The following is a 57,671-nucleotide window of genomic DNA, read 5'->3' on the forward strand; positions in this document are numbered from 1 at the left end:
CGGCTCGACGTGCTGATGCGGCGGCTCGTGGTGATGGGCTCGATCGTCGCGCTGCTGGGCCTGTACGACTTCTTCACCGGCACCAACATCGCCGACTCGCTCCGCATCCCGGGTCTGAACTCCAGCGTGGCCAACGTGGCCGTGCTCGACCGGGGTTCGTTCACCCGGCCGCGCTCTCTGACCGCCCATCCGCTGGAGTTCAGCGGGCTGCTCGCCATCCTGGTGCCGTTCGCCATCGCCCAGGCCTTCGACCCGGTGCGGGCCCATCTGCCCGCGTGGAAGCGCTGGGCGCCGGTGGTGCTGCTCGGCGGCGGGCTGCCGCTGACCGTGTCGCGGACCTCGATCATCGGTCTGCTGGTGGTCGTCCTGATCATGGTGCCGCGCTGGAAGCCGCAGCGGCGGTGGGCGGCGATCGGCATCCTGTTCGGCGCGGTGGCGGTGTTCAAGGTCCTGGTGCCGGGGCTCATCGGCACCATCACCACGCTGTTCTCGGGCAGCCTGAACAACGCCGACAGCAGCACCCAGGCCCGTACCATCAAGTACCCCAAGATCGCAGAGTACTTCGCCCAGGACCCGGTCTTCGGCCGGGGCTTCGGCACCTTCACACCCGAGCGCTACTTCTTCACCGACAACCAGTACCTGCTGACCCTGGCGGAGCTGGGCGCGCTCGGTGTCCTGGTGCTGCTGGTCCTGGGTCTCACCGGGGTGCACAACGGCGGCGCGATCCGCCGGCTCGCCCGGCACGAGGCGGACCGCGAGCTCGGCCAGGCCTTCTTCGCCTCCGCGCTGGTCGCCCTGGTGATCAGCGCCACCTTCGACACCCTGAGCTTCCCCGCGTTCGCCGGCGTCTTCTTCCTGCTCCTGGGCCTGGGGGGCAGCTGCCTGGGCTTCGTCCGGCGCGAGGCGGCGGCGGCCGAGCGGGCCGAGCGGCCGCCGCACCCCCGTAAGCCCGACTCGACGCACCTCGTGGAGATCTGATGCACCATCAGCCGAAGGACGCGGGCCCGGTCGCCGTCGTCGTCGTGACCTGGAACAGCGCGGACGTGCTGCCCGGCTTCCTGGACTCGCTCCCGGCCGGGCTCGCGGGCCTGGACTGGCGGCTCGTCGTCGCGGACAACGACTCCTCGGACGACACCGTCGCCGTGGTCCGCAAGCACGCCCCCGAGGCCACCGTCGTCGAGACCGGCCGCAACGGCGGCTACTCCTTCGGGATCAACGCGGCCCTGCGCGCCGCGGCCGCCTGGGAGGGCGGCTTCGGCCCGGTGCTGATCTGCAACCCGGACGTCCGCATGGCCGAGGGCTGCGCGGCGACCCTCGTCGGGGCGCTCGGCGAGCGTCTCGCGGACGGCTCCCGGGTCGGCGTCGCCGTGCCGCTGCTGCACGAGGAGGACGGGCGCCTCATCCACTCGCTGCGCCGGGAGTCCAGCGTGACCCGGGCGCTCGGCGAGGCCGTCCTCGGCAACCGCAGGGCCGGGCGCTTCCCCCGCTGGAGCGAGCTGGTCACGGCGCCGTCCGCGTACGCGGCGCGGACCGAGGCGGACTGGGCGACCGGGGCACTGCTCGCGCTGTCCCCGGAGTGCGTGGCGGTCTGCGGCCCCTGGGACGAGTCCTTCTTCCTCTACTCCGAGGAGACGGAGTACTGCCTGCGCGCCCGGGACCTCGGGCTGCGCACCCGCCTGGAGCCGGGGGCCCGCGCCACCCACCTGGGCGGCGACTCCCGGGTCTCGCCCCGGCTGTGGTCGCTGCTCGTGGTCAACCGGGTGCGGCTCTTCCGGCGCCGCCACGGCCTGCCGGCGACGGTGGCGTTCCGCTCGGCGGTGCTGCTGCGGGAGGCGTCCCGGGCGGCGCTGGGGCGGGCGCCGGCCCGGGCGGCGGTGCGCGCCCTGCTCGGCGCGCCCCGCTCCCCTCACCAGGACGTGTAGAAGCTGCCCGGGTTGACCAGGTACCGCACCGTGGGCCGGGCCAGGTGCGCCACGCGGTGGCCGCGGCTGTAGCGGCGGATCAGCTCCCAGTCCTCCCGGGGCAGCACCTCGGGGGTGCGCCGCAGGCGGCTGAAGCGCAGGGCCGGGGCGCGCCGGGCGACGAAGGCGTTGGTGTCGAGGAAGGCCTCGTGGGCGGCCCTGCGCCGGTCGAACGGCACCGACAGGACGTCCATGTCGGTGCCGTCCGGCCGTACCCTGCGCAGCGCCGTGTAGACGCCGTCGGGCCCGCCGGGGGCGGCCAGGGCGCCGAGCGCCTCCTGGAGGTGCTCGGGTTCCCAGAGGTTGTCGTCGTCGAGGAAGGCGACGTACCGCGAGGCGGTGAGCCGGATCCCGACGTTGCGCACGACCCCGGCCACGCCGGTGTTACGGCTGAGCGAGACGGCGAAGAGCCGTGGGTCCGCCGGGAGTTCGGGAAGGCCCGCGCCGTCGTCCACCACGATGACGACCTGGTCCCGTACGGACTGGTCCAGGGCCGAGCGGACGGCCCGCAGCAGCGCCTCGGGCCGCCGGTGGGTGGCGATGACCGTGGCGACCTCGGCCGTGGGCCGCCGGCCGAGGACCCGGGCGAGCCGGGCGGTCTCGGCGTCCTCGAAGCGGCGCAGCCGCACGGCGCCGGGCGCCAGCAGGACCTTGTTGCGGAGCTCGTACAGGACCAGCCAGCCGAAGAGCCGCTTGAGCAGCTCCCACGGCCCCCTGAGCACCCGGCGCGCCAGACCCATCAGACCCGGGTACGGACGGCCGTCAGCGACTTCGTGAGCCCCGCGACCCGTTCGCTGAGGATCACCGAGCGGGGGAAGAGGTAGCTCATCTCGGCACGGGTGAGCAGCTCGATGTTGATGACCGCGTCCATGCCCTCCTCGGGCGTGGCGGGGCGGCTGTGGGTGAGCGGCCAGTGCCGGACCAGCTTGGCCTGGGCGGCCAGCGGCAGGAACTGGAAGCCGGGGGCGAGGAAGTGCGGCTCCACCGGGAAGTAGCGGTAGGGCGTCTGGACCCAGTGCAGCGGGGCGAGTTGCTCGATCGCGGCGACGAAGCGGCGACGCTGGCTGGGGCCGCCGACGTGCTCGATGGTCGAGTTGGAGACCACCAGATCGAACTCCCCGAGCCTGCCGGGGACTTCCGGGTCGGTGACGTCGGCGTTCTCGGCGGTGATCCAGTCGGGCAGCTCGGCCGGGTGCGCCTCCAGGTTCACCAGGTGGACCTGCTTGGGGCGGAGCGGGGAGCGCGTCCAGTTCGAGGCGGTGCCGCCCAGGTCGACGACGCGCATGTCGGCGATGCCGGGGAAGCAGTTGCGGAACCGCTCCCAGCGGGCCGCACGGAACCGTTCGCCGAGCGAGTCGGGCGCGTCGACGAAACGATTGCGGAGGGCGCGGAGGCCGGACATCGCATCAACCACCTGATGGTCGTGGAAAGGGTGGGGTCAGGCCCAACCCTAAGCGGAGAGTGGGTATTTATCAGCAGATCCGCCGACCTCGTCGGGGTGCGGTCCGGCTCACTCCGGGGCCGGTACGACGGGGGTGCCGTCGGCCATCCGGTTGCCGCGCCAGACGTTGCCCGGGCCGGCGGCGTTCCAGTAGGCGACAGCGCCGTAGCGCCCGCCCGACGGGTAGATCTCGGGCGAGAAGACGTTGTCGGTGACCTCGATGGAGCTGGAGTCCTTGCCGCCCGCGTAGAGCGAATAGGCGCCGCCCGCCAGCCAGTTGGAGTCGACGACGGTGTGGGTGACCGGGGCCGCGTCGGCGAACAGGCCGATGGCGGCCGAGGCGCCCTGGTCGACGGGGGTCGCGTTGATCAGGGTGTTGTGCCGGATGATCAGCTTGCCCTTGCCGCCGCCGTTGCTGATCACGGCGTTGGTGTGCTGCCACTGGCCGTCGAGGTTCTTGTACGGGACGATCCCGTGCACGTAGTTGTCGTGCAGGTTGCCCTGGCCCATGGAGAGGGCGTCGCCGAAGCCGGAGATGTCGCAGTGGCCGACCTCGACCGAGCTGGTACTCATGTTGGAGACCGCGTAGTCCGAGCCGCCGTTGTTGGGGCCCTGGCCGGGGACGGCGGTGATCGTGGTGTGCAGGATCCGCAGCCCCGAGAAGCCCGGACGCAGGTTGATCCCCCACCAGTTGGTGGAGGTGACCCGGCTGTCGATCACCGTCACGTTGTTGGCGTAGATGTCGAGCGAGCCGGTGATGTCCCAGCCGCTGATGACCGTGCCGTCGGTGCGGATGCTCGCGTTCCCGGTGCTCTGCGGTGTGAGCGTCGCCACCCGCGGCCCGGTGGTGCTCGCGTCGGGGAAGCCGCACGCCCGGGGGTTCGCGCAGCCCTTCGGGGCGCGCGGCTTGCCGTCCGAGGGCACGGCGGACCGTGAAGGACCGCCGGAGCTCCCGCCGGAGGCGGTGATGGCCCGGGAGTCGCAGAGCGCGGCGCCGCCCAGGCAGACCGCCGTACCGCCGATCCCGGTGAAGGTGAGCAGGGAGAAGAGCAGGACGGCGGTCAGCAGCGCCGCTCCGAGGAGCTTGCGGCGGCCGGTTCGGGCCAGGGGACTCACCTCATCGTTCGTGTGCCGGGGCGGCCGGCTGCTTCTGCTCCGGTACGGCGGGGGCGGCGGGGGCGGTGCCCTCCGCCGGCTCCGCCGGGGCGCGGCGGGAGCGCGCGAGCGCGCCGCGCACCAGTCTGCGGCCGGGCAGCACGCACAGCGCGTAGGCCACGAGCCCGATGACACACGTGGCGGACAGGGCCCAGGGCCCCTCCCCCAGCTCCCGGCGCAGCAGCACCAGGACGGCGGCCATGAGGGCGCCGCCGAGGACCGGCCGGACGCAGACCCGGACGACGGCCCGGGTGGCGATGCCGCCGCGCCGCAGGGCGAGCAGGAAGGCCGGGAGCACGACGGCGCCCGCGACCAGGACGTGCCCGGCGGCGACCGACTCGATGCCCCCGGCGCGGGCGGCGAGGACGAGCACGGGGACCAGGGCGACCAGCCAGAGCCCCTGGATGAGCAGGAGCGAGCGGCGCCGGCCGATCGCGACGAGACAGTCGTACGTGAGCTCCGCGGCGATCCTGGCGAGGCCGAGGGCCATCAGCCAGGGCAGCGCCTCGGCGGCGGGGAGCCACTTGGCGCCGTAGACGAGCTCCACGGCGGGTCCGGCGAGCGCGCCGAGCAGGACGCAGGCGGGGACGGTGGCGGTCATCAGGAGGCCCAGGGCGCTGCCGAAGCCCTGGGAGAGCGCCTTGGGGTCGTCGGCCAGCCGGGAGAAGCCCGCGAAGGAGACCCGGCGGGCGGTCTCGGAGATGACCCGCACGGGCCAGCCGGCCATGTTGAAGGCGAGCATGTAGAAGCCGAGCGAGACATTGCCGAGGACCGCGCCGACGATCATGGCGTCCGCGTTGACCACGGCGAGCGCGAGCATGCTGGCGCCCGCGAGCGGCAGGCCGAACCGGAGCAGCGCCCGGGCCTGTGCGGGGTCCCAGCCGAAGCGGAGCATGCCGGGGGCGGCGACGGCGCAGCCGGCCAGGGCGACCACGTTGCCCGCGACGGCGCCGCAGGCGAAGCTCATGGCGCCCCAGCCGTGCAGGGCGAGGCCCAGGGTCACCGAGGTGCTGACGACGAAGTTGAGCGCGTCGATGACCATTCGGCGGCCCTGGGCGAACTCACGGGTGAGGACGCCCGCCGGGACCTGGGAGAGGCCGTCGAGCACGAGGCAGACGCACATCACCCGCAGGACCGCGGTGGCCTCGGTGGAGCCGAGGAGCGCGGCGACGGCGGGCGCGGCGGCGAACAGGCTGAGGTAGAGCAGGCCGCTGGAGACCGCGCTGAGGGTGAGGACGGTCGGCGCGAACCGACGTACGTCCCCCTCCCAGCGCACGATGGCCAGCGTGACGCCGAGTTCGTTGGCGGAGAGCAGGACCATGAGGACGGTCTGCGCGACGCCGTACACGCCCCAGGCGGCCGGATCGAGGACGTAGCGCACGAGGACGATGCCGGTGGCGAAGTTGCCGAGCCGCATCACCATGGTGTTGATGAGGCTCCACCGGGTCGCCGAGCGGACCTTGGTCCCCAGGGACGTCTGGTCGCCGGGGCCGGGGGGCGCGGCGGGCGCGGTTTCCATCGGGTAGGGCTCCTCGTCACTTCACCCAGGACGGCGGGCGTTTGGCGGGGCGGTGCTCGGAGGTGGGCTGGATGGGCAGCTGCATGGTGGGCTGGTCGAGCGGCTGGGCGACGGAGCGCTCGGGCGCGACCTCGGGGTCGACGAGCGGTCCGGGCCGCTCGGGCGCGGCCTCGGCGGGCTCCACCGGCTCGGCGCTCTCGGTCTGGCGGTGCTTCGCCGGGGCGTCGTGCCGGCGCCGGGCCTCCACGAAGAAGGTGGCGACGAGGCTGAGGACGAAGCCGAGTCCGGCGGCCATGATCAGGTACTGGACCTTGGACTTCATCTTGGCCTGCGGGTCCTGCGGCGGCACGATCGTGGTCAGCCGGATCATGGAGTCCGGCTCGACCTTCTGGTCGGCCTGGAGGTCCTTCAGCCGCTGGGCGGTGTACTCCATGAGCGTCTTGTTGGCCTTGAGCACGGCGTCCGGGTCGTCACCGGTCACGGTCAGCCAGAGCAGCGGCCCCTGGGCGTTGTCCGCGATCTTCGCCTCGTACTTCTCGGTGAGTCCCTTCTCCTTCAGGTCGGCGACCGAGACGTCGGAGTTGACGTTGCGGGCGAGGCTGTCGGCCATGCCCGTCAGCGAGGGCTCCATGCTCAGGAAGGGGTTGCCGTCGGCCGCCGCCCCCTTGCGGGAGTTGAGCAGCGCGACGGTGCTCTGCGACTCGTACGAGGTGGGCACGAGGAGCCACGCCCCGACGGTCAGGCCCGCCGTGAGCAGCAGGCCGGGCACGAGGACGTACCACCGCCTGCACATGACCCGGAAGATCTCTGCGAGGTCCATGGCGTTCCCCCTTGCGCCCCCGATGTGGCGACTGCTCAACTGCCGTACCGCTCAAGAGGATAGGTGGGATCGCGACAGGTTGTGACCCCTTCGCGATCACCACGTCAGGGGTCAACGGAGGTCGGTGGGCCGGAGGCGGTCGCCCGCGGCCCCTCCTTCCAGCAGGACGCGTGCGATCCGCTTCCCGGCGTGCCCGTCCCACAGCGCGGGGCGGCGGGGCGGCGGGGGGTCCTCCAGGAGGCGTACGGCGGTGGCCAGAATCCGCTGTGGATCGCGGCCCGCGAGGACGTTGGTGCCCTCGTCGACCGTGATCGGGCGCTCGGTGTTCTCCCGCAGGGTCACACAGGGCACCCCGAGCGCGGTGGTCTCCTCCTGGACGCCGCCGGAGTCGGTGAGGACGATCCGCGCCCCGGCCTGGAGGGCGATGAAGTCCAGGTATCCGGCGGGCGGGACGAGCCGGATGCCGCCGGGCACGCCGAGGGCGTTCAGCTTCTCGGCCGCCCTGGGGTGCACGGGCAGCACGAGCGGGCAGTGCGCGGCGACCTCGCCGAGGCCCTTGAGGAGCCCGGCGAGGACCTCGGGGTCGTCGACGTTGGCCGGCCGGTGCAGGGTGACCAGGCCGTACGCGCCGGGGGCGACGCCGTGCCGGGCGAGGGCGTCGGTGGCGAGGGCCCGCTCGCGGTTGGCGAACAGCGTGTCGATCATGACGTTGCCGACGACATGGATCTGGTCGTCGTGGTAGCCCTCGGCCCGCAGGTTCTCGGCGGCGTCCTCCGAGGGGGCGAGGAGGTAGTCGCTGATCCGGTCGGTGGCGACCCGGTTGACCTCCTCGGGCATCGACCAGTCGCGGCTGCGCAGCCCGGCCTCCACGTGGGCGAGCAGCGGGCCCGCCTTGGCGGTGACCAGGGCGCAGGCCAGGGTGGAGTTGACGTCGCCGACCACCACGACGAGGTCGGGGGCCAGCTCCGTCAGGAGCGGTTCGAACTCGGCCATGACCTTGCCGGTCTGCACGGCGTGGCTGCCGGAGCCGACGCCGAGGAAGCGGTCGGGCGGGCGCAGGCCGAGGTCGCGGAAGAAGACGTCGTTCATGGCCGGGTCGTAGTGCTGTCCGGTGTGGACGAGGAACACCTCGGCGCCCTCGGCCTCCAGGGCGTCCATCACCGGCTTGATCTTCATGTAGTTGGGGCGCGCGCCGGCGACGCAGACGACCCTCTTGCGCTTGCTGTCGTTCATGACGGTCATGCGGTTCAGAGCACCTCGATCCTGGATCCGCTCAGCCGGCGCCGGCAGTCGAGCACGTAGTCGGCGTGGGCCTCGACCAGGCCGTAGTCGAAGGCGTCGTGGTCGGTGAGGAGCACGACCGCGTCGGCGGCCTCCAGCTCCTCCTTGGTGAGGTCGACCCGGACGAGCCGGTTGTCGACCCGGTGGCCCTCGACGACGTGCGGGTCGGCCGCGCGGACCTCCGCGCCCATGTCGAGCAGGAGCTGGGAGATGCGCAGCGCGGGCGACTCGCGGGCGTCGCCGGTGTTCTTCTTGTAGGCGAGCCCGAGCAGCAGGATCCGCGAGCCGTTCACCGCCCGCTTGCGGGTGTTGAAGGCGTTGACCAGGCGCCGGGTCACGTAGTCCGGCATGTGGTTGTTGATGTCGTTGGCGAGTTCGACGAAGCGGAAGCTCTGGCCGAGTTCGCGCTGCACGTGCCACGAGAGGTACGAGGGGTCGATGGGCAGGCAGTGGCCGCCGACGCCGGGCCCGGGGGTGAAGCGCATGAAGCCGAAGGGCTTGCTGGAGGCGGCGTCGATGGCCTGCCACACATCGATGTCGAGGTGCCGGGCGAACATCGCTATCTCGTTGACCAGCGCGATGTTGACGTGCCGGAAGGTGTTCTCCAGGAGTTTGGCGAGTTCGGCCTCCTTGGGCGAGCTCACCGCCACCGTCGTCTCGACGAGTCCGTCGTAGAACTTCCGGACGGCCTTGAGGGAGGCCTTGTCCACTCCGGAGACCACCTTGGGCGTCTGCTCGAAGCCCCAGACCGGGTTGCCCGGGTCGATGCGCTCCGGGCTGTAGCCGAGGTGGAAGTCGGCTCCGGCGACGAGTCCCGAGCCCTCTTCGAGGAGCGGGCCGAACAGCTCCTGGGTGGTGCCGGGGTAGGTGGTCGACTCCAGGACGACGGTGGCGCCGGGGCGCAGATAGCGGGCCAGGTCCCGGGCCGACTCCTCGATGTAGCGGAGGTCGGGGGTGCCCTCGTGCAGCGGCGTCGGCACGGTGACGACGGCGACGTCGAAGCCGCCGCAGTCGCGCACGGCGTCGCTCGCCCGGTAGCTGCCCGCCTCCAGCGCGGCCCGCAGCCGCTCGGAGGAGACGTCCTCGACGTACGACTCGCCCGCGGCGAGGCTCTTGACCCGCTCGGTGTCCACGTCGTAGCCGATCACCTCGTGACCGGCCTCGGCGGCCCGGATGGCGAGCGGCAGGCCGACATAGCCCTGTCCAACCACGACGACGCGCATCATGACTCCCTGCTGGCGGTGCTGACCGGGGTGACCTGGGTGGGGCGCAGCATCTCCCGGCCCGTCATCAGGGCGAAGGAGACGTTGGTGGTGAGGTAGCGGCGGCCGAGCCTGCGCGGCTCCTGGAGGGCCCGGTAGAGCCACTCGAAGCCGAGCCGCTGCCAGCGTTCGGGGGCCCGTCGGGTGACTCCGGCGAGGACGTCGAAGGAGCCGCCGACGCCGTGCACGAGCGCCACCTTGCTGCGCTCGCCGTAACCGGCGGTGAAGATCTCCTTCTTGGGGGAGGTCATCCCGAGGAACAGCATGTGGGCGCCGCTCTCGGCGATCGCGTCGGCGATGGCGGGCTGGTCGGCGTCGTCGAAGTAGCCGTGCCGGCTGCCCGCCACCCGCAGACCGGGGAAGCGGACGGCGACCCGGCGCAGCATCTCGTCGAGGACGGGCTGCTTCGCGCCGAGGAAGTAGACGGAGAGTCCGGCGGCCTCGGCCTCGCCGAGCAGCCGGGTGAACAGGTCGATCCCGGCGACCCGTTCGGGCAGCGGACGGCGCAGCAGGCGGCCCGCCCAGACGACGGCCTGCCCGTCGGCGAGCACGAGGTCGCAGCCGGAGACGGCGCGGGCGAGGTCCGGGTCGCGCCGCATGTTGACCAGTTTGGCGGCGTTCACCACCCCGATCTCCAGGCGCTCTCCGGCCCGTACGGCGGCGAGGCAGTGGGCGACGGTCTCGTCCATGGTGAGCGCGTCGAGCCGTACGCCGAAAAGTGTTTGACGCTTCGTCATGTTCCGGCTGTGCGGGTCCGGGGTCATCTCGCGATCCCTCCCAGCCAGGCGAAGAGCATCCAGCCGAACTCGTACGGGCGGCACTCGCGGTCCACCGCCGTCGGCCGGAACACCCCGTCGAGCGGGCCGAGCCGCAGGCCCGGGGCGACCCGGGTGGTCAGCCCGCGGGCGGCGCGCACGGCCTTCTTCGGGTCGCCCCGGTACACCTTGCGCCAGGTCACGCCGAGTTCGTCGAGGATCATCGGCTCGGAGGCGCCGGCGGCGGCGAGTTCGGGCACGTCGGTCATCCAGCGCAGGCCGGTGCGGATCGCCTCGCCGAAGTCGGTGCCCCCGGCCTCGGCCAGGTCGAGGAGGGCGGTCGGGGCCATGGCGTGCTGGTGCACGCTGTAGACCGGGTAGCCCTCGACGACGGTGCCGCGGCGGGCGTCGTAGTGCCACCACCACTGGCCGCCGTCGCCCTGGAGGGCGCAGATGCGGGTCGCGCAGGCGTCGGCGGCGGCGAGCGCCTCCGGGTCGTCGCCGCTCGCGTGGGCGCGGGCCAGCGCCTGGAGCGGGTACGTCTGGTCGGCGAAGCAGCCGATGTGGGCGCGGTACCAGGGGTTGAGCCCGGGCCCCGTGGCGTGCGGGAAGAGCGGGCTGGTGCCGATCCGGGCCTTCAGGAGCCGGTCGCGGGCGCTCTTGAGCCGGTCCTCGACGTCGAGCGTGGCGCGGGCGGCGGCGAGCGCGGACAGCACCCAGGCGGCCTCGACGGTGTACTGGGGGCGGCCGGGCTCGTCCAGGGCGGTGACCCGGTCGAGGGCGTCGGACAGCTTGGGGTGGCCGGTCTCGGCGGCGGCCCAGGCGATCAGGGCGGCGTCGCCGAGGTTGCGCACCCCGGGCAGCCGCTCGATCAGCTCGCCCGCGAACTCCTCGGCGGTGTGGCCGCCGAGGACCGCGCGCTGCCGGTCGAGGGGCAGGAAGCGGGCGCCGAGCGCGGTGATGGCGGCGTAGCGGATGCTGGTGCCGCGCTGTTCGAGGCGGACCGAGCCGTCGTCGGCGCGATGGCCGGCGCGGGTGAAGACGAAGCCGGTCCCCTCCGGCAGGAGCATGGCGGGGAGTCCCCGCTCGGCCACCGCGAGCAGGCGGGTGGCGAGGTCGTGGAGCGGCCGGTCCGCTCCGGCGAGCTCCGTCATCCGTGAACTGCGTGGACTGTCGGGTGTGTTGGCAGGACGATCGGACACACCCACCCCCCTCGGGTCGGTTCGGATCAGGGCGCTGATCCGGATCGGCTGGCTGTCGGCGCGCTTGCGAAGGCGCGTACGCGTGTGGTCTCGGTGGTGGCGTGGGTGACCGGCACCGGCGCACGACGGATTCGCGGCACCCTGGTGGGATGCCGCACCTGCGCGTCGGCGCGTGTGGCCTCTACTCGGCGGCTCCCCTAGCCGCGACGAACATGACGATGAGAACAGTCGGCCCTCAAGCGACGGCGCTTCGGTCGACTGCCGGTGGAACCCCCCACGGACACCCCCTGCGCACAACGCGAACGTCGTGCTCAACTCGCAGCGTACAACGGGAAGATAGGCCTACAACACGGTGTCGATGAGGCCTTTCGAGGAATTGGTCGCAAGCAGTCGCTAAGCCGCACCGATCCCGCCTAACTCCCGGGCGGGCAGCGGTTACAGTGGGCGCGCGATCACCCGCTCACGGCAGTTGGGGTCCTTGACTGTGTATCTGGCCGACCGTTCCGCACCGCAGGGGGCGAGCTCCGCGCAGGACCGTCTGCGGGGCACGGCCCGGGCGGTCTCCCCGACCGTCCTTGCCCTCGGCACGGTCAGTCTGGTCACCGACGTCTCCACCGAGATGGTCACGGCGGTGCTGCCGCTGTACCTGGTCATGGGCCTCGGGCTCAGCCCGCTCGGCTTCGGCGTGCTCGACGGGGTCCAGAACGGGGTGAGCGCCCTGGTCCAGCTGACCGGCGGCCATCTCGCCGACCGGGTGCGGAACCACAAGCTGATCGCGGGGCTCGGCTACGGCCTGTCGGCGCTGGTGAAGCCGCTGCTCCTGGTGCACCACCTCGGCGCGCTGGGTGTCGCCCTGGCCCTGGACCGTACCGGCAAGGGGCTGCGCACCGCGCCGCGCGACGCGCTGATCTCGCTGTCGGTGCCGCCGGAGCGCCAGGGCCGGGCCTTCGGCCTGCACCGGGCGATGGACACCACGGGGGCGCTGCTCGGACCGATCGCCGCGTTCCTGATCCTGGGCGTGGCGGCGGGCGGTTACGACGCGGTGTTCGCGGTGAGCGGCTGCGTGGCGGCGCTCGGGGTGCTGATCCTGCTGCTCTTCGTACCGAGCGGGAAGAGCGCCGCGCGCGCCGGGGACTCACAGGGCGCCGGGACCGCCACCGGGACCGCCCCCGCCACTGGGGCCGCTCCGGCTCCCGCTCCCGACGAACGGCCCGACCTGCGGGCCGCGTTCGGACTGCTGCGGGGCCGTCGGCTGCGGAGGCTCTTCGGCTGCGCGGTGCTGCTCGGCCTGACCACCGTGAGCGACGCGTTCCTCTATCTGCTGCTGCAACGCCGTACGGGGGTGGCGGAGCAATTGTTCCCGTTGCTGCCGCTGGGCACGGCCGCGGTGTTCCTGCTGCTCGCCGTGCCGGCCGGGCGGCTCGCGGACCGGATCGGGCGCCGGACGGTGTTCCTCGCCGGGCACGCCGGACTGCTCCTCGGCTACGCGCTGCTGCTGTGGGCGCCCGCCACCCCCGCGCTGCCGTACCTGGTGCTCGCCCTGCACGGCGCGTTCTACGCCGCCACCGACGGCGTGCTGCCCGCGGCCGTCGCCGCGGTGGTGCCGGAGCGGCTGCGGGCCAGCGGCATCGCCCTGGTCGGCTCCGGTCAGGCGCTGGCCCGCTTCTGCTGTTCCCTGGCCTTCGGCGCCGTGTGGGCCGCGTGGGGCGACGGCCCCGCGCTCGCCTCGGCCGCCGTCGGCCTCGCCTGCTGCGCCGCCGTCGCCGGTGTCGTGCTGCGCCCGGCAGGAGAGCCACGACCGACGGGAGAACCACGATGACCCTCACCCCGCTGCGCCGTCTGCTGATCCTCGCCGCCGGGGTGCTGGTCCTCGTCGGCGTCGGCGCCTGGTCGGTGCTGTCGGCCGCCGACCGGGCGGCCGAGGAGAACAAGCCCCGGGCGGGCGGGCCGGTGTTCACGGACGGGAAGGTGAGCCTGACCGAGCCGGGCCGGCTGGTCTTCCGCAACATGGCCACGGGCCCCCGGCGCGACCGGCTCGTCTCCGTCCCGTCCGGCACCGCCGCCGGGGCCACCCGCACCGCGTCGGACGTCTCCTGCCTGCGCTTCCACGCGGCCGCAGGCACCGGCGTCTGCCTCCAGGCCACCACCGCCCTGGGGCGGCCCGCGTACCGGGCCCAGATCCTGGACTCCGGGCTGCGCACCCTGCGGACGTACCCCCTCGCGGGCATCCCGAGCCGTGCCCGGGTCTCCCCCAGCGGCCGGCTGGCCGCCTGGACGGTGTTCGTGAAGGGCGAGTCGTACGGCAGCGCGTTCTTCTCCACCCGGACGTCGATCCTCGACACCCGTGGCTGGAAACTGACCCCGAATCTGGAGGAGTTCGCGATCACCCTGAACGGGGGCCCCTACCGCAACAGCGACGTCAACTTCTGGGGCGTCACCTTCGCGGGCGACGACGACACCTTCTACGCCACCTTGAGTACCCGCGAGAAGACGTATCTCGTACGCGGCTCACTCGCCGCCCGCAGCGTCACCAGCCTGGCGGAGAACGTGGAGTGCCCCTCGCTCTCCCCGGACGGCACCCGTGTCGCGTACAAGAAGCGGGTGCTCGGCACGGCGGCCCTGTGGCGCGAGCACGTCATGGACCTGCGCACCCTGAAGTCGACCGCGCTCGCCGAGCGCCGCAGCGTCGACGACCAGGCCGCCTGGCTCGACGACCGTACCCTCGCCTACGCGCTGCCCGCGGAGGGCCGGACCGGCGTCGACGACGTGTGGACGGTCCCGGCCGACGGGACGGGCGCCCCGCGGATCCTCCTGTCGGACGCGCAGGCGCCGCCGCGCGCGACGGGCTGAGCGACCCGCCGTACCTAGGGACAGGCCCCTACGGATACGTCCGCACGTCGTCGGTGTACTCGCGCGCCCGTTCCCGTACGAGCTCGGGCAGGGTCCCCGCGGCCAGGTCGGCGAGGGTCGTGCCCTCCAGGACCTGCCGCAGGCTCGCCCGTACGGCCCGCCACACGTCCGGCATCGGAGCGGCGGCACCCTGGTATTCGAGGCCCGTCAGCTTCAGGTCGCGGACGCTGACGAGCGGGCCGTCCATGGCCCGGATGACGTCGGCGACGGTGATCTCCCCGGGCGGCCGGGTGAGCGCGTAGCCACCGTCGGGGCCGCGCACGCTGGAGACGAGACGGGCCTGCCGCAGGTCGCTGAGCACCACGAAGAGAAAGCGGACGGGGATGTCCTGGCGGGTGGCGATGTCCTCCGCCTTGAGCGGCCGGTCCTGGTCGCCGGCCAGCTCCGCCATGGCCCGGATGGCGTAGTCCGTTCGCGCTGAGATCCTCACGTACTCAATGTCTCACGCCGCGCGGAGGCGTCGCCGACGCGGCCGGCCGCTGGACGTCAACGAAGCACCCCCGACACGCGGTTGTCCGGAAGCCGCATTGCGACTCCACTTTGTTCATCGACATAGTGAACTTCATCCGCGCAGTGTTGCGCCCGACCCGGAGGTGCCCGAAGTGTCCGTGGTGTCCGCTCCCTCGCCCGAGTCCCCCACGCCCATCGCGTCCGGGCGTCCGCGCCCCACCATCGCGGTCGTCGGCGCGGGCGCGGCCGGCGCGCTCGTCGCCGTCCAGTTGTGCGAGGCCGCGGCCCGGCGGCGCACCCCGCTCGACCTGGTCCTCATCGACCCGGCGGCGGAGGCGGGCCGGGGCGTCGCGTACTCCACCGAGGTCCCCGAGCACCGCCTCAACGTGCCGGTCGGCGGCATGAGCTGCTACCCGGACGACCCCGGCCACTTCCGCCGCTGGCTCTGCCGGCACGGCGAATCCACCGTCACGGCGGCGGACTTCGCCTCCCGCTACCGCTACGGCTCCTACCTCGCCGACACGCTCGGCCGCGCGATCATCACGGCGCACGGCACGGTCTCCGTGCGGCGCCTGCGCACCCGGGCCACCGGCTGCGCCGAGACCTCCGGCGGCCGGGTCGAGCTGCGGCTCGCGGACGGCGGGACGGTGACCGCCGACAGCGTGGTGTTCGCCACCGGCCCGGCGGCGGGCCGCTCGGACTGGGCCCCGGAGGAGCTGCGCGGCTCCGACCGCTTCATCGCCCGCCCGTGGGCGCCCGGCGCGCTCGACGCCGTGGCCGACACCGACGACGTCCTGCTCGTCGGCACCGGGCTCACGGCAGTCGACCTCGCCCTCGTCCTCGACCGGCCCGGCCGCACCGTGCACGCCGTCTCCCGCACCGGCCTCCTGCCGCAGCCGCACGCGCTCGCCCCGCTCCAGGCCGTGCTGCCGCCCCGCGACCTCGCCGTGCTCCCCTTCGCCCGGCTCCGCCGTGAGGTGCTGCGGTACGTCGCCGAGACCCGCCGCACGCACGGCGACTGGCGGCCCGCCTTCGACGGCCTGCGGCCCTGGATCGGGCAGCTCTGGCAGGGACTCACCGACGACGAGCGGGCGGAGTTCCTCGGCCGCGACGCCACCCCCTGGAACACGCACCGGCACCGCATGGCCCCGTCCACCGCCGAGACCGTCGCCCGGGCGCGCGCCGCCCGCAGGCTGCGGATCCACTCCGGCCGGATCGCCTCCGCCGCTCCGCGCGAGGACGGCGGCCTCACCGTCGCGCTCGCCGACGACCGCGCGCTGCGGGTGGCCTGGGTGGTGGACTGTACGGGGCCCGGACTGCGGGCCGACGCGAGCGGCGACCCGCTGTGGACCGGGCTCCTGACCGACGGCCTCGCCGCCCCCGGGCCCCTGGGCATCGGGGTGGCCACCGACGGGGGCCGCCTCCTCGACGCGGCGGGGCGCGCGGAGCGCCCGCTGTTCACGCTGGGCGCGCCCCGGCGCGGCGAGCTGTGGGAGACGACCGCGATCCCGGAGCTCCGGACCCAGGCCAAGGAGGTCGCCGAGGCCGTCCTCGCCCCGTTCGCCGGCGCCCCGCGCCCGGTCCGCCGCAGGCCCACCGACCAGTTCGGGCTCCCGCTGTCCACCCACGCCGCCGCCGCGGCCTCGTTCCGGGGCGGGCTCGGCCGGGTGATCACCGTACGGGCGAAGGCGGCGGAGGCGTTCGCGCGCGCCACGGAGCTGGACCCCGGGTTCGCCCTCGGGCACGCGGCGCTGGCCCTGCTGGGGCACGAGTGCGGGGCCGAGGTCGACGTGGCCCGCGAACTCGCCGACGCCCAGCGCAGCGTGCGGGAGCGCGGGGACGAACGGGAGCGCTCGTTCGTGGAGATGGTCACCCGCCGGATCGAGACGCACGGGCCGGGGGCGAACGGGCCGGACGGTCCCGACGCGGGCGACCAGGCCCTCATCGCCCATCTGGACCGCTTCCCCGGCGACGCGTTCGCGCTCGCCGTCGCGGTCCCCACCATCGCCTTCTCCGGCGTCGGGGACATCGACGGCTCGCTGGCCCGGCGCCTGGTGGAGGGCACCGCGGACGCGTACGACGGGCACTGGTTCCACACCTCGCTGCTGTCCTTCGTCCGGCAGGAGCAGGGCCGGATCGAGGAGGCGGGCGAGCTCGCGCGGGCGGCGCTCGCGGCGGAGCCCGCCTCGGGCCACGCCGTGCACGCCCTCGCCCACGTCCACTACGAGTCGGGCGAGCACGCCACCGGCCGGGACTGGCTCGACGGCTGGATCGGCTCCCAGGGGCGCGGCGCCGTGCACCGGGCGCACTTCTCCTGGCACGTGGGGCTGCACGAACTCGCCCTCGACGACGCCGCCGCGGTGCGCCGCCGCTGGTACGCGCAGCTCGCCCCGGGCCAGGTGAACGGCGTGCGGGCGCTCGTCGACTCCGGCTCGCTGCTGTGGCGGGCCCGGATGGCGCAGAACTGGAGCGGCCGGGTGCCGGTCGACGGCGTCCTCGACGCGGTCGCCCGCGAGCTGGTCGAGCGCCCCTCGACCGCCTTCACCGCCCTGCACGGCGCCTTCGCCCTGACGGCCGCGGGCGACCTGCCCGCGCTGCGCCGGCTGCGGACCCACGCGGCGGGCGCGGACCAGGTGCAGCGGGAGGTCGTCGTCCCGCTGTGCAGCGCGCTGGAGGCCGTACTGGAGGAGGAGTGGAACACGGCGGTACGGGGCCTGCGCGAGCTGCTGCCCTCGCTGCGCCGGGTCGGCGGCAGCGCGGCGCAGCGCGAGGTCGTCGAGGAGACGCTGCTGTACGCCCTGGTGGAGGCGGGCCACCGCGACACCGCCCGCGACCTGCTCGAACAGCGCCTCGACCGGCGCGCCTCGCCGCTCGACCGGCGGCGGCTGGCGGGCCTGGGCGCCTGACGCCGGGTCACCCTCCCCTCCCGCCATAGGATCGGGTCCTCCGCCCGCGCGGGCGGGGAGGGCGACGGAGGGCCACGGGCATGACGGACCAGCGGGTGTACCTGGTGACCGGCGGCGGGACGGGCATCGGCGCCGCCACCGCCCGGCTGCTGCGCGGGGCGGGGCACCACGTGGTGGTCTCCGGCCGCCGCCCCGAGCCCCTGCGGCTCGTGGCGGCGGAGACCGGGGCGCTGCCCGTACCGTCCGACATCGCCGACCCCGAGGACGTCCGCACCCTCGTCGAGACGGCCGTCACCACGTACGGGCGGCTCGACGGGCTCGTGCTCAACGCCGGTGTCGGGCGCGGCGGAAGCGTGGGGTCGGTGACCCTGGAGGACTGGGAGGCGGTCATGCTGACCAACCTCACCGGCCCCTTCCACCTGCTGCGGGCCGCGCTCCCCCACCTCCTCGACGCGCGCGGCGCGGTGGTCGCGGTCGCCTCGGTCTCCGCCCTGCGCAACGGCGTCGGCAACGCCGCCTACGCCACCTCCAAGGCGGCGCTCCTCCAGCTCTGCCGCTCGCTCGCGGTCGACTACGCGGCGGCGGGCCTGCGCGCCAACCCGGTGTGCCCGAGCTGGGTGCGCACCGACATGGCGGACTGGCGCATGAGCCGCTTCGCGGAGGAGGCGGGCCTCGAAGGCGGCGGCGTCGACGCGGCGTACGAGGAGGTCACCCGCCCGCTGCCCGCCGGACGTCCGGCCGAGCCGCGCGAGGTCGCCGAGGCCGTCGCCTGGCTCCTGTCCCCCGCGGCCTCCTTCGTGAACGGCGCGACCCTCACGGTCGACGGCGGCGCGACCGCCCTGGACCCGGGCACGCTGGCCTTCGACTTCCGCATGGAGCGACGGGAGCCGCACGGCGCCTGACTCACGCTGTGTAGCCACTAAGCTCCTCCCTGTGATTCTCTCGCGGGTGCTGGCGTTCGCCCAGCGGCGGCTGCTGGGACTGATGCTGGGCTGCTACGCGCTGGCGGCCGTTCTCCCGGGACCCGGGGAGGCGTTGCGCGGGCTCGGCGCTCCCCTCCCCGGCGGGTCCCTGCGGATCACCCTGCCGACGGTGCTGCTGGCCCTGATGGTGTTCAACGCCGGGCTCGGCGTGCGGGTCGCGGACCTGCGGGCCGTGGCCCGGCGGCCGCTGCGTTCCGTGCTCGGGGTCGCCGCCAACGCGCTGCTGCCGCTCGCGGTCCTGCCGCTCGCCGCCCTCGTCGTGTCGCTGTGGCCCGACGCGGCGGAGGCCGAGGGCCTGGTCGTCGGGCTCATGCTGGTGCTGGCCATGCCGATCGCCGGCGGGGCGGCCTCCTGGGCGCAGATCGCGGGCGGCAACATGCCGCTGGTCGTGTCGACGGTCATCGGCTCGACCCTGCTCAGCCCCCTCACCGTCCCGGCCACCCTCTACGTGGCCGGCCGTGTCGTCGGGCCCGCCGGGATCGGCGCGCTCGACGACACGGCCACCATCGACGGCATCGCGCGGACCGGCGCAGGCACGTTCGCGATCGTCGCCGTGGTGCTGCCCTGCCTGGCCGGGATGGGCGCCCGGGCCGCGCTCGGCGAACCGGCGGTGCGCCGCGCGCTGCCCACGGTCAAGGCCGTGAACCTGCTGAACACCCTGCTGCTCTGCTACGTCAACGCGACCGGCGCCCTGGGCCGGGCCCTGGCCCACCCCGACCCGGACCTCCTCGTCATGGCGCCCTGCGCCGCCGCCGTGGTGTGCTTCCTCGGCTTCCGCTGCGGCCGCTGGGCCTCCGGCCGGACCCGCTGCGACCTGCCGGACTCGATCTCCCTCACCCTGGCCACCGGCATGAACAACAGCAGCGCGGCGGCCGCCCTCGCCGCCACCTGGTTCGCCCAGCGCCCCCAGGTGCTGCTGCCGATCCTGGCGTACAGCCTGTTCCAGAAGGTCGCGGCCCAGACGGCGGCCCGGCCACGAGGGCGGCGCTAGCCCCGGTCCTCCCGGAACCGCGCCAGGGCGTCGGAGAGGTCGACCAGCGGGTCCGGGTAGTCCAGGGAGGCGCGGTCGAGGCCGACGAGCCGCCAGGGCTCGTGGACGGCGGGCCCGTCGAGGCCGGCGAGCTCCGGGACCCAGCGCCGCACGTAGGCGCCGTCGGGGTCGTACCGCCGCCCCTGCCGCACCGGGTTGAGGACGCGGTTCGGCCTGGTGTCGGTGCCCGTGCCCGCCGCCCACTGCCAGTTGAGCTGGTTGTTCGCGACATCGCCGTCCACCAGCAGACCGAGGAAGTGGCGCGCCCCCTCCCGCCAGTCGACGCGGAGCGTCTTCGTCAGGAAGGACGCCGTGATCAGCCGCCCCCGGTTGTGCATCCAGCCCTCGTGGGCGAGTTGGCGCATGGCGGCGTCGACGACCGGGTAGCCGGTCAGACCCGCCCGCCAGGCGGCGAGGTCCGCTTCGGCGTCGGCGCCCCGCCGCCAGCGGTCCTGACGCGGCCGGTAGTCCTCGCTCGACGCCTCGGGGCGCGCGGCGAGCACCTGATGGTGGAAGTCGCGCCAGCACAGTTGCCGTACGAACGCGTCGGCCCCCGGCCCGCCCCGCTGGCGCGCCCGGTGCACCGCCTCGGTCGCGGAGACGGCGCCGAAGTGGAGGTACGGCGAGAGGCGGGACGTGACGTCGCCCGCCAGGTCGTCGTGGCGCTCCTCGTACGCGTCGACGTGGGCGGCGAGCCAGGAGGCGAGCCGCCTGCGCCCCTCGCTCTCGCCTCCGACGGCCAGCGCGGGCGACACGTCCCCGACGGCGGAACGCCGTGGGAGGGGCGCGGACCGCACGTCCGAGGGCACCCGGAGCGCCTTCGGGGCGGGCAGGGGCGCCCGCACCGGCTCGGCGGACCAGCGCCGGTGGTACGGCGTGAAGACGGCGAAGTGGTCGGAGCCCTGCGGGAGGACGTCGCCGGGCGGCACGACGGTGACGACGCCGTCGTGCACGGACAGCCGGCGGCCGTCGCCCTCCAGCGCCGCGCGCAGCCGCGCCTCCCTGGCCCGGGCGAAGGCGGTCACCCCCGCGGCCATGTGCACCTCGTCGGCCCCGGTCCGCCGCACCAGGGCGAGCACCTCGGCCGCGGTGTCGCCCTCGCGCAGCACGAGACGCCCGCCGCAGTGGGCGAGGCCCCGGTCCAGGTCGGCCAGGCAGTCCGCGAGGAAGGCGAGCCGATTGGGCGCGGCGAACCCCGCTCGGTCCACGGCCGGGTCGCGAACGAAGACCGGGACGACCTCCCGCGCCCCCGCGGCCGCGGCCCGGAGCGGTGGATGGTCGTGGACCCGGAGGTCGGAGGTGTACAGAACGACGGAGACGGTCAACGCGCCCTCCCTGCTCGGCCGCCGCCCGCGAGCCCGCGAAGGGCGGCGTACCGATTGCACACGGCCGACTCCGCGTTTCCGCGCGACGCGCCCGGACTCTGCCTGAGAATGCGGGACATGGAGAGTTGGACGCCACCGGAGAGCGGCCCGTTCGTGGGACGGGAACAAGCCATCGGGGACCTGGCCGCCCGCCTGGGCACGAGGCGCCTCGTGACACTGGTGGGCATGGGCGGAATCGGCAAGTCCCGTCTCGCCGCGCGGGTCGCGGAGGTGTACGGCGGGGAGGGAGCGGGGACGGAGGGGAGGGGGACGGGGACGGGTACGGGGACGGAGAGACCGGCTCCGGACGCACTCGGGCCGGACGTACTCGGGCCGGACGCACTCGGCCCGGCCCGACCAGGCCCACCCCCCTCCCCCACCGTCCACTGGGCCCCGCTCTGGTCGCTCACCGCCCCCGGCCTGGTCACCTCCCTCGTCGCCGACGCCTGCGGCCTGTCGGACCATTCGTCCGGCGATCCGGTGGACACCCTGAGCACCTGGATCGGCACCCGCCGCGTCCTGCTGGTCCTGGACTCCTGCGAGCACGTCCTCGACGCGTGCGCCGCACTCGTACGGGCGCTCCTCGCACGCTGCCCCGCGCTCGTGGTGCTCGCGACCAGCCGCGAGCCGCTGGGAGTGGACGGCGAGGAGCTGTTCCCCCTCGGCCCGCTGGATCCCGGCTCCGAGGCGCTGGAGCTCTTCGCCGCGCGCGCGGCGGCCGTGGGGGTCCGGTGGACCCGGCCCGAGGAGCGCGTGGCCGCCGCCGAGGTGTGCCGCTGGCTGGAGGGCGTACCGCTCGCGCTGGAGCTCGCCGCCGCGCGGCTGCGGGAGCGGCCGGTCGTGACGATGGCCCGGCTCCTGCGCGGCCGGCTCGCGCTCGCCGCGGCGCCGGAGAGCCGGGTCCAGCCGTCCCGCCACCGGGTGCTGCGGACCACGATCGGGTGGAGCCACGAGCTGTGCGAGCCGCGTGAACGCCTGTTGTGGGCACGGCTTTCGGTGTTCCGGTCGGGTGCGACGGTGGACGATGTGACGCGGGTCTGCGGTGGCGGTCCGCTGGCCGGCCCGGCGCTGGCGCGGGCGCTCGAAGGGCTGGCCCGCAAGAGCGTCGTCACGCTGTCCGGCGGCCGGGTGCGCATGTACGACACGGTGCGCGAGTACGGGGCGCTGTGGCTGGCGGAGCTGAACGAGACCCGTGCGACGGCCGACCGGCACGCCCAGCGCTTCCACGAACTGGTCCTGGCCGCCGAGGAGTCCTGGTGGGGGCCGGAGCAGGCGGAGACGGCCGCGCGGCTGACCGCCTGCCACGGCGACCTGTGCGCGGCACTGGAACACCTGCTGGCGACCGACCCCCGGAAGGCCGCCGAACTGGCCGGGGCGGTGGGCTTCTTCTGGGCGTGCTCGGGGCATCTGCGGGAGGCGTCGCACTATCTGGAGGAGTGCCTGCGCCTGGTCGTGGGGCCGTCGGCGGTGCTGGCGAGGCTGTGCTGGGCGCTGGGGGTGGTGCGGTGCCTGCGGGGCGAGTACGACACGGCCGCGCGGCTGGCGGGCAGGGCGGACGAGGAGGCGGTACGGGCGGGGGACGCGACGCTGCTCGCGGACGCGGCGTATCTGCGCGGCCTGGTGATGCTGCTGCGCGGCGAGCCCCGGAACGCGCTGGCCGTCGCCGACGGCGCGCTGGCGGGCTCTCGGTGCGGCGCGGCGGCAGGCGCCCGGTGCAGGCTGGTGCGCGTGTTCGCGCTGACGGCCACGGGCTCCCTGCGGCGGGCCCGGGCGGCGGCCGAGTCGCTGCGGGACGACTCGGTCGAGGCGGGAGAGCACTGGACGCGCGCCTACGCCGAGTACCAGCTGGCGGTGCTGGCCCTGCTCGAAGAACGCGCGGCCGACGCCGCCGCACACTCCCGGGCCATGCTGCGCGGCAAACGCCTCATCGGCGACGCCTTCGGCCTCGGCCTGGGCCTCGACCTGCTGGCCGTCGCACTGGCGGCGCAGGAGCGCGGCGAGGAGGCGGCGGTCGCGTACGGGGCGGGCCAGGTCTTCTGGGAGATGGTCGGCCACCCCCAGCGGGGCACCCCGGAGCTGCGCCCCCTGCGGGAGCGGGCCGAGCAGGCGGCGCGCCGGCAGATCGGCGACGGCGCGTACGACAGCGCGTACGGCCTGGCCCGCCTCACGGACCCGTTCACGACACTGGAGTCGATGCTGTCGGGGTGACGGGCGGGCGGGTCACGGGTGACGGGACCCCCCGCCCTCCGTCTCGGCGGTCCGGGCGATGTTCCTGGCCATGCCGCCGAAGACCACGGCGTGGAAGGGGGCCACGCTCCACCAGTACGCGTGCCCCGCGAGGCCGCGGGGATGGAAGAGCGCCCGCTGCCGGTACGAGGTGCGGCCCCGCTCGTCGTGGTCGACGGACATCTCCAGCCAGGCGAGCCCCGGCAGGCGCATCTCGGCCCGGAGGCGGAGCAGGCGGCCCCGGTCGATCTCCTCCACGCGCCAGAAGTCCAGCGCGTCACCGGCCCGGAGCCGCGCGGCGTCCCGGCGTCCCCGGCGCAGCCCCACGCCCCCGGCGAGCCGGTCGGCCCAGCCCCGGACGGCCCAGGCGAGCGGGAACGAGTACCAGCCGTTCTCGCCGCCGACGCCCTCGATGACCCGCCACAGCGCTTCGGGGCTCGCGTCGACGGCGCGCGAGCGCTCGTCGGTGTAGAGGCTGCCGCCCGCCCAGTCGGGGTCGGTCGGCAGGGGGTCGCTCGGGGCGCCGGGCGTGGCGGCGGAGGACCAGCGGGTGGTGACCCGGGCGTCCCGTACCCGGCGGAGGGCGAGCCGCAGCGACTCGTCGAAGGGGAGGGGCGCCCCGGGGCCGTCGGGCACGTACCGCGTGATGTCGTTCTCGGTGGTGACGACCTCGTGCCGGAGCGATTCGGCGAGGGGCCGGGCGAGGGCGGCGGGGACGGGGGTGACGAGCCCGATCCAGTGGCTGGACAGCCGGGGCGTGAGCAGGGGCACGGAGACGATGAGGCGCTTGGGGAGCCCGGCGACCCGCGCGTACCGCAGCATCATGTCGCGGTAGGTGAGCACGTCGGGGCCGCCGATGTCGAAGGTCCGGCTGACGTCCGGGGGCAGGGCGGCGCTGCCGACGAGGTAGCGGAGGACGTCGCGGACGGCGATGGGCTGGACCCGGCTGCCGACCCAGCTGGGCGTGATCATGACGGGCAGCCGTTCGGTCAGGTACCGCAGCATCTCGAAGGAGGCCGATCCGGAGCCGATGACGACGGCGGCCCGCAGGACGACGGTGGGGACGCCCGAGCCGAGCAGGATGCGCCCGACCTCGGTGCGGGAGCGCATGTGGGGCGAGAGCGCGTCGTCGGACACGTCGCGCGGGGCGAGGCCGCCCAGATAGACAAGGCGCCGCAGCCCGGCGTCCCGGGCCTCGGCGGCGAAGGTACGGGCGGCGAGCCGGTCGGTGTCCTCGAAGCGGCTGGTCGAGGTCATCGAGTGGACGAGGTAGTAGCCGACGTCGACGCCGTCGAGCGCGGCCCGCAGGCTCGCGGCGTCGGTGACGTCCCCCCGTACGATCTCCACCCGCCCGGCCCAGGGAAAGTCCCGCAGCTTGTCCGGGTGCCGCGCGAGACACCGCACCCGATACCCCCGCTCGAGCAACTCCGGCACGAGCCGCCCCCCGATGTACCCACTCGCACCGGTGACCAGACAGCGGGCGCCCTCGTGGGCGGTGGAAGTGTCCATGCGCTGATCCGTTTCACCCACAGCCACGGCGTACACGCCCCCGCACCGGTCCTTCCCTCCGACGAGGTCCGGCGGATGCGGCGGCGGTCCGGGTGTGCCACGGCACTCCGAGGGAAGCCTGTGGGGCGATACGTACGAGACCGGAGGGGGCCTTGTGGCGGACGACGTCGATGTGGTGGTCGTGGGCGCGGGGGTGCTCGGCAGGTCGATCGCGTACGCGCTGGTGTGTGCCGAGCCGGGGCTGCGGGTCGTGGTGTCGGGGCAGCGGGGTCCCGGCGCCTCGCGGGCGGCCGGCGCGATGCTCGGTGTGCTGGGCGAGGTGACGGCGGCGGGTGTGCGGACCCGGCACGGTGAACTGCGCCTGGGAATGGCCGTGGAGGCCGCCGCGCGCTGGCCGGCCTGGCGTGAGGGGGTACGGGAACGGGCCGGGGCTGCGGCGCCCGCCGATGGGTACGGGGCGGGGACGTACGTCCTGCTCAACGCGGTCTCCGGGGCGCTCGACGAGTCCGCGCTCCAGGCCATGCGCACGGCGGGCGCCCGCCATGGACTGCCCGTCGAGGACAGCGCCGTGTCGGACATCCCCTCGTACCGGCCGCTGGACAACGACCGGGCGCTGCGGGCCGTGTTCCTGCCCGAGGAGCGCTTCCTGGACGCCCGGCGCTGGCTGCGGACGCTGGACGCGGCGCTCCAGGCGCTGCCGAACGTGCGGCGCGCGGGGACCGGCCGACTGCGCGCACGCGGCGAGGCGTACGAACTCGTCACCCGCAAGGGCACGTTCAGGGCCGGCCGGGTCGTCGTGGCGGCCGGCGCCTGGTCCAGCGCGCTGCTGGACGGCGTCGACCCGGAGCTGCCCGTGCTGCCGGTGGTGACGGCCGAGGGCACGGCGGTCGCCCTCCGCCCGACCGGCCCCACGCCCTCCGTGGTCCTGCGCACCCCCAACCGGGCGTACGCGTGCGGGCTGCACGCCGTCCCGCAGGCCGACGGCACCTGGTATCTGGGCGCTTCCGCCGCACCGGCCCTCCACCCCGGCGACGCGCCCGCCGCGGGCGCCCTGCGCTTCCTCCTCGACGCGGGCCTGGGCCAGCTGCACCACGGCCTGGCCGGCGCCAGGATCGACCGGCTCCACCACGGCAACCGCCCTGTGGGACTGGACGGCCACCCCCTGCTCGGGAACGCGGGGCGCCCCGGTCTGTGGGTCGCCACCGGCACACACCGCGACGGCCTGCACGCCTCCCCGCTGATCGCCCAGGAACTCGCCGCCGAGATCCTGCACGGCACCGCGAGCCCCTGGCTGGCCCCGTGGCGGCCGGCCCGGCCGCCGATCGCCGACTGGACGCCCGCCGACGCCGTCGAGGAGGCGGCCGCCCACCACGCGGCCCTCGCCGCCGAGTCCCGCATGCGCCCGCCCCTGACCGGCGACTGGCCCGGCCTGCTCGCCGACGCCTACCGGCAGCTGATGGAGCAGACGTACGCCCGCATGCCCGACGGCTACGTCCTGCCCCCGGAACTGGCCCCCTTGGGCTACGAACACGGCCCGGCCCTCGCGAAACTCGCGCAGGGCCACCTGGACCGCCTCGGTGACGGTTCATCAGATCGCTGTTCGAGCGTCACTTCTTTGGAGTGGGAACGGTCCGCGTGAGGCATGGAGGGAGCTCTCGCGCGGGACCCTCCAGGCATGACCAAACGATCAAGTTCGGGTGCCCGTTTCCTGCGCGGGGCGCTGGCGGTCGCCGCGCTGGCCGGCGCGCTGACGGTGCCCATGGCCTCCCCCGCGTCCGCCGCGACGGACCCGGGCTGCGGCGGGGAGTGGACCGACTACAACGGCGGCGGTGACCGCCGGATGAAGAGCTGGCTGTGCGTGGAGCACAGTCCGGAGTCGGGCCGGCTGATCCCGCAACTGTGGGCGGAGTGCGGCTGGCAGGCGCTCGGGGGCATCGGCTGGCAGGCGCCGCCGAACGGCTGCCGCGTCTGGGAGCCGAGTACGTACAAGCTCACCAAGCCCGACGGCACCGTCTCCGAGCACGACTTCCCGGCCACCATGGGTTCCGAGAAGTTCGTCAGCAACAGCGAGTGGGAGAGTTCCTGTCAACCGGGCACCTGGAAGCTGTGGTCGTACTACGGCGTCCAGATGAAGGATGTCCTCGGGAACTGGGGCAGCAACGTGGCGGCCACCCACGAGTACTCCTTCACGGTCACCTGCTCCTGAGCGGCGAATCCCGGCCACCCGCCGGAGCGTTCAAGTCGCTTGTATCCCCGGTAACTTCACAACTCCTCCATGACCGGATTCACGCGTGCCAGACTGCCGACGCCCTGTGGGGGCACGGCACGACCAGGCTCGTGTAAGTGGAGGGGGAACAGTGGCATCTCGGGAATCCCTGCTCAAGGTCTACGGGGACCGTGCGTACCGGCACGTCACCATGGCCCGGCATCAGGGCACGACGATCGCCTTCGCGATGGACGCCGCGCGCCGGATCGTCTACTCGGTGCTGGATCTCGCCGGGCCGCCGACCAAGGGGGAGGTGGACGCCGCCTATTGGAGTGACAACCCGGCCGAGCTGGGGTTCCCCCGAGAGCTGGCCGAGGTGGGGTTCGCCGTCGTCGGCGCGACCGCGATGCCGACGGTGAAGCGGGGCGGGGCCGAGGCCGCGGCGGGGGAACTGCCGGCCGACGAGGAGGTCGACCCTCATCTGTCGACCACCGGGCGGCTGACCGCCGACGCCCCGTTCCAGGTCGTCTCGGACGGCACGTATGTCGTGGTGCTGCGCCAGTCGGTCGGCGCGGGCGATCCCGGGGCGGTGTTCAAGCTGGCCGGGGGCGGCTCCTCCGCGGACGCCTCCCGGGCCGATTACGTGCTCGGGGGCGGCGCGAAGGTGCCGCTGGTGCGCGACACCCTGCTGTGCGACCGGTTCCTGCTGGTGGACGGCAAGTTGAAGCCGGTGCTTGAGGCGCGGTTCAAGCGCAGTCGGCACGCCACCCGGCCGGAGTCGGCCAAGGACAGCCTGGGCACCGAGGACATGGAGGGGCGGCCGTTCTACGAGCCGACCCAGGAACTGTCGTTCGTACGGAATCTGACGCAGGGCCGGTTCGCCGCGGTGCTTGTGCCCACCGGGGTCGCCAACGTGCAGCGCTGGCAGCTCTTCGCGCACAACGACGCCACCGGGCGGATCGACGGCTTCAACGTCGAGCAGGGCACCCAGGGCCTGTTCAACACCCAGGGCACCCGCTTCTACACCAGCCCCGAACCGGCGTACCAGGACGCGGTGTTCGAGCGCTCCCCCGGCACCTGTCCGTTCACCGGGCGCGAGCTGGTGCCGGTGGCGGGCGACGGCGGGCACGCCGAGACGGCGCTGCGGCTGGACGGCGCGGGCGCGTACGTCGACCTCGGCGACCCGGCGGCGCTGCGCTTCGGCGGCACGGCGTACTCGGTGGAGGCGTGGGTCAAGCCCGCCGCCCCGGAGGGCCCGCTGCTGGGCCGCGCCGGGGAGTTCCAGCTGGCCCTGGACGCGTCCGGCGCGCTGCGGCTGACGCACGAGGGCGCGCCGGCGGCGCTGGTCGCCACCGACACCCTCGCCGTGGACGTCTACACCCACGTCGCCGCGACCTTCGACGGCACCACGGCGAAGCTGTACGTCAACGGCCGCCCGGCGGCCACCGGACCGCTGCCGTTCACCCCGGGCGCCCGGGTGCCCGTCCTGCTCGGCCGGCGGGACGCGGGCGGCACGCTCAGCCACTTCACCGGCGACGTGGACGAGCTGCGGATCTGGAACCGGGTGCGCTCGGCGGCCGAGCTGGCCGAGGACCTGGGCCACCGGCTGGTCGGCAACGAGCCCGGTCTGACCGCCTACTACCGCTTCGACGAGGGCGCGGGCACCACCGCCTACGACCAGAGCGACGACGCCCTGCACGGCCGGATCGAGGGCGCCGCCCAGTGGACCGGCTCGGACGCCCCGATCGGCGACCACCCGGGCGTGCGGCGCGACAGCTTCGTCCTCAAGGGCCGCACGGTGGTCTCCGGCATGTCGGCGGCGCTCTACCACCAGCAGGAGAACGTGGTCTCCGGCTACCGCGCCGACCCCAAGCCGGCCAAGCGGCAGGCCCGGGTGCTGCTCGCGTTCGCCGCCAAGTACGGGCAGGAGCCGTGCCTGGCCACCCTGGACTTCGCGGTCGGCCGGGACGGGCGGCTCGCCCAGGCGCCGGACGTGCTGGAGCCACAGGTGCTGAAGCGGCCGACCAGGGGCCAGGACTCCGAGCAGATCAGCGACCTGCAGCAGGTCATCAAGCGGCTGGAGCCGGAGATCGCCGCGCTGCCGGCGGAGATCTCCCGGCTGAGCGGCACAGCGGCCCTGCTGCCGCAGCGCCTGGCGGCGCAGAACGCGCTGCAGCCCGCGTACGACGGCTACGAGGCCGCGTACAAAGCCGAGGCGGTGATTCCGGGCGCCTGGCTCTACACCCTGGAGCTCAAGACCCCGCGGGTGATCGACGGCAAGACGGTGCGGTGGGTCTACGGGGATCCCTACCGCGGGGTGAACGCTACCGGCGACGACGGCCCCCGGACATCCTGGGCGCTGGACAGTATCGACCGCCGGAGCGCCGACAGCCTCCCGTTCCGCCTGACCACCACCGACGCCATGGGCTACGGCCTCCTCCTGGCCGCGGGCAACTCCGGTCTGGACTACGGTGCGCTCGGACTCCCCCGCATACCCTTCATCCCTCCGGATGCCCGCGCCGAGGCGTACTACCGGTTCACCCTGATCCGCGAGGGCGACTACGTGCGGATCGTGAACCAGGCCAACGGCATGGCCATCGGCCTGCCCGCCGACAGCAAGACGACCGCGCTGCGCCAGGCGCCCGAGTGCCGCACGGCCGACACGGGGCTGTTCCGGATGACCAAGGTGCGGCTTCAGTGGCCGGTCGACGTCTCCTACTTCGCCGTCAAGGAGAAGATGGACGCCGCGCGCGCCGCGGTCCAGGAGTCCAGCTCGGCGAGCCGGCGGATCGCCGAGCGGCAGCTCGAACTGTCCACCAAGAAGGCCGAACTGTCCGCCGCCCAGGACCAGTTGGCCAGCCTGTCGAGCGCCCTTCAAGGCGACGACGACCTGACCCTGCCGATGCCGCAGCTCGCCGTGGACGCCACCGGCCTGAGCCTGAACGGCGCGCTCCTCGAGTTCGCCCGGGGCAGTGACCGGCCCGCGCTGCTGGACAGCGGCACCGGCAACATCGTGCTGTACTTCCGGGGCTCGGACGACCAGTTCTCCGCCGTCTACTACGACACCGCCGTCATCCGCGGCCTGCAGACGCTGGACGGGGACGGTGGCACGCTCGGCTTCGTCGCCCGCGACCCGGCGCTCCCGCTGGACGGCTGTGTCATCACGGTCTCCGACGGCGACGCGCCCGGCCGCTGCGACCTGACGATCACCGTCGGCGCCGACACCGAGACCTGGCGCTCGCTGCCGCGCAGGGCCGCCCAGTTGGCGGCGGCGCTGGCCGGCGACCCCGGCCGGCCGGTGACGGTCGGCCAGGTCGCCCGGGTGAACGGCGCCGCCGTGGAACTCGCCGAGGGCACCACCGTCGCCCTGCCCGCCAAGGCGCATCTGCAGATCGGCTCGGCCGGCTGCGCGGTGGCCGCCGACACCCCGGTCGGCGCGAAGACCCTGACCCTCACGGCGGAGGCCGCCGCCCTCAAGCCCGGCGACAAGGTGAGCCTGGTCGGCTACGACGGGGGCCGGGCCGTCTCCACCCGCCCCGGGGTGCTGCTCTCCAACGGCTCCCGGCTGGTGGGGCTGAACCCGGGCGAGGTCGAGTTCGTGCCCAACGGCACCGCCAAGCCGGCCATCGCCGGGCGCGGCTGCCGCTGGCGGGCCGAGATGCCCGGCCGGGCCTTCCAGTTCTCCAGTGGCGACCAGTACCTGACGCTACCCGCGGGCAGGCATCCCGGCATCGCTCCGAGCGGCGATCTGACCCTGGAGGCCTGGGTCAACCCGGAGAACGGGCAGGGCCGGGTCCTGCACGCCCGGACGGACGACTCCGGCTACGCGCTCTCGCTCGTCCCGGCCGGACTCCCGGTCAAGCAGTTCACCGGCTCCGAGAAGCTGGTCCTGGCCGACTCGCTCGACCTGGCCGACCGCGACTTCACCATCGAGCTGTGGGCCAAGCGCAACCAGTCCCGGGGCCGCACCGAGCCGCTGCTCACCCACGGCACGCCGAGCGGCGTGCGCGACCAGTCGCTGCACCTGGTGTTCGACCCCGCCGAGACCTTCCGCTTCGGGCTGTACGGCGACGACCTGGCCACCGCCCAGGCCTACCCGGACCTGGAGTGGCACCACTGGGCGGCGGTGTACAAGAACGCCACCCGCGAGCAGATCCTCTACCGCGACGGCGTCGAGGTCGGCCGCCGCACCGCCACCGGCGCGTACACCGGCAACGGGCCGCTGGTGATCGGCTGCCAGCCGTTCAGCGGCGCGTACCTGGACGGCCGGATCGACGAGGTCCGGGTCTTCGGCCGGGCCCGGACCCAGCGGGAGATCGCCGGTGAGCGCGACCGGCGGCTCTCCGGCCGCGAGCCGGGGCTGCTGGGCTACTGGACCTTCGAGGGGCCGGCGAGCCCGCCGTCCCCGATCAAGGGCTACCAGGTGGTGGCCCGGGTCGGCGACCAGGTGGTGAAGTCCGCGGAGCGGTTCCCGTGCAACGAGTGGGCGCACCTGTCCGCCGCCTTCACCCAGTCCTGGGCGCTGCGGATGGACAGGGCGGTCGGCCTGTCGGTCGAGTCGCAGGACGCGCTGGACGTGGTGGAGGACCTCACCATCGAGGCGTTCGTCCGGATCGACCGGGTCGGCAGCGCGATGGGCCTGGTCGCCAAGGGCAGCGCGGTCGACGGCGGCCGGAGCGGCGTCCCGTACCAGTTCGGCGTCCTGGCCGACGGGCGGCTGGAGTTCGCGTTCGCCGAGGCCGACGGCAAGGTCGTCCGTTTCGCCTCGACCCAGGTCCTGACGCCCGGCACCGTGCAGAAGGTGAGCGTGGTGCGCGAGCGCCGCCAGCCCGCGCCCGTGGCATCCGGCAGCACCCAGCCGCCCGCGCCGGACCAGCCCGAGCAGTACGTCCGGTTCTTCATCGGCGGCAGCCTGGTCGGCAACCACCTGTACGCCGGTCCCGGCGCGCAGGCCAACGGCAGCGAGCTGGAGATCGGCCGCGGCCTGACCGGTGTGCTGAGCGAGGTGCGGATCTGGAACACCGCGCGGGCGGTCAACCAGGTCGGCATGCCCGTCACCCCGCGCGAGCGGGGGCTGCTGGCCCGCTGGGCCTTCGACGAGAACGCCGGCAACGTCGCCTACGACCACTCGGGTTCCTTCCCGGCCAAGCTGCGCGGCGCCCGCTGGACCCGCGACCCCGACCCGGCGGCCAGCCCGCTGCGGCTGTACCGCAACGGCGAGCCGCTGGCCGAGAGCCCCGTCACCGCGCAGGACTACGCACCCTGGGGCGAGGCCCAACTCACCCTGGGCGCCCGGCTGGAGGGCGGAAAGCCGGCCGACCCGTTCACCGGAACGCTGGAGGAGGTGCGGATCTGGCGCACCGTCCGGACGGCGGAGCAGATCTCCGACAACCTGTTCTCCCGGCTGCGCGGCGACAAGCAGCATCTGCTCGGCTACTGGCCGTTCGACCGCGACTCCACCGAGCCCGGCACCACCTCGGTGCGGGACGAGGGCCTGCGCGGCAACAGCCTGGACTTCTCCGCCAAGCGGCCCAGGATCCTGCTCTCCACCGCCCCCATCTCCACCGACACCGCCCAGGTGCGCTCGGCCCTCGCCGATGTCCGCACCCCCTTCCACGACGCCATCTCCGGCGCCCCCGGGGCGAGCGAGTACGCCGATCTCCAGTACGACGCCAAGGGCGAGGCGCTGGGTGTGCTCAAGCGCTGCTACGGCTTCGTCCGGGACGGCCGCTGGCACCTGGTCACCGGCTACAAGGTCGGCGACCTGACCACCGAGTGGGTCGGCCAGGCCCAGTTCGACCCGCAGCTGATCGGCTACGTCGAGGGCGCCCCGCCGGTGCCCTCGGAGAACCTCACGGACGAGTCCGGCGACCACGCCGGGGCCTCCTCCGTCGAGTTCACCGAGGCGGAGGAGGTGGTGCAGAGCCTGTCCTCCAGCAAGACCCAGAGCACGGACACGGCCTTCAACCTCTCCTTCGGCCTGGAGACCGAGGCCGACACCATGACCATCACCGCCCCGCTCGGCATCGGCACCGCCATCCCGCTGGCCGAGGGGCAGTTCAAGCTGGCCGCCACCACCAGCCTGGAGTTCTCCAACACCTGGAGCTCGGACACCCAGGTCAGCCAGGGCACCGGCACGACCCGGAAGACCCGGCTGGCGCTGACCGGCCACCCCGAGGACCCGACCAAGCTGGTCAACCCGGCCATCGGCCGCCGTTACGTGCCCGCCAACACCGGCATGGCACTGGTGCAGTCCCAGACCGCCGACGTCTTCGCGCTGCGCCTGGCGCACACCGGCGCCCTGATCGCCTACCGGATGCTGCCCAACCCGGACATCCCGCTGGACTGGAACATCATCCACTTCCCGATCAACCCCCGCTACACCAAGCAGGGCACCCTGGACGGCGCGGTCGGCTTCGACGAGCGGGGCAAGGTCACCGACCCGGACTACCCGACCGCCACCGCGTACGGCGAGTACAGCTACTTCAAGCCGAGGGACGCCTACGCGCTCAAGCGGCGCATCACCCGCGACCAGCAGCGGCTCCAGGCCTACTACCAGTCGATCTCCACCGAGACCGGCCACCGGAGCACCGACGACCCGGCCGAGGCCCAGGCCCGCACGGTGCTGCGCGGCATGGGCATGGACGTCGCGCCACGGGACGACAGCCGCCCCGGCGGCCCGAACGCGACGGCCGGCGGCTTCTCCCACCGGGACCTGGTCAACACCTACGTCTGGACGGCACAGGGCGGCTTCTTCGCCGAGACCACCGAGGCGACCGACGCCGTCACCGAGACCACCACCGGGTCGTACAGCTTCAACGGCATGTACGGCGGCGCCATGGACCTGACCTTCGGCGCCTTCGGGCTCGGCTGGGGGATCCACCTGGACGCCGCCCGGGGCGGCGGCTTCAGCACCACCCGGGCCAAGGGCAAGGAGGCCTCCCGCTCCTTCGGCCTCGACGTGCAGTGCGCGCCCTCGGGTGACCTGCAGCGCCGGGACGCCGACGGCAAGCAGGTCTACGACGCGGCGGGCCGCCCGGTGCTGGTGCCGGGCAAGGTGGACGCCTACCGCTTCCTCACCTTCTACCTCGGCGAGACCAGCGCCAACTTCGACGACTTCTACCGCAAGGTCGTCGACCCGATCTGGCTCCAGGGCAGCGGCGCCCCCGACGCCGCCGCCCTGCGACAGGCCCGGCAGAGCACGGCCAAGCCCCCGTGCTGGCGGGTCCTGCACCGGGTCACGTACGTCAGCCGGGTCCTGCCCCCGATCCCGCCGCCCGGGGCGCCGCCGCTGGAGCAGGCGATGCGGGCCGAGGACATCGACAGCAACTACGAGCTGATCCGACGCCTCGACCCGTACGTCCGCCCGGCCGCCACCAGCACCGGCGCCCTGTCCGCCGCGACCCGCCAGGTCCTCGCGACCCAACTACCGGAACTCCTGCCGCACGCGGTCGAGATCATCGACTATCTCGGCCGGTACTACGGCATCGACGACTGAGACCTAGGAGGACGCCCTCAGAAGAGCCGGTCGTTCTGGGGGAAGCTGAAGCCGCTGCGGTCGGCGTCGGCGAGCGTCGAGGGCGGGTTGGGGAACGGGCCGGCGGCGTCACCGGTACCTCGGTAGAGGAAGAGGTCCTTGCTGAGGTTGGTGGTGCTGTGCGGCTTGACCCCCAGGAGGTCGAACCGGCCCGCCTGGTCGCCGTCGACGTTGCCGGGGGCGAGGAGCGTGGTGAAGGCGTTCCAACCGGATCCGACCTTCACCGCGCCGTCGAGCGTCCCGTCGGCCTTGCCGGCGAAGCGGTGCAGCTCGCCGCCCGGTGTCCGGGCGAGGAGGTCCGGGCGGCCGTCACCGGTGAGGTCACCGGGGGCCAGGACCGTGTCGTACACCGAGTTGTTGCTCCCGAAGCCGTAGGAGAGGTCGACGGTGGCACCGAGACTGCCGTTGGTTCGGGTGGTCATACGGGAGAGGGTCCCGTCGTCCAGCCGTACGACGAGATCGGGGTTGCCGTCGCCGTCCATGTCGGGGCTCACCGCCAGCTGGTTGACGGCTCCGAAGGCCTGGCCGACCTCGACGGGGGCGCGGGTGAACAGTCCGGTGGCGTCTCCCGGGTAGAACCGCAGGACGCCGTTGTTGTCGAGGGCGTAGAGGTCCTCGTCACCGTCCTTGTCGACGTCCCCGGCCCGGGCGATGAGCCTGGTGTTCTTCCAGCCGAAGCCGATCTTGCACTCGTCGGAGGCGATCTTGCCGTCACTGCGGCCGAAGTGGCGCCACAGGTCGCCGTTGGCGTCCACCCGCAGCAGGTCGGCGTAGGCGTCCGCCGGGTTGTTGCAGTGCTTGAAGGTCGCCGCGCCGCGGTACGGCAGGTGGTCGGAGACGCCCACGCGGCTCGGGTCGGGCGCGTCGACCGTGGCGGCCACGTTCTTGAAGTGGGACTCGTCCACGAAGACGTAGTCCAGCTTGCCGAGCGTGGAGTGCGTCTTCTCCCCGGACCGGCAGTCCGCCACGTTGGGCACCCCGTTCGCGTCCTTGCACAGCGCGTCGAAGTGCTGGACGTCCGTCTCGTCCGTCTCGATCCACCGCTGGCCGGGCATGGCGACCCGTTCGGCCTCGTAGAACGCGTCGAGGTCCCCGGAGTAGGGCCGTCCGCCCACACCGGTGCGGTTGACCGGGTTGAAGTCACCCCCCAGCACCGTGGGGGTACCGGCGAGCAGCCACGGGTCGAGCGACAGGTTGTACGCCTGCGTCTGCGTGAGGTAGGGGTCGGCGGGCCCGTTGGGCCACAGATGGACGGAGCAGGCACGGGTCTTGATGGTCTGGACCTCGGCCTCGACGCATGCGGCGTACCACTGCTCCGGCGCGGTGGCGGCCGTGACGTCGCCGTACGGACCCTTGGAGGGGTTGAGCGTCACCCTGCTGGTGACGGGGCCCTTGGCGAAGACCGCGATGCCGTAGTCCCCGGTCGCCTCGGTCGTGCCGGTGGTGGTCGGGTCGTCCATCGGGCACAGGTCCGTGCGCGCGCTCAGCGTCGTCACGAAGTAACCGGCGCTGTACCCCGCGCCCGTCAAGCTCTTGTTGATCGCGTTGTACTGCTGGCGGCACACCTCCTGGAGGAAGACCAGGTCGGCCTTCCACTCCAGCGCCTGCGCCACGACCTCGGCCCGCCGAGGCTCCACCTGCCGGGGGCTGGTGCAGTTGCTCGCTGTGCTGTTCCCACAGATGTTGTACGTCAGGAACCGCACCATCGGCGCCGAAGTCGGCGTCGGCGCATCGGCCACGGCCGCGGGCGACACCCCTCCCAGAACCGCCAGCAACGCCAGCAAAACGGCGAACACCCTACGTCTGAACACGGCGAACCTCTCCCCACCCGACCCGCCGGACAAGCACCACCACCGGTCCCCCGGCCGCTCCCGAAACGGGCATCCATCAAGATCCGCAGACCCTACCTCCCGCCCGGGGGCGGGTGGTCGGTATTAAACGGGGCGGGGTCGTCGCAGGCGGGCGCCGATCAGCCCAGGAAGCTCAGCCGGACCTGGCGGACGGGGTTGTCCTTGTTGGTGTCCACCAGGCAGACGGACTGCCAGGTGCCCAGTTCCAGGCGGCCGCCGAGCACCGGGAGCGTGGCGTGCGGTGGGATCAGGGCGGGGAGGACGTGGTCGCGGCCGTGGCCCGGGGAGCCGTGGCGGTGTTGCCAGCGGTCGTCGGCGGGGAGGAGGTGGTGGAGGGCGGACAGGAGGTCGTCGTCGCTGCCCGAGCCGGTCTCCAGGATGGCGAGGCCCGCGGTGGCGTGCGGGACGAAGAGGTTGAGGAGGCCGTCGGCGCCCTGGGCGGTGCGGGCGAGGAAGTCCTCGCAGTGGCGGGTGAGGTCGGTGACGGTCTCCGTGGAGCCGGTGGTGAGGCTGAGGACCGTGGTGGTGAAGGGCATGGGGTCATCCTGCCGTTCGCGGGACCGGAACGCGCGTCCACGCTCCGAGACACCGTTGACCGGACGCGGAACACCTCGCTACGTTCGCGCCATGTTGCGTACAGCCCTGCTCACCACGCGCGGTCACATCGACCTGCTGCGGGTGGCCTCTGCCGCGTGTCGTCGCGGCCGCTGACGCCTTCTTCTCTCATCCTCATCCGGGTCTCTTTCTCCTGGTTCTCCTGACGAGGTTTCCGAAAGGCTGCCGCCATGGCGAGCGAGCTTCACCGTGCCGTGACCGTCCGGGGTCTGACCCGCTCCTACGGCGGGCGAGCCGTTCTCGACGGGCTCGATCTGAGCCTGGGGGCCGGGCAGTTCACCGTCCTGCTGGGGCGGCGTGGCTGTGGCAAGTCGACGCTGGTGCGGGTGCTCGCCGGGATCGACCGGGAGGTCAGCGGCACCGTGCTGGTGCCGCGCCGCCGGGCCGTCGTGTTCCCGGCGGCGCGCCTGACGCCGTGGCGGCGGATGTGGCGCAACGCGAGTGAGACTCAACGCGTCGCACTGGCGCAGGCGTTGGCACGGGACCCCGATCTGCTGCTGCTCGACGAGCCGTTCGGAGGGCTGGACGCGGCGGACCGGCTCGCGGCCTGGCGTCTGGTCGGCGAGTCGTGGCGGCGGCGCGGCCGCACGGTGCTTCTGGTCGGCGATGACGTCGACGAGGCGTTGCTGCTCGCCGACCGGGTGCTCGTGATGCGGGACGGGGTCGTCGTGTACGACGCGCCGGTCGGCCCCGACCGGCCGCGCTCCCCCGCCGACCCGGGGTTCGCCGCGCTGCGCGCCCGCCTGCTCGCCGAGCTCGGTGCCGACGAGGACGTACCCGTGCCGCTGGTCGCCTCGTCGGCCCGGTGAACGCCGCTCCCGCTTCCACATGAACCCGCCGCCGTCGGCCTCCCCGGCGCGCGGCCACCGAAAGGGCAGCTCCCGATGACCGTCCATCTCCACTGGTTCCTGCCGACCGGCGGCGACGGCCGCACCCTCGTCGACCGGCATGTGTACGGCGACGGCGGCATCGGCCGCACGCGCGCGGCGAGCGGGGTGCGGGCCCCGGACATCGAGTATCTGGCGCAGATCGCCAAGGCGGCCGAACGGCTGGGCTTCGAGGCGGTCCTCACGCCGACCGGCACCTGGTGCGAGGACGCCTGGCTGACCACCATCGCGCTCGCCCAGCACACCGAACGGCTCAAGTTCCTGGTGGCGTTCCGGCCGGGGGTCGTCTCCCCCGTGCTCGCGGCCCAGATGGCGGCCACGTACCAGCGGATCACCCGTGGCCGGCTGCTGCTCAACGTGGTGACCGGCGGCGACTCGGCCGAGCAGCGGCGCTACGGCGACTTCCTCGGCCACGACCGGCGCTACGAGCGGACCGCCGAGTTCCTGCGCGTGGTGCGCGGGGTGTGGAGCGGACGGCCGTACGACTTCGAGGGCGCCCACTACCAGGTGGCGGGCGGCCTGACGGCGCTGCCGCCGGACCCGCTGCCGGAGATCTTCTTCGGCGGTTCCTCGGCGGCGGCCGGTCCGGTCGCCGCCGAGCACGCGGACGTCTATCTGACCTGGGGCGAGCCGCCCTGGCAGGTGAAGGAGAAGATCGACTGGATCCGGCGGCTCGCGGAGGAGCGGGGCCGCGAGGTGCGATTCGGCATCCGGCTGCACTCCATCTCCCGCGACTCCGCGCGGGAGGCGTGGGCGACGGCCGACCGGCTGCTCGCCGATCTGGACCCGGAGTCGGTGGCCACCGCCCAGGCGGCGCTGGGCCGCAGTGAGTCCGTGGGCCAGCAGCGGATGCTCGCGCTGCACGGCGGCGGCACCCTCGACCGGGACCGGCTGGAGATCGCGCCGAACCTCTGGGCGGGCGTGGGGCTCGTCCGGGGCGGGGCCGGGACGGCGCTGGTGGGCAGCCACAGGGACGTGGCCGACCGGATCGAGGAGTACCACGACCTGGGCGTGGAGCACTTCGTGCTCTCGGGCTATCCGCATCTGGAGGAGGCGTACTGGTTCGGGGAGGGCGTGACCCCGGAACTGGCGGCGCGCGGCCTGCTGCCGGGGACCTCGGACTCGCCCCCACCGACGCTCCAGGCCTCACCCCTGCCGACGACCCCCGCCTCACCCCTGCCGGTGCCCGGCGCCGGGCGCTAGCGCGTTCAGGCGGCGTTCCTCGTCACGAAGTCCGCGACCGCGTCCTCCATCTGCCGCAGCCCGGGTTCTTCGAGTGGGTAGTGGCCCGCGTTATCGAGCATGACGGTGTCGACGGGGACCCGGGTGATCCGGGAGAGGACCGGCACGCTGAGGTGGTGTGGGGTCCAGCGGTCCTCGGCGGGCTGGGTCAGGAGGACGGGGCAGGCGTCGAAGTCGGGCGGTTCGACGGCCGGGGTGTACGTGGCGTAGCTGTCGAGGAAGCGGACGCTGACCCGGTTGGCGGCGGAGGTGCGGTCCCGCATCAGCACCTTCATGGCGTCCGGGTCGTTGGCGAGGGCGGACATCTTGGACGCGAGGCTCATCGGGTACGTCGCGCGGGCGGCCGGGGTCTTCGCGAGGAGGCCCATGAGGGGGATTCCGGCGCGGGAGGTGAGCTTGTCGTGGGAGGTCTCGTCGCGAACCCGCTGGTCGCGCTGGTCGAGGAAGGTCATGCCGACGATGCCGCGCAGGGTGCCGCGGGGGGCCTTGGCGGCGACGTGGTAGGTGAGCATGCCGCCGGCGCTCAGTCCGTACAGGACGATCGGGCGGTCGTCACGGGACTGTTCGAAGGCGAGGAAGTCCACGACGAGGTCGACCCAGTCGTCGTAGGAGGGCGTGGTTCCGGGCTTCACCCGGGTGAGGCCGTAGCCGAGGTTGTCCAGGGCGACGGTCTCGAAGCCGCGCCGGGCGAGCGGGACGCCGAGAACGAGGGACATCTGGCGCCCGTTGGTGCCGACGCCGTGGTGGAGGACGACCTTGGCCTTCGCCTCGGGGGCGCGGTACCGGTCTAGGTGGACGCGGTGGCCGCGCCAGTCCCAGTACTCCTCCTCGGGCGCGGTGGCGTCGGTGAGGCGCAGCCGCTCGGGAAGGAACTGCTGGAGCTCGCGCCAGGCCCGCTGGTCGCGGTAGTACGTGGGGGTGGGGGCGGTGGTCCTGTTCATGGGGGGCGCCTTTCGGCCGGGTCCGACCCCTGGGGGGTCAGGTGGGGGTGGGAGCGGAGCGGGTGAGCGCCCCGCGGGTGATCATCGGCACGCCGGCGGCGAGTTCCGCGCGTACGGCGTCGGGGTCGCGCAGGTCGTCCTCCAGGCCCCGGGTGAAGGTGAGCAGGACGGCGGCGGCCTGCCGCGCGCTGTCCGGTGCGAGCTCGGCCAGGGCCGAGGTGAGGAGAACGGCCAGGCCGTCGGTGTAGGTGGTGACCAGGTCGGGTGCCTGGGCAGTGGCGGCCGAAAGCAGTTCCTGGGCGTGCGCCGGGCTGTCCCGCCAGAGCCGGAGGGCGACCTCCAGCTTCACCGTGAGCACGGCGAGGACCTTCTCCTCGGGCGCGCCGGCGGCCTCGGCGGCGGCCACCGCATCGGCGGCGGCCCGCTCCAGCAGCGACCGGACGACCTTGACGATCGCCTCCTCCTTGCTCCCGACGTACTTGTAGACCGTCGGGCGGTGTGGTTTGTACATTTCGCCGCCGGGAAGATCCCCGCACCGCCCACGGTTAGTGGAATCGTGAACGATTTCGGGGTACGCGCAGTGGACGTGGTCGTCGTCGGTGCCGGGCAGGCCGGGCTCTCCGCCGCCTATCACCTGCGGCGTACCGGGCTTGAACCCGAGCGGGACTTCGTGGTCCTCGACCACGCCCCGCGCCCGGGCGGCGCCTGGCAGTTCCGGTGGCCCTCCCTCACGTACGGCAAGGTGCACGGCATGCACGCGCTGCCGGGCAAGGAGCTGACCGGGGCCGACCCGGCGCGGCCGTCCTCCGAGGTGATCGGCGGCTACTTCGCCGACTACGAGGAGGCCTTCGACCTGCGGGTGCACCGCCCGGTCGAGGTGTCGGCGGTCCGTGAGGGCGAGGGCGGGCGGCTGCGGGTCGAGACCTCCGAGGGCGTGTACGCCGCCCGCGCCCTGATCAACGCCACCGGCACCTGGGACCGTCCCTTCTGGCCCCGGTACCAGGGGCAGGAGACCTTCCGGGGCCGCCAGTTGCACACCGCCCAGTACCCCGGGCCCGAGGCCTTCGCGGGCAAGCGGGTCGTCGTGGTCGGCGGGGGCGCCTCGGGCACGCAGCACCTGATGGAGATCGCCGAGGTGGCCGCGGCGACCACGTGGGTCACCCGGCGCGAGCCCGTCTACCGCGAAGGCCCGTTCGGCGAGGTCGAGGGCCGCGCGGCGGTCGCGCTCGTGGAGGACAGGGTGCGGCGCGGACTGCCCCCGCAGAGCGTCGTGTCGGTCACCGGCCTCCCCCTGAACGACGCCGTCCGCGCCGCCCGTGCGAGCGGCGTCCTGGACCGGCTGCCCATGTTCGACCGGATCACCCCGACCGGCGTGGCCTGGGACGACGGGCGGACGGTCGAGGCGGACGTGATCCTGTGGGCGACCGGCTTCCGGGCCGCGATCGACCACCTGGCACCGCTGCGGCTGCGCGAGCCGGGCGGCGGCATCGCGGTCGAGGGCACGAGGGCGGTACGCGACGAGCGCGTCCATCTGGTCGGCTACGGCCCCTCGGCCTCGACCATCGGCGCCAACCGCGCCGGGCGGGCGGCCGTCGCCGAGATCGGCCGGCTCCTCAGGCGCGCCCCGCAGCCCGCCGCTGCTCGTTGAACTCGGCCACGTTCGCCTGGTGTTCGGGGTAGCTCGCGGTGAAGCGGGTGTCGCCCGGCTTGACGGTCACGAAGTAGAGCCAGTCGCCGTCGGCCGGGTCGATCGCCGCCGCCATCGCCGCGTCGCCCGGGTTCCCGATGGGCGACGGGGGCAGCCCCCGGCGCTCGTAGGTGTTGTACGGGCTGTCGATACGGGTGTCCTGGTGGGTGGTGTCCACGGTGTCGCGCCCCAGGGCGTAGTTGATCGTGGAGTCCATCTGGAGGGCCATGCCCTGGCCGAGCCGGTTGTAGACGACGCGCGCCACCTTGGCCATGTCCCCGGCGCTGTCGGCCTCGGCCTGCACGATGCTCGCGATGATCACGGTCTGGTGGACGCTCATGCCGTGCCGCCGGGCGCCCTCGGTGATCCGCTCGCCACCGAAGCGCTTGCCCGCCGTGTCGACCATGTAGCGGAGCAGCCCCTGCGGGGTCGTGGCCTTCACCACCGGGTAGGTCGCGGGGAAGAGATAGCCCTCCGGGTTGCCGGCGGCCGCGGCCGGCAGCGCGAGGCCGGTGGCCCGCGCCCGTGCGGTGCCCCGGGTGGTGCCCTCCGGCAGGCCGAGCGAGCGGTCGACGGCCGCGTACACCTCTCCGGCCCGCCAGCCCTCCGGGATGAGCAGGGTGCGCGGCTTCTCGGGCGCGGGCCGCTCGTCCCCGCCGAGCAGCAGCAGGGGGACGGTGACCGCGGCGGTGACGGCGAGGACGGCACCCAGGAGCAGCGCGAGGCGGCCGCGCCGGGTCAGCCGGGTGCGGCGGCGACGGCGCTCGGGCTGCCAGGACCGGTACGTCATGGGCGCACGCTAACCCGGTGCGCCCGCGAATCCGGGGAGCGCCGGACACGCGGCGGCGCCGCCGGTCCCCTGGGACGGGGGTCCGACGGCGCCGCTTTCCTGCCGGGCGTGAGGGTCAGACGAGCCAGCCCAGGAAGTGGAGGACGCCGGCGAGCAGGTTGGTGATGACGTTCATGGTGGTGCTTCTCCTCGTACAGAGCTTTCTGTGGGACTGCGCGGTCGCGGTCTGCAGCCCGTCGTTCGCGCTCGGTAATCATCCGACGCCGTACGGGAGTTGGGCAATGAAAACCGGCACGATCACACGTTCTGGGGAACAACCGCTCCCACGTTCGTGTGTTCGTCACGGCGCACCAGTGCCGCGTACCGCCCGTCCCGGTCGAGGAGCTCCTGATGGGTGCCGCGCTCGGCGATCCGTCCGGCTTCGAGGACCACGATCTGGTCGGCGTCGCGGACGGTGGAAAGCCGGTGGGCGATGGTGATCGTGGTGCGCCCCGCCGAGAGCGCGTCGATGGCCCGCTGGACCGCGTGCTCGGTACGGGTGTCGAGGGCGCTGGTCGCCTCGTCGAGGATGAGCACGGGCGGGTCGCGCAGGATGGTGCGGGCGATGGCCAGGCGCTGCTTCTCGCCGCCGGAGAAGCGGTAGCCGCGCTCGCCGACGAGGGTGTCGTAGCCGTCGGGCAGCGAGGCGATGTGGTCGTGGATCTGGGCGGCGCGCGCGGCGGCCTCGATCTCCTCGTCGGTGGCGTCGGGCTTGGCGAAGCGCAGGTTGTCCGCGACGGAGGCGTGGAAGAGGTAGGTCTCCTGGGAGACGACCCCGACGGCCCCCGCGAGGGTGTCGAAGCCGAGGTCGCGCACGTCGGTGCCGTCGAGGAGGACGCGGCCCTCGGTGACGTCGTACAGCCGGGGCACCAGATAGCTGAGGGTGGACTTGCCGGATCCGGTGGGGCCGACCACGGCGAGGCTGCCGCCGGCGGGGACGGTGAGGTCGATGCCGTCGAGGGTGGGGCGGCCCTCGCCCTCGGGGTCGTAACGGAAGCCGACCTTCTCGAAGACGACCTCGCCGGAGATCCGCGCCGGGCGCACAGGCTCGGCGGGCTCGGTGATCTCCACGGGCAGGTCGAGGTACTCGAAGATGCGCTGGAAGAGGGCGAGCGAGGTCTGGATCTGCACACCGGTCGACAGCAGGCTCACGGCGGGCCGGAACAGGCCCTGCTGGAGGGAGACGAAGGCGACGAGCGTGCCGAGGGAGACGGCGGGGCCGCCGGCCTGGAGGGCGAGGCCCGCGGCCCAGTAGATCAGCGCGGGCATGGCGGCCATGACGATGCCGATGGTGGACATCCGCCACCGTCCGGCCATGGAGGAGCGCACTTCGAGGTCGACGAGGCGCTCGGACTCCTCGGCGAAGGACTTCGTCAGCGAGTCGGCGCGGCCCATGGTGCGGCCGAGCAGGATGCCGCTGACGGAGAGCGACTCGGTGACGGTCGCCGCCATGGCGGCCATCTGCTTCTGCCGCTGTGTGGTGATGCGCTTGCGCTCGCGCCCGACCCGGCGGCTGATCCAGACGAAGACCGGCAGCAGGAGCAGGGAGACGAGGGTGAGCCGCCAGTCCAGCGCCAGCATGGCGACGACGGTGGCGACGACGGCGGTGAGGTTGGAGACGAGGGAGGTGGCGGTCGAGGTGACCGTCGCCTGCATGCCGCCGATGTCGTTGGCTATCCGGGACTGGACCTCGCCGGTGCGGGTGCGCGTGAAGAAGGCCAGCGGCATCCGCTGGAGCTGGGCGTAGACCGCGGTGCGCAGGTCGTGCATGACGCGCTGGCCCACGGTGGTGGAGATCAGGGTCTGGAGCACGCCGAAGACCCCGGAGGTCACCGCGGTCACGATCATGCCGAGGGCGAGCAGGCTGAGCAGCCCGGTGCGCCCCTGGGGGATCGCGGTGTCCAGGATCTCCTTCAGGAGGAAGGGCGAGGCGATGGAGACGAGGGACGACGCGCCGACCAGCAGGCCGACGACGGCGAGACGGCCCCGGTAGGGGCGGAAGAGCCGCAGGATGCGCCGCAGTTGCGCGGGCTCCTCGGGGCGGCCGGATTCACGGGAGGGAGGCGTCCAGGTGGACTCGTCGTGCGGATGCATGGGCTCCTACGAGGATTCGAAGACACAGCCGAGGACACGGCTGACAAGTACAGGATCGGAGCATAGCTCATTGTTACCTATACTCACAATGACTTTAGTCCTGATAGCATTCCCTCATGGCGAGCCTCCCCACCCCCGATCGCGCCCCCGACCCCGACGGCCTCCTCGCGGAGCAGTTGCTGCGTCTGACCCGCCGGCTCCAGCGCGCCCACAAGGGGTACATGGAGCCGGTCGGCATCACGCCCGCCCAGTTCCGGCTGCTGCGGACGGTCGCGCACTACGAGGAGCCGCCCCGGATGGCGGATCTCGCGGCCCGGCTCGAAGTGGTCCCCAGGGCCGTGACCAGCCTCGTCGACGGCCTGGAGGCGGCCGGGCGGGTGCGCAGGGTGCCCGATCCGAGCAATCGCCGGGTGGTGCGGATCGAGCTCACCGAGACCGGCCGCGACACGCTGAGGGAGTTGCGCAGCGCGCGCCGCGCGGCCGCAGAGGAGATGCTGGCCCCACTGACCGTCGAACAGCGCGAGGTGCTCGGAGGTCTGCTGTCCGCCCTGGTCGACCGCGCTCCGGGGCGAGCCTGCTGAGACCGGGGCACGGCCTCGCCGGAGGGGAGCCCTGGCCATGCCCGTACTGGAGCCGAATCCGCAGGCCCTGCGAGCCGGTACACCGCGGCGGGCGGCGCCCGACCGGGTGCCGGACCTCCAGGCCCGTGGCACTCCGAAGCACCTGCGGGACGAGCTGACCGCCGTCCTGGGCCCCGGCAAGGTGCTCTCCACCATCTCGGACCTGGTGCGGTACGCCTCCGACGCGAGCCCCTACCGTTTCGTGCCGCAGGTCGTGGTGGTGGCCGAGGACATCGACGACATCTCGGCCGTCCTCTCGTACGCGCACGGCAAGGGCCGCGAGGTGGTGTTCCGGGCGGCCGGGACCAGCCTCAACGGGCAGGCGCAGGGGGAGGACATCCTGGTCGACGTGCGCCGCCACTGGGCGGGCGTCGAGGTCCTGGACGACGGCGCGCGGGCCCGCGTCCGGCCCGGCACGACGGTGGTCCGGGCCAACGCGGCCCTGGCGCCGTACGGCAGGGTCCTGGGCCCCGACCCGGCGAGCGCCATCGCCTGCACGATCGGCGGCGTCGTCGCCAACAACGCCTCGGGCATGACCGCGGGGACGACCCGGAACTCGTACCGTACGGTCGCCTCGCTCACCTTCGTGCTGCCGAGCGGCACCGTCGTCGACACCGCCGACCCGGCCGCCGACGACGAGCTGGCCCGGGCCGAGCCGCGGCTCTGCGCGGGGCTGCTCGCCCTGAAGGCGGACATCGAGGCGGACCCGGAGCTCACCGCGCGGATCCGGGCCAAGTACGCCATCAAGAACACCAACGGCTACCGGCTCGACGCCTTCCTCGACGCGGACACCCCGGTCGGCATCCTGCGCGGTCTGATGGTGGGCTCCGAGGGCACCTTCGGCTTCATCTCCGAGGTCGTCTTCGACACCCTGCCGCTGGACCGGAAGGTCAGCACGGCGCTGCTCTTCTTCCCGTCCCTGCCGGCCGCCGCGGCGGCCGTCCCGCTCTTCAACGACGCGGGGGCGCGGGCCGTCGAGCTGATGGACGGCAACACCCTGCGGGCCTCGGTGCGGGTGCCCGGGGTGCCCGCCGACTGGGCGGAGCTGCCCAAGGAGACGGCCGCGCTCCTGGTGGAGTTCCGCGCGCCCGACGAGGCCGGGCGGGAGGCGTACGAGGAGGCGGCGGCCCGGGTGATGGCCGGGCTCGACCTGGTCGCCCCGGTCTCCTCCGTGTCCAACGCCTTCACCCGGGACGCCGGGACGATCTCGGGCTACTGGAAGGCCCGCAAGGCCTTCGTGACGGCGGTCGGCGGCTCGCGCCCCTCGGGCACGACGCTGATCACGGAGGACTTCGCGGTGCCGCCCGCCCGGCTCGCAGAGGCCTGCGCCGAGCTCCTCGAACTCCAGGCGCGGCACGGCTTCGACGCCGCCGTCGCCGGTCACGCCGCCCACGGCAACCTGCACTTCCTGCTCGCCTTCGACGCCGGCGACCCGGCCGACGTCGAGCGGTACGCGGGCTTCATGGACGACTTCTGCAAGCTGACCGTGGAGCGCTTCGACGGCTCGCTGAAGGCCGAGCACGCCACCGGCCGCAACATCGCGCCCTTCCTGGAGCTGGAGTGGGGGCCGAAGGCGACGGAGCTGATGTGGCGGACCAAGGAGGTCATCGACCCCGACGGGGTGCTCGCCCCCCGGATCGTCCTGGACCGCGACCCGCAGGCCCATCTGCGCGGCCTGAAGACCATTCCGACGGTGGAGCCGATCGCCGACCCGTGCATCGAGTGCGGCTTCTGCGAACCCACCTGCCCCAGCCAGGACCTGACGACCACGCCGCGCCAACGCATCGTGCTGCGGCGGGAGATGATGCGCCAGGCCGACGGATCGCCGGTCGAGAGAAGCCTGTTGGAGTCGTACGGATACGACGCCGTCGACACCTGCGCGGGCGACTCCACCTGCAAGCTGGCCTGCCCGGTCGGGATCGACACGGGCGCCCTGATGAAGGAGTTCCGGCACGAGCGGCACTCGGCGCGCGAGGAGCGGGTGGCCGCCTTCGCCGCGGAGAACTTCCGCGCCGTGGAGGCCGCGGCCCGGCTCGCGGTCGGGGCGGCCGACCGGATCAGCGACCGGCTCCTCGGCTCCGTGACGGGTCTCGCGCGCAAGGCGGTGCGGCCCGATCTCGTACCGGAGTGGCTGCCCGAGGTCCCGGGCGCGGCCCCCCGGCGGCTCCCCCGCACCCACCGTCCGGCGGCGGTCGCCGTCTACTACCCGGCGTGCGTGAACCGGATCTTCGGCAACCCCCAGGGCCACAAGGGCCCTTCGCTGCCGGAGGCGGTGGTGGCGCTCTCCGCCCGCGCCGGGCGGCCCGTATGGATCCCGGACGACGTGGCGGGGACCTGCTGCGCGACGATCTGGCACTCCAAGGGCTACGAGCGCGGCAACGAGGTGATGGCCAACCGGATCGTGGAGGCCGCCTGGGGCTGGACGGCCGGCGGCCGCCTTCCGCTGGTGGTGGACGCCTCGTCGTGCACGCTCGGCATCGCGCACGAGGTGGTGCCGTACCTCACCGACGACAACCGGGAGCTGCACGCGGAGCTGACCGTGCTCGACTCGCTGGTGTGGGCGGCGGACGAGCTGCTGCCGAGGCTCGACGTGCGTCACCGGATCGGCTCCGCCGTGGTGCATCCGACCTGTTCCATGCTGCACCTGGGCGACGCGGACCGGCTCGAAGCGCTCGCCGGGGCGTGCGCGGAGGAGGTCGTCGTCCCGCAGGACGCCGGCTGCTGCGCCTTCGCGGGCGACCGGGGCATGCTGCACCCGGAGCTGACCGCGTCGGCGACGGCGAAGGAGGCCGCCGAGGTGACGGCGCGCCCGTTCGACGCGCATCTGTCGGCGAACCGGATGTGCGAGATCGGCATGGACCGGGCCACCGGCCGCAGCTACTACTCCGCCCTCCTGGAACTGGAGCGCGCCACCCGGCCGTGACACGGCACGCCGTGCGTCGCGGGGGCGGGGAGCACCCGCCCCCGCGACGGAGGGCCACGTCAGGGGGCTACTGCGGCGGAGTGTCCTTCGGCGACTGGTCCGAGCCCAGTTGTTCCTTCAGCTTCTCCTGGGCCGTGTCGACCTGGGAGCTGTACTTGCCCTGGGTCTTGTCGTCGACGAAGTCACCGGCCTTGTCGATGCCCTGGCCGGCCTTGTCCTCGTGACCCTTCAGCATCTGCTTGAGCTTGTCCATCACGCTCATCCGAGCCTCCTTGGCGGGCTGTGCTCCCCTCCAGGATCACCGCTCGGGCGCCGGACCGCATCCGCTCAACAGCGCCGCAGGTCCTCCACGAGGGTGCCCTGGACGGTCTTCAGGGAGCGGTCGTAGCAGCCCTCGGAGCCGTACAGGCGGTAGCGCTCGGCGCTGGTGCCCACCGCGTGCCGCTGCTCGCGCGGGACGCCGAGGGTGAAGGCCGCGTCGCCGGTGTACGTGTCGTCCATCCGGGACCAGGAGAGCCGCCGTCCGTCGCGGAAGACGCCGGTGGAGGCCCGGTCGCCGATGGTGAGGACGGTCCGCAGACGGTTGTCGGCGCCCACGGTGATCTCGCCGTCCATGGTGTACGCGCGGTGGGTGCGGGTGGCGGTCCTGCCGACGGTGACCGTCTCGTCGTCGGTCCAGTACGCGGTGAGGGCGTCCGGGTTCTCGTCGGCGCCCCAGCGGTGCGTGGAGCGGTGGTCGACGGTGCGGGTGACGGTGGTGGCGACCCGGCCGTGCGAGGTGTTCAGATGCCCGGCGACGGTCAGCGTGTGTCCGCCGGAGGTCTCCAGCAGGTCCGGCGAACCGGGCGTGTGGACGGTGGAGTTGCGCGGGGTCCCGGCCTCGTGCCGGTCGAGGGCGCCGGTGACCACCGTGCTGCCCTCGTCCTGCCAGAGGAGCACGTTGGCGGGGACGCTCCAGCCGGACTGACCGGCCGGGACACCGGCCACGCCGACCTCGACGCGGTGGGCGCGCCCGTCGTTGAGGACGGCGGCGAACGGGGTGAGGTCGTAGACGACGGGCCGCACGTCGAAGGCGCGGGGCGCGGGGGTCACGTACCAGAGGAAGGGGTTGGACCAGCCGCCGGTCCAGACGTGCGGGAAGGGGGCGGCGATGCCCGCGAGGCGCCCGTCGACGGAGATCTGGACCTCGCGGTACGGCCCGTCGGCGGCCTTGCAGGAGTAGGGCGCGGCGTCGGGGACGGTGAGGTACCAGAACTCCTCGCAGCCGCCGCCCGAGCCGGTGGCGTACACCTCGGCGAGGATCCGCTCGGTGTTGCGCGGGGTGGTGAGCGTGCCGCCGGTGAGCGGCAGGACCCGGTCGGGGGTGCCGGCGGCGGGCTTCACCTTGCCCTGGGCGGTGTGGAAGGTGAGGGTGACGCGGACGTCGATGACGCCGGTGTAGGTGTCGTTGACGACGTTGCCGATGAGCATCTCGACGGGCTGGGGGCGGCTGAGGGTGTCGCGGTAGCGGGTGACGTCCTTCTCGACCGCCCAGGTGATGCCGTCGGGCGAGGGCTCGGGGGTGGAGGTGCGGAGGATCTCGACGCCGCCGACGGAGAGGTGCCCGAGCCGGTCGTACTGGCGGCCCTTCACCTTGCCTTCGAGGCGCAGGACCACCTTGTTCCAGCCCGTGCCGCACTCCTTGGGCGGGGTGTAGTTCCCCTGGTACGGGGTGAAGTCGCGGAACTGGGCCTCGGCGAGGGTCACCTCGCAGCTGCGGGTGCCGGGGACGGAGACCGGCGGCGCGGCGGTGAGCGGGTCGTGCCAGTCGGTGGTGAACTCGGCCGGCGGGGTGGGGGCCTCGTCCGCGTGCGCCGTGGGGGCGGCGAGCAGCAGCCCGGCGGCCAGGGTGAGGCCGCCGATCATGCTCATGATCTTCCGTTGTCTCATGGGTCGTGAGTGAAGCGTGCGATTCCGGATGGGGTCCAGAGGGCCTGGGCCCGGCTTGGCCGGATCTGTGCCGGGTCGCCGGAAAACCCATTGCCGACGGGTGTCCGAGCGGGCGAGGCTAGATCGTTCGAATCGTCACGGGACCGGTCCGTCCGACCGGTCGAAAGCCCTGGGACATCATGCACATTCGCGATCTACCGTACGCAGACCCAGGGGTCCCGGACGTCCGCTCGGGCGGCAGATTCCTCCTCTGGCTCGGCCGCCGACAACTCGGCGCGCAGGTGAAATGCCTGCTGTGGGGCCTGCTGTTCCAGCTCGGCATCGCCGGTCTGCCGATCGGCGTCGGACTCGCCGTGCAGGCGGTCGTGGACCGCGACGGCGGCCGGCTCGCACTGGGCGTGGGAATCCTCGCCCTGCTCGGCGTGGCCATCGCGGTCGGCGACACGATGGCCCACCGGGTGGCCGTCACCAACTGGATCACCGCCGCCGCCCGCGTACAGCAGCTCCTCTCGCGCAAGACCGCCGAGCTCGGCTCCCTGCTGACCCGGCGGGTCGCGGCGGGCGAGGTCGTGGCCGTCTCGACGGGCGACGTCGAGAAGATCGGCTGGTTCGTGGAGGCCGCCTCCCGCTTCGCGGCCGCTGCGGTCTCCCTGGTCGTGGTCTGCGTTGGTCTGGTGTTCTACCAGCCAAACCTGGGCGCGGTCGTGGCCCTGGGCGTCCCCGTCCTCGCGCTCGCCGCGCTGCCGCTGCTCCCCCGCGCCACCCGCCGGGCCGACGCGCAGCGCGAGAAGGCGGGCCGGGCCACCGAGCTGGCCTCCGACACCGTCGCCGGGCTGCGGGTGCTGCGCGGCATCGGCGGCGAGGAGCTGTTCCTCGGCCGCTACCGGGCCGCCTCCCAGGAGGTGCGCGAGGCCGCCGTCCACAGCGCCCGGATGTGGGCGCTGATCGCGGCCGTCCAGGTGCTGCTGCCCGGCCTGCTGCTCCTGACCGTCGTCGTGTACGGCGCGCGCCTCGCCCTCGACGGGCAGATCTCGGTGGGCGAACTGGTCACCGTCTACGGCGCGGTGGCGCTCACCCACCACCCCCTGCGCAACTTCGAGGAGATCGCGATGGCGTACTCCTTCTCGCGCCCGTCCGCGAAGCGCGCCGCCCGGGTGCTCGCCCTGGCCCGGACGACGACGGTCGGCTCGGGGACGGACACGCCGCCGCCCACCGGGGACCTGTACGACCCGGTCACCGGGGTGCTCGCCCCGGCCGGCCGGTTCACCGCGGTGGTGTGCGGCGACCCGGACCTGGCCGGACGGCTCGCGGACCGGCTCGGCGGACACCCGCCGGAGCCGGGCGAGGGCCATGCCTCGGTGCTGCTCGGCGGCGTCGCCCTCGACGAGCTGCCGCTGGGCTCCGCCCGTACCGCCGTCCTCGTCCAGGACAAGGACCCGGTGCTGCTCTCGGGCACCCTGCGGGAGCTGCTCGACGTGCCGTCCTCCGGGGCGGTCGCGGCGCGGGCGGCCCTGGACGCGGCCCAGTGCGGGGACGTCCTCGACGCCCTCGCCCAGGCCTCCGTCGACACCGGCGGGGACCCGATGGAGACCAGGATCACCGAGCGCGGCCGGTCGCTCTCCGGCGGCCAGCGCCAGCGGCTCGCCCTGGCCCGCTCCCTGGTCACCGACCCCGAGGTGCTGGTCCTCGACGAGCCGACCTCGGCGGTGGACTCGCACACCGAGTCCCGGGTGGCCGCCGGGATCAAGGGGCTGCGCGCGGGCCGTACGACGCTCGTGCTGGCCTCCTCGCCGCTGCTGCTCGACCTCGCCGACCGGGTGGTCCTGGTCCACGAGGGCGAGGCGGTCGCCGTCGGCACCCACCGTGAACTGCTCGCGGACGAGCCCCGCTACCGGGCGGTCGTCACGCGGGAGACGGACGACGAGCGGGACGGGCTCGTGAAGCTGGACGAAGAGCTGGACGAAGAGCTGGCCTCGGAGCTGGCGGAAGAATTCGAAGGAGAGTCGGCATGATCGGCCTGGCGCCCCCGGAGTACGACCCGGCGGCCCCCCAGTCGGCGACGACGCTGCCGGTGGGCACCGGCGCGACGGTGCGGGCGTACGTCCGGGACCTGTTGCGCCGCCACCGAGGGGCGTTCGCCCTGCTCGTCGGCGTGAACACGGTCGCGGTGATCGCCTCGATGGCCGGTCCCTATCTGCTCGGCTCGGTCGTCGAGCGCCTGACGGAGGGCGCCCGCGAGCTGCATCTGGAGCGCACGGCGGCCCTGTTCGCGGTCGCGCTGCTGATCCAGACGCTGTTCACGCGCCTTGTACGGCTGCGCGGCGCGATGCTCGGCGAGCAGATGCTGGCGGATCTGCGCGAGGACTTCCTGGTCCGCTCGGTCTCCCTGCCGCCGGGTGTCCTGGAGCGGGCCGGGACGGGCGACCTGCTCTCCCGGATCACCACCGACATCGACCGGCTCGCCAACGCGATGCGCGAGGCCGTGCCCCAGCTCGTCGTCGGCGTGGTGTGGGCGGGGCTGCTGATCGGCGGCCTCGCGGTGACCGCCCCGCCGCTGGCGCTCGCGCTGCTGTGCGCGGCGCCCCTGCTGATCGTGGGCTGCCGCTGGTACTTCCGGCGCGCCGGTGCGGCGTACCGCTCGGAGGCCGCCGGGTACGCGGCGGTGGCCGCCGCGCTCGCGGAGACGGTGGACGCGGGCCGCACGATCGAGGCGCACCGGCTCGGCAGGCGCCGGATCGACCTGTCGGACCAGCGGATCCGCGAGTGGACCCGATGGGAGCGCTACACCCTCTATCTGCGCTCGGTGCTCTTCCCGGTCGTGGACCTGACCCACACGATCGTGATCACCTCCGTGCTGCTGGTCGGCGGCGTCTTCGTCCTCCAGGGCTGGATGGACGTGGGCCAGCTGACCACGGGCGCGCTGCTCGCGCAGATGCTGGTCGACCCGATCGGGATCATCCTGCGCTGGTACGACGAGCTCCAGGTCGCCCAGGTGTCCCTGGGCCGGCTCGTGGGCGTCCGGGAGATCGAGCCGGAGGCGGGCGACCGGGAGGTGCGCCCCGAGGGGCGGGCGGTCCGCGCCGACGAGGTGCGCTTCGGCTACCGCGAGGGCGTGGACGTGCTGCACCAGGTGTCGATGGATGTCGCCCCGGGCACCCGGCTCGCCCTGGTCGGCCCGTCGGGGGCCGGCAAGTCGACCCTCGGGCGGCTGCTCGCGGGCATCTACGCCCCGCGCTCCGGCTCGGTCACCCTCGGCTCCGCCGAGCTGGCCCGGATGCCCGCCGAGCGGGTCCGCGAGCATGTGGCCCTGGTCAACCAGGAGCACCATGTCTTCGTCGGCTCGCTCCGCGACAACCTGCGGCTCGCGCGGGCGGGCGCCGAGGACGCCGAGCTGTGGACGGCGCTCGGCGCGGTGGACGCCGACGGCTGGGCGCGGGCGCTGGACGCGGGGCTCGACACCGAGGTCGGCTCGGGCGGTCTGGCCCTCACCCCGGCCCAGGCCCAGCAGGTCGCGCTGGCCCGGCTGGTCCTGGCCGACCCGCACACCCTCGTCCTGGACGAGGCGACGTCGCTGCTCGACCCGCGGGCGGCCCGTCATCTGGAGCGCTCGCTCGCCAAGGTCCTGGACGGCCGCACCGTCGTCGCCATCGCCCACCGGCTGCACACGGCGCACGACGCCGACCTGATCGCGGTGGTCGAGGGGGGCAGGATCAGCGAGCTGGGCAGCCACGACGAGCTGGTGGCGGCGGACGGGGCGTACGCGGCCCTGTGGCGCTCCTGGCACGGGTAGGCACCAGCGGGACACAGGGAAGGGGCCGCCCCGGTTCGACCGGGGCGGCCCCTTCCGCGTACAAAAACCTGGAAAGCGCCTACAGGAAGCCGAGGGCCGAGGCCCCGCCCACCCCGCCGAGCAGCATGAAGACCGGCATGAGGACCTTGAGCTCGACCCAGCTGCCCGCGCGGAAGCGCATGGCCTTCGGCGGGCCGATCGGGTACCAGCGCTTGCGGCCCACCGGGATCGGCCACAGGATCGGGCAGCCGGAGACGGTCAGGGCGTCGCCGATGTCGTGGACCAGGGCGCCGAGGACGATCGGCAGGCCGAGCCACAGGTACTCCTGGCCGGGCCCGGTGAACAGCCAGCCGGAACCGTTGCCGGGCTGGTCGAGGACCCCGGCGAGGATCCAGGCGCTGGTGGCGCCCAGCAGCCACACCAGGACGTCGCTGGACATCCGGGCGGCCCGCCACAGCAGGCCCTCGACCGCGAGGACCAGGTGCACGAAGAGGATCGCCAGGACCGCCCAGCGGCCGCCGGTGACCGCCGCGGCGGAGCAGCCCGCCCCTATCAGGACCGCCCACAGCCAGGTGTGGGTGAGGGTGCGGTGGCCCCCGGACCTGCGCGGGTCGGCGGCGGAGCGGGTGGCCTTGTAGACGGCATACGACAGCTTGTCGACGATCTCGCAGAGGCCCCGGGAGACGGGTCCGAAGGCGCGCGAGATGGTGGCCGACTTGTGGTCCAGGTCGGGGGCGAGGGCCGCGCCCGCGCAGATGAGCGCGCCGACGACCAGAACCGGCCATGGCATCGGGTGGCCGAACGCCGCCGCTGCCGCCCCGACACCCAGCCAGGCCGCTGCTCCGGACAGCGAGTGCGCCGGTCCCATCATGGTCGTACCCGCCCCGTTTCCGCGTACGCCGGCGCCCAGTTGACGCACGGTCGGACGACCGGTCGTGCGACCGGTCGACGGGCCAGCCTATCGTCCGTGATCTTCGTTCCGGTGGCCGGTTCCCTCATCCGGGCGGAATCCAGGCAAGATGGGGGCGTGACCCTTATCGATCAGCTGCCGCCGAACGCCGACCCCGATGCCCTTTTCGAGGCCTTCTCCTCATGGGCGGAGGACCGGGGCATCACGCTCTACCCGGCCCAGGAGGAGGCGCTGATCGAGGTGGTCTCGGGGGCGAACGTGATCCTGTCCACCCCGACCGGCTCGGGAAAGTCGCTGGTCGCGGCGGGGGCGCACTTCACGGCGCTGGCCAATGACCAGGTGACCTTCTACACGGCGCCGATCAAGGCGCTGGTGTCGGAGAAGTTCTTCGACCTGTGCAAGATCTTCGGCACCGAGAACGTCGGCATGCTGACCGGCGACGCCTCCGTGAACGCGGACGCCCCCGTCATCTGCTGCACGGCCGAGGTGCTCGCCTCGATCGCGCTGCGGGACGGCAAGGACGCCGACATCGGCCAGGTCGTGATGGACGAGTTCCACTTCTACGCGGAGCAGGACCGCGGCTGGGCGTGGCAGATCCCGCTGCTTGAGCTGCCGCAGGCCCAGTTCGTCCTCATGTCGGCCACGCTCGGCGACGTGTCGATGTTCGAGAAGGACCTGACCCGGCGGACCGGGCGGCCGACCTCGGTGGTCCGCTCGGCGACGCGGCCGGTGCCGCTGTCGTACGAGTACCGTCTGACCCCGATCACGGACACGATCACCGAGCTCCTGGAGACCAAGCAGGCGCCGGTCTACATCGTCCACTTCACGCAGGCGCAGGCGGTGGAGCGGGCGCAGTCGCTGATGAGCATCAATATGTGCTCGCGCGAGGAGAAGGACAAGATCGCCGAGCTGATCGGCAGCTTCCGCTTCACCACCAAGTTCGGGCAGAACCTCTCGCGCTATGTGCGGCACGGCATCGGCGTGCACCACGCGGGCATGCTGCCCAAGTACCGGCGGCTGGTCGAGAAGCTGGCGCAGGCGGGTCTGCTGAAGGTGATCTGCGGGACGGACACCCTCGGCGTGGGCGTCAACGTGCCGATCCGTACGGTGCTGTTCACGGCGCTGACGAAGTACGACGGCAACCGGGTGCGGACGCTGCGCGCGCGGGAGTTCCACCAGATCGCGGGCCGGGCCGGCCGGGCGGGCTTCGACACCGCGGGCTTCGTGGTCGCCCAGGCGCCCGAGCACGTCATCGAGAACGAGAAGGCGCTCGCCAAGGCGGGCGACGACCCGAAGAAGCGCCGCAAGGTGGTCCGCAAGAAGGCCCCCGAGGGCTTCGTCGCCTGGAGCGACACCACCTTCGAGAAGCTGATCGCCTCCGAGCCGGAGCCGCTGACCTCGCGCTTCAAGGTCACCAACATCATGCTGCTGTCCGTGATCGCCCGGCCGGGCAACGCCTTCGAGGCGATGCGCAAGCTGCTTGAGGACAACCACGAGCCGCGCAAGGCGCAGCTGCGGCACATCCGCCGGGCCATCGCGATCTACCGCTCGCTGCTCGACGGCGGTGTGGTGGAGCAGCTCGACACCCCGGACGCCGAGGGCCGCACGATCCGGCTGACGGTCGATCTCCAGCAGGACTTCGCGCTGAACCAGCCGCTGTCGACGTTCGCGCTGGCCGCCTTCGACCTGCTGGACCCGGAGTCCCCCTCGTACGCCCTGGACATGGTCTCGGTGGTCGAGTCGACCCTCGACGACCCGCGTCAGATCCTGCACGCCATGCAGAACAAGGCGCGCGGCGAGGCGGTCGGGCAGATGAAGGCGGACGGCGTCGAGTACGAGGAGCGGATGGAGCGGCTCCAGGACATCTCGTACCCGAAGCCGCTGGAGGAGCTGCTCTGGCACGCGTACAACGTGTACCGGAAGTCGCACCCGTGGGTCGGTGACCACCCGGTCTCGCCGAAGTCCGTCATCCGTGACATGTACGAACGGGCGCTGTCCTTCACGGAGTTCACCTCCTGGTACGAGCTGGCGCGCACCGAGGGCATCGTGCTGCGCTATCTCGCGAGCGCGTACAAGGCGCTGGACCACACGATCCCGGACGACCTGAAGACCGAGGACCTCCAGGACCTGATCGAGTGGCTCGGCGAGATGGTGCGCCAGGTGGACTCCTCGCTGCTCGACGAGTGGGAGCAGCTGGCGAACCCGGAGATCCAGACGGCCGAGGAGGCGCAGGAGAAGGCGGACCAGGTCAAGCCGGTCACGGCGAACGCCCGCGCCTTCCGGGTGCTGGTGCGCAACGCGATGTTCCGGCGGGTGGAGCTGGCGGCGCTGGACAACGTGAACGCGCTGGGCGAGCTGGACGGCGAGTCCGGCTGGGACGCCGACGCGTGGGGCGAGGCGATGGACGGGTACTGGGACGAGTACGAGGACCTGGGCACCGGTCCGGACGCGCGCGGCCCGAAGCTGCTCGCCATCGAGGAGGACCCGGCGCACGGTCTCTGGCGCGTCCGGCAGACCTTCGCCGACCCGAACGGTGACCATGACTGGGGCATCAGCGCGGAGGTGGACCTGGCGGCCTCGGACGAGGAGGGCCGGGCGGTCGTGCGGGTGACGTCGGTCGGACAGTTGTAGACACTCCCGAAGGAGCCTGAGGTGACCAATCCCGCCGAGAGACTGGTGGACCTGCTCGATCTGGAGCAGATCGAGGTGAACATCTTCCGCGGCCGCAGCCCGCAGGAGTCGCTCCAGCGTGTCTTCGGCGGGCAGGTCGCCGGCCAGGCCCTGGTGGCGGCCGGGCGCACCACGGACGGCGAGCGTCCGGTGCACTCGCTGCACGC

General features: G+C 73.4%; 41 protein-coding genes (2 of these 41 cut by a window edge). 20 read left to right on the forward strand and 21 right to left on the reverse strand.

Features of this window, described 5'->3' with window-relative positions; translation table 11 throughout:
• Together ABTZ54_RS21575 and ABTZ54_RS21580 are read left to right on the forward strand one after the other, a co-directional pair.
• On the forward strand, nucleotides 1-978 hold the 3' end of the coding sequence (locus ABTZ54_RS21575) for an O-antigen ligase family protein (protein WP_351665590.1). The gene continues 1,047 nt to the left of window position 1, outside the view; only the last 978 of its 2,025 coding nucleotides appear in the window; its start codon lies off the left edge, out of view; the stop codon is at nucleotides 976-978.
• Nucleotides 978-1,922, forward strand: a complete 945-nt coding sequence (locus ABTZ54_RS21580; RefSeq protein ID WP_351665592.1) for a glycosyltransferase family 2 protein — start codon at nucleotides 978-980, stop codon at nucleotides 1,920-1,922. The genes ABTZ54_RS21575 and ABTZ54_RS21580 overlap by 1 nt, the downstream gene beginning before the upstream one ends.
• Here the strand turns inward: ABTZ54_RS21580 and ABTZ54_RS21585 are convergent.
• The 9 genes from ABTZ54_RS21585 to ABTZ54_RS21625 all read right to left on the reverse strand — a co-directional run bounded on the left by ABTZ54_RS21585 (nucleotide 1,907) and on the right by ABTZ54_RS21625 (nucleotide 11,348).
• A complete protein-coding gene (locus tag ABTZ54_RS21585) occupies nucleotides 1,907-2,701 on the reverse strand; it encodes a glycosyltransferase family 2 protein (RefSeq protein ID WP_351665594.1) in 795 nt (264 codons plus the stop codon). The genes ABTZ54_RS21580 and ABTZ54_RS21585 overlap by 16 nt on opposite strands.
• On the reverse strand, nucleotides 2,701-3,363 hold the full coding sequence (locus ABTZ54_RS21590) for a class I SAM-dependent methyltransferase (protein ID WP_351665596.1): 663 nt from the start codon (nucleotides 3,361-3,363) through the stop codon (nucleotides 2,701-2,703). Before ABTZ54_RS21590 ends, ABTZ54_RS21585 begins: the two co-directional genes overlap by 1 nt.
• A 108-nt stretch (nucleotides 3,364-3,471) precedes the next feature.
• On the reverse strand, nucleotides 3,472-4,518 hold the full coding sequence (locus ABTZ54_RS21595; protein ID WP_351665598.1) for a right-handed parallel beta-helix repeat-containing protein: 1,047 nt from the start codon (nucleotides 4,516-4,518) through the stop codon (nucleotides 3,472-3,474).
• A 1-nt stretch (nucleotide 4,519) separates the two neighbouring features.
• Nucleotides 4,520-6,076 carry an oligosaccharide flippase family protein gene (locus ABTZ54_RS21600; RefSeq protein ID WP_351665600.1) on the reverse strand — a complete coding sequence of 519 codons (1,557 nt, stop codon included), beginning with the start codon at nucleotides 6,074-6,076 and terminating at the stop codon, nucleotides 4,520-4,522.
• Between the two features lie 16 nt (nucleotides 6,077-6,092).
• Nucleotides 6,093-6,896 (reverse strand): YveK family protein, encoded by an 804-nt coding sequence (locus tag ABTZ54_RS21605; RefSeq protein WP_351665602.1) that lies wholly within the window; start codon nucleotides 6,894-6,896, stop codon nucleotides 6,093-6,095.
• Between the two features lie 111 nt (nucleotides 6,897-7,007).
• Entirely contained in the window at nucleotides 7,008-8,138 is a 1,131-nt protein-coding gene (gene wecB / locus ABTZ54_RS21610; protein ID WP_351665604.1) for a non-hydrolyzing UDP-N-acetylglucosamine 2-epimerase, read from the reverse strand.
• 5 nt (nucleotides 8,139-8,143) lie between these two features.
• Complete coding sequence (locus tag ABTZ54_RS21615; protein ID WP_351665606.1) at nucleotides 8,144-9,400, reverse strand: nucleotide sugar dehydrogenase; 1,257 nt, start codon at nucleotides 9,398-9,400, stop codon at nucleotides 8,144-8,146.
• The gene (locus tag ABTZ54_RS21620) at nucleotides 9,400-10,176 is read right to left on the reverse strand and encodes a WecB/TagA/CpsF family glycosyltransferase (RefSeq protein ID WP_351665608.1); all 777 of its coding nucleotides are present in this window, start codon (nucleotides 10,174-10,176) and stop codon (nucleotides 9,400-9,402) included. Before ABTZ54_RS21620 ends, ABTZ54_RS21615 begins: the two co-directional genes overlap by 1 nt.
• A 23-nt stretch (nucleotides 10,177-10,199) precedes the next feature.
• A complete protein-coding gene (locus ABTZ54_RS21625; protein WP_351665610.1) occupies nucleotides 10,200-11,348 on the reverse strand; it encodes a hypothetical protein in 1,149 nt (382 codons plus the stop codon).
• A gap of 532 nt (nucleotides 11,349-11,880) precedes the next feature.
• Here ABTZ54_RS21625 and ABTZ54_RS21630 point away from each other — a divergent pair.
• Together ABTZ54_RS21630 and ABTZ54_RS21635 are read left to right on the forward strand one after the other, a co-directional pair.
• Nucleotides 11,881-13,215, forward strand: coding sequence for an MFS transporter (locus tag ABTZ54_RS21630; protein ID WP_351665810.1), 1,335 nt, complete (start codon nucleotides 11,881-11,883; stop codon nucleotides 13,213-13,215).
• Complete coding sequence (locus tag ABTZ54_RS21635) at nucleotides 13,212-14,246, forward strand: TolB family protein (protein WP_351665612.1); 1,035 nt, start codon at nucleotides 13,212-13,214, stop codon at nucleotides 14,244-14,246. The genes ABTZ54_RS21630 and ABTZ54_RS21635 overlap by 4 nt, the downstream gene beginning before the upstream one ends.
• Before the next feature lie 28 nt (nucleotides 14,247-14,274).
• Here the strand turns inward: ABTZ54_RS21635 and ABTZ54_RS21640 are convergent, their stop codons facing one another.
• Nucleotides 14,275-14,736 (reverse strand): RrF2 family transcriptional regulator, encoded by a 462-nt coding sequence (locus ABTZ54_RS21640; protein ID WP_351665614.1) that lies wholly within the window; start codon nucleotides 14,734-14,736, stop codon nucleotides 14,275-14,277.
• Nucleotides 14,737-14,977: 241 nt separating this feature from the next.
• On the opposite strand from ABTZ54_RS21640, the gene ABTZ54_RS21645 reads away from it, so the two are divergent.
• The 3 genes from ABTZ54_RS21645 to ABTZ54_RS21655 all read left to right on the forward strand — a co-directional run bounded on the left by ABTZ54_RS21645 (nucleotide 14,978) and on the right by ABTZ54_RS21655 (nucleotide 19,636).
• Nucleotides 14,978-17,662 carry an FAD/NAD(P)-binding protein gene (locus tag ABTZ54_RS21645; RefSeq protein ID WP_502997292.1) on the forward strand — a complete coding sequence of 895 codons (2,685 nt, stop codon included), beginning with the start codon at nucleotides 14,978-14,980 and terminating at the stop codon, nucleotides 17,660-17,662.
• Between the two features lie 80 nt (nucleotides 17,663-17,742).
• Nucleotides 17,743-18,564, forward strand: coding sequence for an SDR family NAD(P)-dependent oxidoreductase (locus ABTZ54_RS21650; RefSeq protein ID WP_351665616.1), 822 nt, complete (start codon nucleotides 17,743-17,745; stop codon nucleotides 18,562-18,564).
• A 31-nt stretch (nucleotides 18,565-18,595) separates the two neighbouring features.
• Nucleotides 18,596-19,636: a bile acid:sodium symporter family protein gene (locus tag ABTZ54_RS21655; RefSeq protein WP_351665618.1), complete on the forward strand. Its 1,041-nt coding sequence runs from the start codon at nucleotides 18,596-18,598 to the stop codon at nucleotides 19,634-19,636.
• Here ABTZ54_RS21655 and ABTZ54_RS21660 read toward each other — a convergent pair.
• Nucleotides 19,633-21,000 (reverse strand): cryptochrome/photolyase family protein, encoded by a 1,368-nt coding sequence (locus tag ABTZ54_RS21660; RefSeq protein ID WP_351665620.1) that lies wholly within the window; start codon nucleotides 20,998-21,000, stop codon nucleotides 19,633-19,635. The two genes, ABTZ54_RS21655 and ABTZ54_RS21660, sit on opposite strands and share 4 nt — an antisense overlap.
• Before the next feature lie 225 nt (nucleotides 21,001-21,225).
• Here ABTZ54_RS21660 and ABTZ54_RS21665 point away from each other — a divergent pair, with 225 nt between their 5' ends.
• A complete protein-coding gene (locus ABTZ54_RS21665) occupies nucleotides 21,226-23,247 on the forward strand; it encodes an ATP-binding protein (protein ID WP_351665622.1) in 2,022 nt (673 codons plus the stop codon).
• Nucleotides 23,248-23,259: 12 nt separating this feature from the next.
• On the opposite strand, the gene ABTZ54_RS21670 is transcribed toward ABTZ54_RS21665, so the two are convergent.
• Entirely contained in the window at nucleotides 23,260-24,774 is a 1,515-nt protein-coding gene (locus ABTZ54_RS21670; RefSeq protein WP_351665624.1) for an SDR family oxidoreductase, read from the reverse strand.
• 154 nt (nucleotides 24,775-24,928) lie between these two features.
• Here ABTZ54_RS21670 and ABTZ54_RS21675 point away from each other — a divergent pair, with 154 nt between their 5' ends.
• The 3 genes from ABTZ54_RS21675 to ABTZ54_RS21685 all read left to right on the forward strand — a co-directional run bounded on the left by ABTZ54_RS21675 (nucleotide 24,929) and on the right by ABTZ54_RS21685 (nucleotide 34,478).
• Nucleotides 24,929-26,413, forward strand: a complete 1,485-nt coding sequence (locus tag ABTZ54_RS21675) for an NAD(P)/FAD-dependent oxidoreductase (RefSeq protein ID WP_351665626.1) — start codon at nucleotides 24,929-24,931, stop codon at nucleotides 26,411-26,413.
• A gap of 36 nt (nucleotides 26,414-26,449) precedes the next feature.
• Entirely contained in the window at nucleotides 26,450-26,980 is a 531-nt protein-coding gene (locus ABTZ54_RS21680; RefSeq protein ID WP_351665628.1) for a hypothetical protein, read from the forward strand.
• 151 nt (nucleotides 26,981-27,131) lie between these two features.
• Nucleotides 27,132-34,478 (forward strand): LamG domain-containing protein, encoded by a 7,347-nt coding sequence (locus tag ABTZ54_RS21685; protein WP_351665630.1) that lies wholly within the window; start codon nucleotides 27,132-27,134, stop codon nucleotides 34,476-34,478.
• A gap of 17 nt (nucleotides 34,479-34,495) precedes the next feature.
• Here the strand turns inward: ABTZ54_RS21685 and ABTZ54_RS21690 are convergent, their stop codons facing one another.
• Both ABTZ54_RS21690 and ABTZ54_RS21695 read right to left on the reverse strand, forming a co-directional pair.
• A complete protein-coding gene (locus tag ABTZ54_RS21690; protein WP_351665632.1) occupies nucleotides 34,496-36,256 on the reverse strand; it encodes an endonuclease/exonuclease/phosphatase family protein in 1,761 nt (586 codons plus the stop codon).
• 230 nt (nucleotides 36,257-36,486) lie between these two features.
• Complete coding sequence (locus ABTZ54_RS21695) at nucleotides 36,487-36,903, reverse strand: YjbQ family protein (protein WP_351665634.1); 417 nt, start codon at nucleotides 36,901-36,903, stop codon at nucleotides 36,487-36,489.
• Nucleotides 36,904-37,152: 249 nt separating this feature from the next.
• On the opposite strand from ABTZ54_RS21695, the gene ABTZ54_RS21700 reads away from it, so the two are divergent.
• Together ABTZ54_RS21700 and ABTZ54_RS21705 are read left to right on the forward strand one after the other, a co-directional pair.
• Nucleotides 37,153-37,791: an ATP-binding cassette domain-containing protein gene (locus ABTZ54_RS21700; RefSeq protein WP_351665636.1), complete on the forward strand. Its 639-nt coding sequence runs from the start codon at nucleotides 37,153-37,155 to the stop codon at nucleotides 37,789-37,791.
• 75 nt (nucleotides 37,792-37,866) lie between these two features.
• Nucleotides 37,867-39,072, forward strand: coding sequence for an LLM class flavin-dependent oxidoreductase (locus ABTZ54_RS21705; RefSeq protein ID WP_351665638.1), 1,206 nt, complete (start codon nucleotides 37,867-37,869; stop codon nucleotides 39,070-39,072).
• Nucleotides 39,073-39,077: 5 nt separating this feature from the next.
• Here ABTZ54_RS21705 and ABTZ54_RS21710 read toward each other — a convergent pair whose 3' ends face one another.
• Nucleotides 39,078-40,052: an alpha/beta hydrolase gene (locus ABTZ54_RS21710; protein ID WP_351665640.1), complete on the reverse strand. Its 975-nt coding sequence runs from the start codon at nucleotides 40,050-40,052 to the stop codon at nucleotides 39,078-39,080.
• 37 nt (nucleotides 40,053-40,089) lie between these two features.
• A complete protein-coding gene (locus ABTZ54_RS21715; RefSeq protein ID WP_351665642.1) occupies nucleotides 40,090-40,563 on the reverse strand; it encodes a hypothetical protein in 474 nt (157 codons plus the stop codon).
• Nucleotides 40,564-40,608: 45 nt separating this feature from the next.
• Between ABTZ54_RS21715 and ABTZ54_RS21720 the strand changes: the two genes are divergently transcribed.
• The gene (locus ABTZ54_RS21720; protein ID WP_351665644.1) at nucleotides 40,609-41,700 is read left to right on the forward strand and encodes an NAD(P)-binding domain-containing protein; all 1,092 of its coding nucleotides are present in this window, start codon (nucleotides 40,609-40,611) and stop codon (nucleotides 41,698-41,700) included.
• On the opposite strand, the gene mltG is transcribed toward ABTZ54_RS21720, so the two are convergent.
• Together mltG and ABTZ54_RS21730 are read right to left on the reverse strand one after the other, a co-directional pair.
• Complete coding sequence (gene mltG, locus ABTZ54_RS21725; RefSeq protein ID WP_351665646.1) at nucleotides 41,666-42,529, reverse strand: endolytic transglycosylase MltG; 864 nt, start codon at nucleotides 42,527-42,529, stop codon at nucleotides 41,666-41,668. The two genes, ABTZ54_RS21720 and mltG, sit on opposite strands and share 35 nt — an antisense overlap.
• A gap of 297 nt (nucleotides 42,530-42,826) precedes the next feature.
• Entirely contained in the window at nucleotides 42,827-44,662 is a 1,836-nt protein-coding gene (locus tag ABTZ54_RS21730) for an ABC transporter ATP-binding protein (protein ID WP_351665648.1), read from the reverse strand.
• A 116-nt stretch (nucleotides 44,663-44,778) separates the two neighbouring features.
• Here ABTZ54_RS21730 and ABTZ54_RS21735 point away from each other — a divergent pair, with 116 nt between their 5' ends.
• Nucleotides 44,779-45,243: a MarR family winged helix-turn-helix transcriptional regulator gene (locus ABTZ54_RS21735; RefSeq protein ID WP_351665650.1), complete on the forward strand. Its 465-nt coding sequence runs from the start codon at nucleotides 44,779-44,781 to the stop codon at nucleotides 45,241-45,243.
• A 37-nt stretch (nucleotides 45,244-45,280) separates the two neighbouring features.
• Nucleotides 45,281-48,205, forward strand: coding sequence for an FAD-binding and (Fe-S)-binding domain-containing protein (locus ABTZ54_RS21740; protein WP_351665652.1), 2,925 nt, complete (start codon nucleotides 45,281-45,283; stop codon nucleotides 48,203-48,205).
• A 67-nt stretch (nucleotides 48,206-48,272) separates the two neighbouring features.
• Here ABTZ54_RS21740 and ABTZ54_RS21745 read toward each other — a convergent pair whose 3' ends face one another.
• Together ABTZ54_RS21745 and ABTZ54_RS21750 are read right to left on the reverse strand one after the other, a co-directional pair.
• Nucleotides 48,273-48,467, reverse strand: coding sequence for an antitoxin (locus tag ABTZ54_RS21745; RefSeq protein WP_351665654.1), 195 nt, complete (start codon nucleotides 48,465-48,467; stop codon nucleotides 48,273-48,275).
• Between the two features lie 65 nt (nucleotides 48,468-48,532).
• Nucleotides 48,533-50,134, reverse strand: a complete 1,602-nt coding sequence (locus ABTZ54_RS21750; RefSeq protein ID WP_351665656.1) for a peptide-N4-asparagine amidase — start codon at nucleotides 50,132-50,134, stop codon at nucleotides 48,533-48,535.
• Between the two features lie 179 nt (nucleotides 50,135-50,313).
• Between ABTZ54_RS21750 and ABTZ54_RS21755 the strand changes: the two genes are divergently transcribed.
• Nucleotides 50,314-52,146, forward strand: coding sequence for an ABC transporter transmembrane domain-containing protein (locus ABTZ54_RS21755; protein WP_351665658.1), 1,833 nt, complete (start codon nucleotides 50,314-50,316; stop codon nucleotides 52,144-52,146).
• Nucleotides 52,143-53,924 (forward strand): ABC transporter ATP-binding protein, encoded by a 1,782-nt coding sequence (locus tag ABTZ54_RS21760; RefSeq protein WP_351665660.1) that lies wholly within the window; start codon nucleotides 52,143-52,145, stop codon nucleotides 53,922-53,924. The genes ABTZ54_RS21755 and ABTZ54_RS21760 overlap by 4 nt, the downstream gene beginning before the upstream one ends.
• Before the next feature lie 79 nt (nucleotides 53,925-54,003).
• Here the strand turns inward: ABTZ54_RS21760 and ABTZ54_RS21765 are convergent, their stop codons facing one another.
• Nucleotides 54,004-54,795: a metal-dependent hydrolase gene (locus tag ABTZ54_RS21765; RefSeq protein ID WP_351665662.1), complete on the reverse strand. Its 792-nt coding sequence runs from the start codon at nucleotides 54,793-54,795 to the stop codon at nucleotides 54,004-54,006.
• A gap of 96 nt (nucleotides 54,796-54,891) precedes the next feature.
• Here ABTZ54_RS21765 and ABTZ54_RS21770 point away from each other — a divergent pair, with 96 nt between their 5' ends.
• Both ABTZ54_RS21770 and ABTZ54_RS21775 read left to right on the forward strand, forming a co-directional pair.
• Complete coding sequence (locus ABTZ54_RS21770) at nucleotides 54,892-57,465, forward strand: DEAD/DEAH box helicase (RefSeq protein ID WP_351665664.1); 2,574 nt, start codon at nucleotides 54,892-54,894, stop codon at nucleotides 57,463-57,465.
• Between the two features lie 21 nt (nucleotides 57,466-57,486).
• On the forward strand, nucleotides 57,487-57,671 hold the 5' portion of the coding sequence (locus ABTZ54_RS21775) for an acyl-CoA thioesterase (RefSeq protein ID WP_351665666.1). It continues 679 nt past the right edge of the window; the window shows 185 of its 864 coding nt (coding positions 1-185); its start codon is at nucleotides 57,487-57,489; the stop codon falls past the right edge of the window.

Origin of the sequence: Streptomyces sp. NPDC094032 (assembly GCF_040303965.1) — a bacterium.
GTDB lineage: Bacteria > Actinomycetota > Actinomycetes > Streptomycetales > Streptomycetaceae > Streptomyces.

What these genes read in the sequence shown, in the direction of transcription:
- ABTZ54_RS21580 (WP_351665592.1), top strand. Translation starts at nt 978, where the DNA reads ATGCACCATCAGCCGAAGGACGCGGGCCCGGTCGCCGTCGTCGTCGTG.
- ABTZ54_RS21585 (WP_351665594.1), bottom strand. Translation starts at nt 2,701, where the DNA reads ATGGGTCTGGCGCGCCGGGTGCTCAGGGGGCCGTGGGAGCTGCTCAAG.
- ABTZ54_RS21590 (WP_351665596.1), bottom strand. Translation starts at nt 3,363, where the DNA reads ATGTCCGGCCTCCGCGCCCTCCGCAATCGTTTCGTCGACGCGCCCGAC.
- ABTZ54_RS21600 (WP_351665600.1), bottom strand. Translation starts at nt 6,076, where the DNA reads ATGGAAACCGCGCCCGCCGCGCCCCCCGGCCCCGGCGACCAGACGTCC.
- ABTZ54_RS21605 (WP_351665602.1), bottom strand. Translation starts at nt 6,896, where the DNA reads ATGGACCTCGCAGAGATCTTCCGGGTCATGTGCAGGCGGTGGTACGTC.
- wecB (WP_351665604.1), bottom strand. Translation starts at nt 8,138, where the DNA reads ATGACCGTCATGAACGACAGCAAGCGCAAGAGGGTCGTCTGCGTCGCC.
- ABTZ54_RS21615 (WP_351665606.1), bottom strand. Translation starts at nt 9,400, where the DNA reads ATGCGCGTCGTCGTGGTTGGACAGGGCTATGTCGGCCTGCCGCTCGCC.
- ABTZ54_RS21620 (WP_351665608.1), bottom strand. Translation starts at nt 10,176, where the DNA reads ATGACGAAGCGTCAAACACTTTTCGGCGTACGGCTCGACGCGCTCACC.
- ABTZ54_RS21625 (WP_351665610.1), bottom strand. Translation starts at nt 11,348, where the DNA reads ATGACGGAGCTCGCCGGAGCGGACCGGCCGCTCCACGACCTCGCCACC.
- ABTZ54_RS21635 (WP_351665612.1), top strand. Translation starts at nt 13,212, where the DNA reads ATGACCCTCACCCCGCTGCGCCGTCTGCTGATCCTCGCCGCCGGGGTG.
- ABTZ54_RS21650 (WP_351665616.1), top strand. Translation starts at nt 17,743, where the DNA reads ATGACGGACCAGCGGGTGTACCTGGTGACCGGCGGCGGGACGGGCATC.
- ABTZ54_RS21665 (WP_351665622.1), top strand. Translation starts at nt 21,226, where the DNA reads ATGGGCGGAATCGGCAAGTCCCGTCTCGCCGCGCGGGTCGCGGAGGTG.
- ABTZ54_RS21670 (WP_351665624.1), bottom strand. Translation starts at nt 24,774, where the DNA reads ATGGACACTTCCACCGCCCACGAGGGCGCCCGCTGTCTGGTCACCGGT.
- ABTZ54_RS21680 (WP_351665628.1), top strand. Translation starts at nt 26,450, where the DNA reads ATGACCAAACGATCAAGTTCGGGTGCCCGTTTCCTGCGCGGGGCGCTG.
- ABTZ54_RS21695 (WP_351665634.1), bottom strand. Translation starts at nt 36,903, where the DNA reads ATGCCCTTCACCACCACGGTCCTCAGCCTCACCACCGGCTCCACGGAG.
- ABTZ54_RS21700 (WP_351665636.1), top strand. Translation starts at nt 37,153, where the DNA reads ATGGCGAGCGAGCTTCACCGTGCCGTGACCGTCCGGGGTCTGACCCGC.
- ABTZ54_RS21705 (WP_351665638.1), top strand. Translation starts at nt 37,867, where the DNA reads ATGACCGTCCATCTCCACTGGTTCCTGCCGACCGGCGGCGACGGCCGC.
- ABTZ54_RS21710 (WP_351665640.1), bottom strand. Translation starts at nt 40,052, where the DNA reads ATGAACAGGACCACCGCCCCCACCCCCACGTACTACCGCGACCAGCGG.
- ABTZ54_RS21715 (WP_351665642.1), bottom strand. Translation starts at nt 40,563, where the DNA reads ATGTACAAACCACACCGCCCGACGGTCTACAAGTACGTCGGGAGCAAG.
- mltG (WP_351665646.1), bottom strand. Translation starts at nt 42,529, where the DNA reads ATGACGTACCGGTCCTGGCAGCCCGAGCGCCGTCGCCGCCGCACCCGG.
- ABTZ54_RS21730 (WP_351665648.1), bottom strand. Translation starts at nt 44,662, where the DNA reads ATGCATCCGCACGACGAGTCCACCTGGACGCCTCCCTCCCGTGAATCC.
- ABTZ54_RS21735 (WP_351665650.1), top strand. Translation starts at nt 44,779, where the DNA reads ATGGCGAGCCTCCCCACCCCCGATCGCGCCCCCGACCCCGACGGCCTC.
- ABTZ54_RS21740 (WP_351665652.1), top strand. Translation starts at nt 45,281, where the DNA reads ATGCCCGTACTGGAGCCGAATCCGCAGGCCCTGCGAGCCGGTACACCG.
- ABTZ54_RS21745 (WP_351665654.1), bottom strand. Translation starts at nt 48,467, where the DNA reads ATGAGCGTGATGGACAAGCTCAAGCAGATGCTGAAGGGTCACGAGGAC.
- ABTZ54_RS21750 (WP_351665656.1), bottom strand. Translation starts at nt 50,134, where the DNA reads ATGAGACAACGGAAGATCATGAGCATGATCGGCGGCCTCACCCTGGCC.
- ABTZ54_RS21755 (WP_351665658.1), top strand. Translation starts at nt 50,314, where the DNA reads ATGCACATTCGCGATCTACCGTACGCAGACCCAGGGGTCCCGGACGTC.
- ABTZ54_RS21760 (WP_351665660.1), top strand. Translation starts at nt 52,143, where the DNA reads ATGATCGGCCTGGCGCCCCCGGAGTACGACCCGGCGGCCCCCCAGTCG.
- ABTZ54_RS21765 (WP_351665662.1), bottom strand. Translation starts at nt 54,795, where the DNA reads ATGATGGGACCGGCGCACTCGCTGTCCGGAGCAGCGGCCTGGCTGGGT.